The sequence below is a fragment of the Exiguobacterium sp. SH0S1 genome (assembly GCF_004337165.1).
Lineage (GTDB): Bacteria > Bacillota > Bacilli > Exiguobacteriales > Exiguobacteriaceae > Exiguobacterium > Exiguobacterium aurantiacum_A.
Genome location: NZ_SJVC01000007.1, coordinates 1 through 57,671, shown reverse-complemented (window position 1 = coordinate 57,671; position 57,671 = coordinate 1). Strand labels below are relative to the sequence as shown.

Below are 57,671 nucleotides of genomic sequence, written 5' to 3'. Positions count from 1 at the left end.
AATTGCGTTGCGATTAAGTTCAGGGCGCTCTAGTAAAATCTCATAATCCGGAATGAAGAGAACCCGGGAAGAGACGCGAGACGTTGATCGAGATAAATACTGTGCTCCCATGACAAAAAAGTCTTCGAAATCGATCGGTGCAGAAACTTCTGTTTTTTGACGCAAAGCAGTTTTATACTTCTGCACGAACTCTGCCACTGTGTGAGAATCAAAGTGACGTAAAATTTCGGTATTTCCGTTCAAGTGTGAGCGGAATAAATTCGCAAAATGAGCTGCAGAAATAGTCGCTTCTCGAGGATATACAGACGAGATGGCCTCATTCATGTAGTCTCCCGCATAACGTTCTTGATTCGGTAACATACGATGAATAAATTGATGGTATGTCAGATGACGATTCGAGTTTTGAATACCACTTTCAAATCGCCGACGTGAAATCATAACAACAGGTACGTTGTGATGATTTTCTAAAGCAGAATGGATGGGCTCGATCATACGGATAGATTGGACAGGTAAAGTGTTCATAGAAGTGTCTCCTTTCAAAAGACAAGGGTATGGTTTTTAAATTCAATTCTCGGCGGTGGTAACCGCGCTAAGAAGTAATCTTAACGATCAACGTATGTTTTTAACGAAAAGTCTTAAAACATATATTGATCTCATAAAGTTCACCGGCGGCAGTAGCCGCAGCAAGGACTGTCGGGTCGCAAGCTCTTTATTCACTTCTCGCCGGCGGTAGCCGGATCAAGGCATACAAAAAGAGGATGAGATCCCCTGTACATAGGGCAATCCCATCCTTCACTCGATACGTTATGAACAACTCTGATAGTTCTGAGTTTCTGTAGACCATACATAGACATCTTTCTGCATCGTATTACCGCAAACTTCACATGTGTCGTCATGTAGAGTTTTGTTAGCCCGTACATTTTTCAGCGTCTGCTTTAAGTTCCCTCCGAATGCAATGATTCTCCGTTTAAATAGGGCTTCTTCATACACTTGAAAGTCACCTTGTCTCAAAATGCTGGATAAATCATTCACTTTCATAGGGTACTTACATACTTCTAGAATAGCCCCCACTAGCCCTTTAGAACTCTGTTGTGTTTTCGATTTCACGCGACGTACATCAACAATAGGATCATAGTCAACATTCAAGCTTTCTTTCCATAACCGCTGCCATTCCTTTTGGGATATATAGTACTTACCTGAAAAGTAAGACGCATTTGTATTAATCAAAACATGAAAATGTGGATGATATGTCTGCTCTTCTTTGTTATATGTAAGTTCAAAAGCACGGAACCAACCTTTCACTGCAGTTCTAAATGATTTCCGCTGAGAAAAACGTTGCCAACTTCTCATCATATTATCGATCTCTCCAGCTAACTCGCTAACTTCACAATTTCGAATCGTTAACGTTAAAAATATCCAATTTGCTTGCTTTACACCTTTGTCGTGCAGATCATCTACCACTAGACGCAATTCTTGCCCAAGGACATGAGATCGATGAACTGTACATGTCGGACAAAAGCGATTCTTACAGTACTGAATTCTTACTTTAGATTGATCCTCATGTTCTCCACAGTGACTATGCAATATGACGTCGCTACACTGGAGAAGTGACTCCGCAGCACGATGCTTACCAATATTATGATATGCAACAGCAAGTTGTTTTTGCGTGGTTTGAAATTGTTTAAAAGATTTGTATCTTACTGTATTACTCAAATAGACACCCCGTAAAAATGTAAATTTTTTCTTTTATTATACTATCGAAAAAATGCTTTACCCATTTTTATAAATGTCTGTAAACTTCTTGATGATTTCTTGAGATGTGTAGAGCCAACTAATGTATTCATTTCACTTTTAAAATTTTTGATGCAGTCTCCGTCATATCATGCCCATTATCAATAATTAAATACACTGCTTTGGCTTGAAAAGGAGTGCTTTCTATAAAATGAATCAAACGCTCAACTGATAATTCAGCTTCTTTTTCGAGCACATCAAAAAATTGAAACGTACTGATGCTAAATAGCAAGGATACACCTCTGTAATCCTTTTTCGCTTTGTTCAACATATTTTGTTTTGTTTCGTACATATAGTGCTCCGCTCGTCGCTTCAATCCAGAATAATCCGTTAACCGAGAATGACTATATCCCACTTCATTTAATCCTTTTGCGATTTCCATATTTCTCTGACCTTCTTGAAACGCGCTAATTTCAAACTTTTCTTCATACCCGCTCGAATGCTTAACTACAAAGTCATATCCTTGCTTTCCTAAAATAAGTTTTACTTTTGATGCAGGATGACAATGAGGCGATAATGAAAATAGATATGCAGGCACAAACTCTTCGTTAAACTTTTTAAAGATTCCAGTGCCAAAGCGAGCTAACTTTAGAGCCTCTCTATCTTTTTTCAAGGATTCAATAACATAATTAAAGTATAGATGCATCTCATGCGGTGCTCGATACAGTGATAGCTCTTTTAAAATGTCAAATTGCTGTTGCATATTTGTGCCCCTCTTTTAGATATTTCTTTAACTTTATTATTCATCAGTATAGGAGTGAAAAGCATGAACTATGGTTGGTCCGGATCGATACAAGAATTTTTAGAAGTTTCACTAGACTCATTTCTTCAGTCGTTACAACGAACGACCCATGATGCATCAACAAGTCAGATTAAAGCGTGGACCGATTCATTTCATAAATTACAAAAGCTGTTTTCTACTTTTCCTCATGTGAATGCTTCACTCATTTTTGAGTATCAGTTAATTCGGGGAGGTGGGCGACGGCCAGACATCATACTGTTAATCGAAAATCATTTAATTGTCATCGAATGCAAAAGTTACAATGCAGTATCCCAGGCAGAGTTCATTCAAACGTCACTGTATGTGCGTGACCTTGCAAACTACCACTCTGAAGTGTTAGCGCACGAAGCAAACGTTTCAGGAATTTTATTACTTACAGGTGACACAAGTGATCGCGTGACACGCGATCCGAGTCACAATATTTTCATCGCTTCACCTATTGGATTAGCTCGAGTGATTCAAAAAGCAATCAAAGAAAATCATCACCCTGTTTTAAGTGTAAGTGACTTTCTCTCAGGTCAATACCAACCCTCACCATCTGTCTTAGAAGCCGCTCGTTCAATTATGAAGAATGAAGAGCTACCGCGTGTCCGAGCTCTCCACAGTTCAAATTTTGAAAGTGTTCATGAAACAATACAAAGCATTATTCACCATGCACAAACGTACCATGAGCATCATCTCGTTTTAGTAACCGGCGTGCCTGGTGCAGGTAAGACTTACTTAGGGATGTTAGTAGCTCATGAATTTGATAATGCTGTGTATCTGACGGGGAACGGCCCATTAGTAGAAGTATTACAAGATACACTCCAAAATGAGACGTTTGTACAAAGTCTTTATAACTACAAGATGGAGTACTTGAAACACGAACGTACCCCGCATGAACATATCATTATTTTTGATGAAGCACAGCGTGCGTGGGATGCGAATAAAGTAGACGCATCCCTAGAGAGAACAGCAGTTGGCAGACGACAGTTAAGTGAGCCGGATATTATTATGAACATCGCTACGCAGAATAAACGTTGGAGTGTGACAATCGGACTCGTTGGAGAAGGACAAGAGATATACTCTGGAGAAGAAGGTGGACTTCCTTTGTGGAATCAAGCAGTTAAAGATAAGAATGTGATCGTCCACTATAAAGATCCCGCTTCATTATTCCAGCATGCTACGCATATTTCTAAAGAGGACAATCTTCATTTGAACACGTCTTTGCGATCGCATACAGCATTAAATTATTCGAACTTCGTCTCCAATCTCATTGAAGGAAACTTCTTAGAGGCCTTAACATTTACTCAGGAACTAGATGCTTCACACTTCCACCTGCGCATAACCCGCGATTTAGATAAAGCCATATCCATGATAAATAACTTGTATACAGACGATTTCAAAACAGCAGGAGTGGTCTATGCAAGTGGACGGGACTATCAAAAACAAGTACCTGTTCTGCCATGGAGCTTACGCTATGAAAAGCCATCAAAAATCGTACAATTTTATAATAAACCGGACTCAGAATATCACTGTAAGACATTGAATTATGCAATTACAGAGTTCCAATCTCAAGGACTTGAACTAGACTTCGCTATTTTACACTGGGATGATGATTTCTACATAAAAGATGGTGAGTGGCGTGGTCAACACTTCCAAAAAAATGTGGAGAATCCGTTTCAAATCAAACGCAACGCTTATCGTGTGAATTTAACGCGCGGCCGTGATGGAATTATTGTATACATTCCATCAAAATCAATACTTGATGAAACATGGTACACACTGACGAAGACGTTACAAATCCCAGAGTTATAAAAAGAATGCGCTACTCGTACATAGCGCATTCTTTTTCATAAGGTGTATTGAGATTAGCTCCATAAAAATCAATCTACATTTGATGTAAAACATTTCGACGTCGAAAGTATACAAATATCTAGAACAGATGTTTATTTAAAAAAGACGTAAGACTGATTTCTACATTTTCACATTGCACAAACAAAATATTTACTTCCACGTCATCATCACTTTTAAAATGAATCACTTGATCCTGATCAAACCCGTCGTGCATTGGATACATAACAAAAATCTTAGTCGCGTTATATTTCTTTCCATATGCGTACATTTGATACATGTCTGCTTGAGAGATGCCATAATTTCGATTCGGCTTGTTCTCTAGCACTTTCCACTTCGTATCAATTACGATAGTTTGATTTTTGTCACGATGACGAATGACGATATCTGGCCGCAGCGCAAACTTTTTTTCAAATAAATAGTACGTTCGATCTTGTAAAGATATATTCCAATCAGAATTATGAAGGAGATGCTTTAGTGACTTTCCTACATAACTCTCAAATAAGCGTTCCATAGGATACAACAATGAGTTCATTGCTGTATCTCCAGAAAAACTAGTAAAACTCTGACTTTTTAAGAACACCTTAGCCCACTTTAGAGCACTTTCGTAATGGATCATGTTTCGACTTGAATGAACATGTGAGAAATCATGTTCAATAGATTTTGATGTTTCAACAGCATCAAAGTGATGAAGCAGTTGTTTAATCGCCTTTCGATTCGCCTCACTAATGGATTGTTTGTTTAGGTAGACGAGTGTGGTTTTCAACAACCGATTTTCTGCTCGATTCAGTCCAAATTCGTCATATGCTACGTAAAACCGCTCTTTGTGAGTTAAATTATGTCGTATTTGTTTTGAGAAATTCATTTTACCTTTGTATACAGTTAAGTTATCTTCGACTGGATAGTAACTCGATTGGAGACCCTTTCGAATTACGCTCTGAACTTCTCGTATATACAATGTGATGAACACTTCAAAAATAGGCATGTTTTCGGTACTTAAATTTGCTACATTAAATGTCTTACTAGGAAAATCACCTAGTGTTTTAAGCATCTTTAATAATACTGTTTTTGATTCTGTTTTAGTCACTCCATGAATTTTAGGGAGAATTTGAAGCTGTTGCTGACTAGTAAGTTGTAAGACACCTACATAGTTTCTAGCTCGAATTACTTTTCCTACTCCACGCTTAGCAGAAAGTGATAAAAAATCGATCGCTGCGTCTCCAGCAATTGCATTCATCTGCAGAATCATCTGTTCTAGTTGATCGAAAGATTTTTGATCGATGCTACCCGGTTCGCTATTCACCGCTAAAGTATCGTATTCTAATACTTCAATAACGTTAGATTTTTTCATTACTCATAGATCTCTTTATAACTTTCAGGATTAGAAAAAGCAGATAACTGTAAAGTGTATTTCATTTCTGGCAAGTCGATTTCAGGCGTCCCTTTAAAAATATTCTGGATACTTATTTCAGACTCTCGGATAAACTTGAGATGATCTGCTTTTGCATTATCTCCAAGAATCATTTGAATTTTACTATAGTCTTCGTAAAAGTATTCTTGCAGTAACGGGATAATCGCATTGATAAAAATATTGCTCAAAGTTTCAAGTGTAGGATTGCTTTTCAATGGTACAAAATATGCATGCCCTAACATATGTTCTCGATCATATAGCACTTCGATTCGTTGATTTATCACGCTCAACATTTCTTTCACATTTATCGAATCAACCGTAATACCTGATAATACTTGCGCGTCTGGCATCATTTCAATGAATTGAAATCTTCTTCTCAATGCCGTGTCCATCAAAGCAATTGAACGATCCGCTGTGTTCATCGTCCCTAAGATGAAAACATTATCCGGAACCCCAAATTCAGATTTCGAATAAGGAAGCTGGACTGTCATTTCTTCAGCCGCTCCAATCCGCTTTGAAGGTTCAATGAGTGTAATTAGTTCGCCTAAAATTTTCGAGATATTCCCTCGGTTAATTTCATCAATGATGAATACATAAGGTTCTTGATTTTTCGTAACAGGTTTTGCTTGCTGAGGAAGATACTTCTGTAGCAGCTCTTGTGCATCATTTACAGAAATACGCTTCAACTTGTATACCGTATTTAACGTTAAGTTTTTACGCTTATTTAATTCAAAGATGTTTTCATTAATATTTTTCGCGACCCATTCAACTTTTCGACTTCTTTTGTAATGTGTGACTAAGTTGTTTTTTTTATCTGTAATGTAGTCTTTTTCTGAATCCAACCATTCTGGATCTCCAACAATCACACCAATCGCATCAATATGCTTTTGATCTTTCAATGAAAATATGAGATCGCCGATTTTCATTTCATTATAAAAATCGTTAAGAATATTTTTCGTATTCCCCTCAGGCTCTTTCGAACCATCTAAATAATCTTCTCCAAAGTGGTCCCAACCAATTCGAATCCGATCATGTTCAAAACAATCACGTTTGACGTCATTAGTTCCACTTCCGCCAAGAGATACTTTCCAAACTTGAGCGCTACTTTTTACATGCATATGCTCGGAAACAATATCCACCTCTTGAGCTGTTTCACAAAATTCTTTAAAGATTCCTGATTGAATTTGATATTCAATTTGAGTTTGGTCATCTTCTAAGGTCGGCTTAATTCCTTCAATAAACTCTTCATATCCATATGATTGATGGAATGTTGTAAATACAATACGATTATTACGCTTTAAAGTATTGTATCGTTCTAAGACAGTTTCATAAGGTTCATTTTGCAGTGTATTTAACGGTTTTCCGTCTATGATACTTACTGCATGTAGAATCGTGTTGAATGTCTTCCCTGTCCCAGGAGGCCCATATAAGATGGTATTTTTTGAATGCATTGGTTGCAGAACTCCAGTCTTCTTTGGATTATTTTGATCGTTGTCAGATGGTTTTATATCCTGAAGAATATACTGATAGCAATCCTTCAAGTACTGAAAGGCAGTAGTTAATTCACGTAGAATATCCTCATTGGACAACTGTCGCTCCTCAATATCTGACAGTGTCAAAATGTACACGAGTTGCACTTTTTTGTATTCTTTTGTTCTTAGTTTTTCTTTGATCTCTTCAACAGTTTCTTCGTGATTAATAAAATCTACGTTAAGAGCAGTCGTGATTTTATATGAATAGTGTGCATCTTCAGTAAGTCGATAGTCTAACAATCGATGATGTCGATTAATGTCCTCTACTGTCGCATTTTTCTGATCTAATTCGACGGCTATGCAAAACTGTACTTGTTGATTTATTTTTTCGGCAAAAATGGAGATGCTAGACGGATAAGTTGTATACTTTTTGTCTTTAAGTTGGCTCCATAAATAATGACGAACGGATGTATTAGCCCCATCTAGCCATTTAGACTTATTGGGGGGAACAAGTTGATATGTTTCGGCAAACAGTAAACCAAGTTTATGTAGTTCATCCGCTGCTTCCCCACCACTTTTTTTACGCGCTAAAATCTCGGGTTTCATCTCGTCAGTAGTTTTATCAGGACGAGTATACTTTGCACCTGCATAGTTAGATAAATGCGTTAGAATTGCATTAAAATTAATCTCAGAGTTCATTCTCGTATTATTCCGCCTTTTTCATTTATTTGATTCAATCATTTCACCTTGTTTGATTCTACTTGTTGAAGCCGCCTCTCAATTTTGAACTCAAATTCAGCTAGCGTTTGATCCACAACTCTCCTTGCTGCTTTTTCAACTTTATCGAGATTCGGAACAGGAAAATCAAAGCCTATAACCTGGTCTCGCGATAAATCATTCCATCCCCCAACATAAGCTGTGACTTCAGCTCTCCTCATCATTTTATTTAACAAGTCATAAAATATGTTTGTCTCCGCTGCAACGTAATAACTCCCGTCATTAATGGTTAAGAACGGCTTCCCAGCTTTTGATTTTCCGTAGCGTACATTCTTTACTGTGACCTCGTTTTTAATCACAGTATTATGTGCTTGGCACATAAAATAATGTGCGCCCTCAAACACCTTATGATTGTTTAATCCAATCTCGGGTTGATCAAGCAGTTCTTTTCTTAACGCTTGAACAGCTCGTTTTTTCAAATGGAGCTCAGGCAGAATACTGTCTTCTTGCATAAGCTGTAAATGTAATTCTTGTTTGTATGTAGCGAATAAATAATTCAATACATTTGATTCCATATGATTAATCTCTGCGTCAAAGAAACCCGGTAAGTAATAATCATGAAGTGTAAATTCGATTTGCGTTGTACTTAGTTGTTTTGGAATTACCTCAATGAAAGGGATTCGATGATCAACAAAGTATGCCCGCTTGTCAGGTTCAATTTGATGGCTTACGAATATCTCAAAACAAATACTGTTTTGCAACTCCTCATTTGCTGCAAAAACATCAACGATATAAGGTCCAATCCTTCTTTCAATTTCTCCAGAAGCAGGAAAGTAATCGTAGAACTCTAAGATATCAGCAAGTCTTATATTCGTTTCATTTTGAATAGGTATCATTTTTCTTAAATCGTTCAATACTTTAGAATGATCACTCCGTAAAATTTGAAATTCGACATTTAATGCACTTGATCCACTAATCAAATCTGCGAGGTAATGCTTTGCATGAAAATGTAGAATTGTTTCGGGCGATGCTGAACAGTTTGAGTTAGCTTGATGTGCGAAATGATGCTCTCGCTCTTCTCCTTTTTTAAACCAAACTTGCTCTTTACAAAATGGGCAAGTGTACACCTTACTGCGATCATTAACTTCTGTAATGTGATGTAATTTTGAACCATTATAAGCATAACTTAACTTTATCATCAGATAATGTTCCTCCACATTCATAATAAGTATAATTTTACCTTTAATATGGTCGGAACCCATGTTTTTTTAATTGATAGGTGCCAAATTTTTAACGGCAAAGGCATAGCACGCACGGTATGCTATACTTAAAAAAATGATATGGAGTGAAGATTACATGGCCTCAAACGAAACAAAAGTAAAATCATTTCGTGTCTCACAAGAAGTAACTGAGCATATTCAGCGTCTGATGGAGGAACGGCAGATCACGACTAATCAGCTGTTCGAGGAATTCATTCAATTAGCCGATAAACAAGCCCCGGACCCTTTGCTTGATGAGGAGAACAGCGTACTGGAGTCGACGTTGAATCAAATCGTCGCCCTCTTCAACGAGCGCGCAGCTCGACTGGAGCGACAACAATCAGAAGCTCGACGAATCAACTCTAAATATATGGAGACGATCCATGAGCTGGAACGAAGCGTCGTCGTTGAAAGTGAAGAGCTTAAAATGGAGTACGACAAGAAAGTCGCGTCACTTCATGAGGAACGAGCAGAGCTTGAGAATCAAATGGCTCAACTCACTGAGGAAAAGGCCCATCTTCAATCCACATTGGATTCAGAACGAGACTCTTTCAAAGGAGAATTGAAGGTACATAAGAAATTGATTTTTGATCTGGAAGGTAAATTGAAAAAGCTCGAGGATGAACGTACTCAACTCAATCGCCAGAATCAAAGTCTGATGGACGTGGTCGACGATTTAAAAGCACGCACCCGCCGCTCAGATCAATTAGAAGAAGAAAATCAAAAACTTCACCTTGAGGTCCAGCTCTTGCGCCGGGAGAAAGAAGCGTTTGAGGATCGAATGAACGAACAAATTGAACTTGCCGTCCTTCGTGAACGAAACCATCGACCAGATAACACCTAAATCAGCAAAAAAGGTACTTAATTCATTCCGATACGAATGAATTAAGTACCTTTTTCTTTCTATAGAATTCGATTCTCACTACTCATTGCGTAGAAGTACACGAGCGGTTCTACTTAGGATTTCACGCGTAATCCGCGGGTTTTGAATCGATTACGCTTTTCTTCTAACTGTACTTTCATATCTACCGAAAATGCGGTTTCGGGAGTGCTGTAGGCACGCCGCGCTGCCATACTGAGCATCTTAGCAACATCCTCCACTCGATCTTCATGCATATTCAACTGGGCGGCTCGCACATACCGACGAGCGGTTTCGCGATCCTGGAGCGATTCAGGGACCGAGACATGCCGACTTAACGCCAGGGCCATCAGAGCTGTCTCTTGACGATAGCTCGTCCCGCCTGCCTGCATGCGATTCAGTTCATGTGTCAGCTCGCGGTGGAGACGCACATTGTTATCGTTAGCCATCGGTCACCCTCCTCTATGTTTCTTTGATTTATTATATACCCTTTTCTTGAAAAATTCGACCCAAGTCATGGACATTGCAGAACGGGTCCTCCCACGTCATATTTGACTGATATTCCTCGACAAGTTCAAGAAGCTTGTCCTTATCGCAAAGTTCCAATAGGTTTGTGTTTTCGAGATCTTCCAGGTCCTTTTGACGAGAAGAAAAGATCTTGGTACATGCGAGTAGCTCAATATCAGGAATGTAAACATCAATGGCGTCAAATAGACCTTCGATTTTATGACGATAGTCATTTTCCTTAAAATCTTCACGCGGTGGAAACTGAATCACACCTTCGACAATTTCAATCTCGTATTCGTGAAGCGCGGCTCTAAGTTCCGGGGTGACGACTCCTTCCGTCACGCGTATGTCGATGTCTCGAGTTGGACGATATTGCGTTTCTTTATTCATCATTTCGATGAAAAGGAGAATTCCTGAAGCGCCTACCACGACAAACTCGACCTCGATGTTCTTTGATGCACAAAAGGTATCCAGGACTAATAAGGTATCAATAATACTTTCTACATCCTTGTATTGATTGGAGTAAGACATGTATGTTCCTCCTAATTAAAATGGCCCACTTTGATCCGACGTAAAAGGAACCTTAGTGGGCTATATCTTATATCGACTTCAATTATCACGTGTTATCCGCATTCAAGTAGGCATTAAGAGCACGACGGATAATCTCATCTTCCGACACATGCTCTTTTTTTGCAGCTTTCGTTAATCCAACATATAAAGGATCTGTCAAATCGGTAAAACGAATCTGTAAACGCATCGGTTTAACAGATGTGCTTTCGACTTCGAGTACGCGTTGCTCTTGACGTTCGATCAACATCCGTTTCACTTCCCGCAGCTCTTCGCGCGTCATTTCGTAGACAGTCTTGTCTCCGCTAGACGTGTAGTACTTCTTATTCTCAAGGAGAGCGAGTTTCGGATCCTCAGGCCACGACAACAACTCAGCAAGCTTTGTTGCGCTAAAGTCTTGCTCAAGCGTCTTCTCTAAAATATTGGGCCCGAACGTGTTCCAAAATGAGATGAAGCGGCTGACTTGCGGTTGTGACATCCCAATCTTGGCCAAGAAGTCTTTCCAGGTCCCTTCTTCTTGCTTGAACTCTTTTTTTGTCTCCGGGTCACGAAACAGACTATTCGCATGGGCAAGGATTCGACATTTCTCGACAAAGCTTGTCGCTTGGATCGCATCGATATGGTTGTAGTACTGAATAATGCCGTCCATGTCTTCCGGAAGCTTTTTCGTGATGATCCGCGACAGTCCCGTTGCCGGGAGTGCCTGGTAAGGATTGGAGACGGTTGTCGTCGCGGAGAACTCTTTCACGGCCTCGACTTGTTCTGTCCGGCTATCGGCAGCTTGTTGGTTTTGGTTCACCGGAAGGTTGGCACTGAACGTCGAGATTTTTGGGGTATGCTTCTTTCGGTTACGTGTCATAAAGCGAGAACCTCCTGGGCAAGTTGTAGATAGGCATCCGTCGCTGGGCTCTTGTGATCGATTACAGGACGGGACTCCCGCTGCAACGTCTGGACTTTCACTGCGTACGGAATCGTCGTCAAGACCGGAATCCCAACTTCTTTCCCGAGTTCTTCGAGTTCTTCGACCGTCGTCACGTCCCCTTTTGAGCGTGCACTTACCATCGTCGGGACGAATGCAGCGATATGGATGTCTTCCCGGAATCGTTTCATCTCTTCAAGTTCCTCTGGCGCCGAATAGACGGCGTCCATTGAGAACTTTTGCATCTGAACAGGCATGATAATGCGATCCTGAGCGACGAGCGCGCACCGAGCATACGGGTTAAGGGCTGAAGTCGATCCTGGGCAGTCGATGAGACAGATATCGAACAACTCGTCGATTTTCGCGAGTTCTTCACTGAGACGATACTCGTACCCAATTTGGCTCGTTAAGTCACTTGGTGAGGCCGAACGTCTCGTTGGTACCAGATAGATGGTACCTGTCTCGTACTCACACGTTACGATGACCTGCTCGATTGGTGTATAGAACGGATCATTCTCTTCAAGTAGACAATCAAGTAAGACTTTCCCGTCATAATCGTTTGTCAGACCAAGGCCATTCGTCGAAGACGCCTGGTCGTCCGCGTCAATGACGAGAACACGTAATCCGTCACGAGCATAAGCATGAGCTAAGTTGATGGTCGTTGTCGACTTCCCGACTCCGCCCTTTCGATTGTACAGTGCGATTTTCTTCATGATTCGTCTCCTCGCTTCTCGTCTGTGACGTCGATGATGTTGACATTCACGGTCCGTTCGATCATTTCAGCTAATAGCTCGCTTACGCTCCGATTCTGGGAATGGGCATATTGTTGGAACTGATCGGACAGGTCGGTCGGGATTCGCGCTGATAGAATAGCCGATGGTTTCTTCGCTTTTTGAAACGGGCTAACTTTCACCTGTTGCACAGGTTCACGGGTTTTACGGACCTCACGAATTTGTTTGACCGTCAACTCGTCGACGCTTCGAGACTCGCCATCAATATAGAGTCCTTGTTCGACGACTTCTTCGACGTTGTCGAGATACATCAGTTCGAACAGTTTAGATGCCGGTAAGCTGGCAAGGGACGCTTCAAGTTGATGTAACGTCTCATAGGCTTTGACGTACCGAGAAGCCAGGGAACTAGACATCGACACGGCCTCAAGAAATCCGAGCCATTCCTTTTTATCATGCATCTCAGAACGAGCGATAACGAGCCGTTTACCGATCTCGAATACAGAAATCGTTTGAACTTTCGAGAGTTCATTAATCTCATGGACGAGGTCCTCGACTTCTTTTGATACCGGAAGCTTTTGAACAAGCGCGCTGATATTCGTCAAACCGCTTTGGTACGGATGCTGTTCACTCGACTTAATCTTATGGATGCTTCGGTTCCGTGCCTTCATGAGGTCGCACCTCCCAGGATAAGTTGTTGGGCCAACTGGCGAAATGGTTCGGCGAGCAATTTGGATTCTTTGGAGCGATACTGAACGACGCTCTTCCCACTATCGGCCGCCTTCTCGATGAAGGTGGAACGTTTGATCATCGGAAGGATGTCGAGCCTCTCGTTTTTCGCGATCGTTTTCATCGCTTCATAGTATTCCTTGTCCGCCTTCAACGAGGCGTCCATCGCGACGGGCAGGATCCCGCTGATGACGAGCTCCGGGTTGTAGAACTTCTTCACTTTCTGGACCGTGCGGACGGTGCTCGCAAGTTGGTCGAAGACGAGCTTCTTCGGCATGAACGGGATAATCGTCATGTCAGACGTCGAGAGGACGACTTTCGAGAGTTCGTTAATCGACGGGACCGAGTCCAAGATGATCCAGTCGAACTCTTCCTCAAGCGGTGCGATCATGTCTTTCAATAGAAAGAGCTTGTCTTGCTCAGAGATCAAATTGATTAGTCTGGCATTTCGTTCATTCGAAGGGAGAAGACTCACATGGTACGTTTCATCGTCGAATAGGACCTCTTTGATATCGAGATTCCGTGTGTGCACATCAAACATCGTCATATATTTAATTGTATCCGACTCTTTCAGCATGAGTTTACTGAGTGAGCCCTGAGGATCTAGATCAATAAGGAGCACTCGTTGCCCCAGTTCTCCCAAGGCATAGGCCATATTCAAAGAACAGGTCGTCTTGCCTGATCCACCTTTCGATATGTAAAACGTGAGTACATTCATCTTCTCTCCCCTTTCTCTTTCATATCATGTCACAATCTCGTTTTCCTTACAATATAAAAACGGCTATAAGATCAATAAATACGACGTTAATTTGTATACTTTTCATATACACTTCTGTATACAAAAATACTAGTCAATCTCTTATGTATACGTTTCGACGTCGAATTGTATACATCTTTGTACTATTTGATTCGTGAGAAGCTGATTTTGACATGAACAAATTGGATTCCTACATCTCTTAAAGAAGAAATACGTTATATATTTGGATCTGGCTTAAATAATAGAAGAAGATATAAAACCATATTATTCTGAGTTAAATAAATAGAAATAGATTATAGAGAGTTAAATAAAGATTAATAGAATTAGAAAAGATAAAGGAACTTCAAATCCAGTCATACCAATCGTTCTGACAGTTTAAGTCAAAAGAGAAACTTCAACAGGATTACTATTTCTTTCACCAAGGCTTTTTTTATTTCGACAACCATTTGGGATTTAAGAAACAAAAGATGTTTTACTTCAACAAATACTTGATTAAGTGATGAATGGATTTGATTTTTTTCCTAAAAGTAAAAATAAGGCAGTCGATGCCCCCTGACTACCTAAGAAGACAGTTGAAAATAATAAACAGGCAGAGACCACTTGCAAAAATCGGTTCTTTTCATATTTTTTTCAAAAATGAGCACGACAAAAAGACCATCATGCGATAGCGATTTTTGCCTGGGCCCCTTTTAGTTGTTGATGGAGATAAAAAATTGGTTCCTCAAAGAACAGTTTATGGGTACTCGAGTGGACCAAGTCCTCACGGTGGTGAAGGAATGCTTGTTTTAAATCTTCGATGACCTGTTTGAACGTTTCAGCCCCAAATGTATCGCTCATCGAGAAGAGTGAGTCACGGTTGATCTTGAGTGCGTCAAAGTCGAAGAACTCCCCTACGCGCTTACGCAATTCGAACCAAAGGAGTTGAACATCAGAGCGATCTTTCTCTTTGATCTGCTTACTGTCTTGCGCAGCGGACAGTTGGACCTCTAGGAGCAACGGGCGTGTGACGTCTTGCACGCGTTTTTTAAGTGAAACGTTCTGTTTGACCATGTTCAAGAAGCGCTTGCTATCTTCAACAAGCGAGACATGTAAGAACTTAAGCCCGGACATCATCTTTTGGATGGCAAGTTTATGGCCACAATATTTAGGAAGGAATCCTTTGATCTCATCGTAGGTCAAGATCGCCTGTTCATTTGACTGGACGTGGACATCTTTCTCGACCTGGACGATTGTCCGTAGCGCGAGGCGCAACGTATTCACGTTATCGAGTGCGATCAATTCGGATAAGAGACCGTGCCAAACAGACGTATAGCCGGTCTTCGAACCGACCGAGGTGCCGTCTACAAATAAATCACGATAGTTTTCAAGGTAATCCGTCAATTGGATTGAGATCACGCCTGGGAAGTGACGCACGACGGTCATGAGACCATTCTGTTCGAAGGTCTTCAAGTTATTATGTAGGGAGCGGACCGAAGTGCATGACAAAGTAGCAATCATGTCGTCTTCGATGAACTCGATTTTACCTTGGTCGTCGGCGTAGGCGAGAATGGAAAGCACATGACGGATCCGGGACTTGGTCCACTTGAAAGCCGTGAAACAGGCTGGGATGTTGTAATGGTGCTGCTCATAACGATAATGGTCTGTTCGTTTCGTCCAGCGCGTTAGTCCGCTCATCGCAACCAATAGCTTGTTCGCGACCAATATGTGTCGATTTGTCTCCATCATCTCTCCTACACCTCCTCTATCCTAAAATATGCTAGTTTCAGTATCTTGTTCTTTCTGAGTGGTGTCAAAGTGCAATTTCAGTACGGTGTTTTGTTACCAAAATCAAAAAATCGTTGATGTAAAGCCATTTTGGTGAAGGAAAAACATGCAATTTCAGTACGGTGTTTTGTTACCAAAATCACTTTAAGCGTTTCATACCGCCATTTCTACTGAAAACCGAGTAGAATTTTTGAGATAAAAAAGAGAAAAGTGCAAGTTCAGTACGGCGTTTTGTTACCAAAAACGAAAAAGTGTAAGTTCAGTACGGTCATTTGCGACAAAAAACAGTAAAAGTGCAAGTTTAGTACGGTCATTTGTTACCAAAAACGAAAAAAGCGTGTTCGAAATAAATTTCGAAAATGATCATAATCGCTAAAAGTGCAAGTTCAGTACGGTATTTTGTTACCAAAATACAAAAATGTAGTTTCAGTACGGTCATTTGTTACCAAAACAGCAAAAGTGCAAGTTTAGTACGGTCGTTTGTTACCAAAACCGTTCGGATTTGATAAAAATGAGCGCTCAATCCACCAAAAATGACGATACCGACGGAAAGACGGTTGCATATCGAGCAGAAAATCGAGGTGATGCACGGATAAACTGGTCGTTCTCCTTGGGGCCAGTCGTCTGCTCACTCCCTTTAGAGGAGACTTGAAACTCTTCGCTCAGATCGACCGTGTGAGCAGAGGGCGGAAAAAGTGTAAGTTCAGTACGGTAGATTTGGAAACCCTGAGGAGCGGCTATTCTGATTCATAGGAATCCTACAAGATCCTGAGCGCTCGGTGCTCGCTTCCACCCTCACCATCGCCGTGAAGTCGACTCGCCGATGATTCATGTGAAACATTGAGAAAGAACGATCGAAAAAAGAACCCAGACAGACTGGGTTCTCCGTGATAGCAGTTATAACAGAAGCGTATCCGCATGGCCAGGCAATTCCCATGATTCCAACGGGTAGAAAGTAAAGAAGTAGTAATCGCCGGAACGGTGCCAATCCTTCAAGATGAAATCATGTTCCTTGATCCGGTCCAGATTCAATTCAAGTTCCTTTAAGTTGTCGGCTTTTCGGACCTTGTTGAAGCGAATTGAATAGGTGAACTGGCGCCAGTGTCTTCTGACTGGTTGTTGCTCCCCCGTCTGGATGGAGCTCATGCGTTCTTTTTGGAGGACGAAGGCCAGATGATAAGCGAAGCTGCCCTTCAATTGTTCGATCTGCTCCCCGTAGATGCTGACGATTTGTTGTTTCAACAGGTCGTCGTAGATCTCCTCACTCACCGTGACGATGACTTGACTCTCGGCGAGCGTCGTCGCATTTTTGATGGTCACTGAGGAAAACAGGCCACGGATGAAAAAGTCCCCGTCCTCGTTGTGTCCCGCGACCCGGTAATAACCGAGCTTCATGAGGCGCTGCGTCGTCAGATCATAGCTTTTTCCGCTATCGTTCGCATACAGCTTCTTGACGAGTTGGGCGAGCGGGAAAATGATCTTACGGCTCGTCTGGAACGTCATGTCCCGATACGCCAGAATCTCGGTGAAGGCCTCAAAGTCTTTTGAGTCGAGGTCTGGGACCTTCCCGTTCAATTCTTGGATGAACTCCTTACTGACGAGGACCGAGAGGTGGTCTGGGATCCCCTTTTTATATTTCGGGATGACCGTGTCGTAATTCTGTAGTTCGAGATTCAGTTGAGACGCTTCGTTCAGTTTCTCATCCAACAGGTCGGTCTGGTTCTTGATACGGTCTGACATGCCGAAGAACGGGATATCGACAGCAAGCGTCGGAGAGTGATGCGCCGTCGGTTGGTTGAGGTCGACTTCTTTCGCGACCTCCCATAGGATCATCAGGACGTCTGTCTTGAGAGACGTCTTCTTCTGGTTCGCGGTCTTTTGGGACCAATATGGATACGTATGGATCAACAGGTTCGGGTTTTCTGCCCATTCCTTCAACTCTAGGATGCATTGTTGCATGTAGGCATCAATCGTTTTCACGTGAAACTCTTTTAAGAAGGCTTCGGGACCGACCAAATGATGGTACGCGGTGATCATCTCGAACCGGGCACGCAGTTCTTTTTTTGGACCGCGCCCCTCTTCATAGTTTCGAATGGCGGCTTGGACCCAGCGTTTTTTCAGTTTGTTGAAGGAATGATAACGGACCTTCTTATAAGAAGCCTCTAGGTTCTCGAACTGATAGTTCTCTTGATAAAGTGCCGTGACGAATTCCTGGATATCAAAGATAGACACGCTATGGAGGATCTCTTCCATGCGATGCTTTTGAATAGCTGTGACCGCTTGAGAAATGATGAGTTGCTGCGAGCGGCCGTTGGGGGACGAATGAGTCTCCATAATAATCACCTCTTCTTCAATAAATATAGCATAAATAAAGGAATGTCGCTTTTTATTTCAGATACCGTAAAAGTATGCGCCGGCGCATACTTTTAGTTAGCAAATAATATGCACTGTGATAGTTTCATTGGAGTTAATATATTGTAATGTTTCATCTATTGTTTAAGAATAAAAATTCAATTATGCTCAAGAATGCGTTTAAATCAAGAATACGTTAAAATAGTAAGCACGATGAAGTTTTTATAAATAAATACTCCTGCTTATAAAGCGGAATAAGTGAGTTGAAAATATGCTTGAAACTACTGGAATTGACATTATCGAAGACGAAATAATTGATTATAGCCCCAAATTATTTTCTATTCTTCTTAAAGACAGAACTACTAATAGCAACATTATTTGGGCTACTGAGGACTACACATACATGGGTGAACTATATAACCCCCATTTAAAAATTACTAAAGATTTAATCTCAGGAGAAAATCGTCAAGTCATTCAACCGCGAGCTTTAAAAAGTAAAGATGTACAAACTGATAGAACAAAAACGAAAGGCGAGGTTTTTACTCCGTCATGGGTGTGCAATTTACAAAATAACCTTATAGATAAAATTTGGTTTGGTCAGGAAAATGTATTTAACTATGCTAAAGGACAAAGTTGGATAACATCTCACTCTAAAATACATTTTTCAGAAAACCCCAAAAGAGGGTGGAAAAATTATGTGGATGAGAGGCGACTTGAGATTGCTTGCGGAGAAGCGCAGTACTTAGTAAGTAGATACGATAGCCTCACTGGTAAGAAGATCCCCTTAATGAAAAGAATAGGTTTGCTGGATAGAAAAATGCGAGTTGTACATGAAAACACTAGCAGTGAAGAAGAATGGATTAAATGGTCTATTCGAGCATTTGAAAGTATTTATGGATATGAATTTCAAGGTGACAGTTTGCTTTTAGCTCGTGAAAATCTTCTACTAACATATATTGAATATATGAAAGAAAAATTAAATAGGAAACCTGAATTGAAGGAATTAACTAAAATTTCTACAATAATTTCTTGGAACTTATGGCAGATGGATGGCTTGTCTTATACTGTCCCTTATCAAGATAAGATTATAAAAAAAGAGCAATTAGCTTTTTTTGAAACTAATAAAGATGAAGATATTGCTTACTGTAAAATCAAAGATTGGCGTAGTAAAAAAGTTATTCAATACAAAAAAATGTTAACTATGGAGGTTTAAATGAGTAACGAGCTAAATGAAACTGACATATTAGATCATTTGATTACAGGAAGAGTATCTCCTTCTATCTATGCATTTATTACTAATACTGTTCCTAATTATCTTAAGGTAGGGGATACGTATCGCCCTGTAAGTCAGCGTCTTAAAGAATGGTCTTTTCACTACCCAGATCTTATAAAAAAGTTCGAAGATAAAGCTAAAATAGACGACGATATCTACTTTAGAGATTATGCTGTTCATAAATTTCTTGTGGGAGAATTGAAAAAAGAACGTCTGAATTCTACTGAAGATCAAACTTATTATAGTAATGAATTTTTTAAAGACACAACCCCATCTGATATTAATTCTGCAATAAACGATATTAAGGAAAGCTATGTTAAAAATCCAGCCAAATATGTATATTACGATGTACATCATAAACTTCCTAAAACATACACTTATAAGAGAGAGCAAGAGTGGCCACTGAGACCAAATCAACAAGTAGTTGTAAATAATTTTAAAAGAGCTTATGAAACAGGGCGGAAGAATTTATTAATGTATGCAGTTATGCGATTTGGTAAGTCCTTCACAGCCCTTTGCTGCGCTTTAGAAATGGAGGCTAAAATTGTATTAGTTGTCTCGGCTAAAGCAGATGTCAAAGATGAATGGAAGAAAACTGTCGAAAAAGCAGGCAATTTTAAAGACTACATTTTTTTAGATACATCTTCACTTGAACATAATGAAGATGCAATCCGAGAAGGGACATCAAAAAATAATCGAGTAGTTATTTTCCTAACCCTACAAGATCTTCAAGGAACGACCCTTAAGCATAAACACAAAGAAATTTTCAATTCTTATATTGATCTTTTAATAATTGATGAAACTCATTTTGGGGCACGCGCAAAAGAATATGGTTCTATTTTATACAAAAGTAAAGAAGCAAAAAACATAAGCAAATTATCTGACGATTACATAGATGTCAAAAACACGCATGATACATTTAAACAGTTAAATATCAATGTTAAATTGCATTTATCAGGAACACCATACCGAATATTAATGAGTAGTGAGTTTGAAGAAGACGATATTATTTCTTTTGTCCAATTTTCAGATATCGTTAATGAAAAAGAAGAGTGGGATCGACATAATTTAATAAACGATGATGTAAATGAATGGGATAATCCATACTTTGGTGTTCCTCAAATGGTGAGGTTTGCTTTTACACCTAATAAATCATCATTGGAAAAAATGCGAACATTAAAAAAACAAGGAATCGATTTTACCCTATCTGCATTGTTTGAACCTCATTCAATTCAGTTCGATCCTAAATTAAGTAATCATAAAAAATTTAAACATCACTCTGAAATTTTACAACTCTTTAAAGCCATTGATGGATCCGAGAAAGATGAAAATATTTTTAGTTTTCTTGAGTATGACAAAATTAAAGAAGGTAAAATGTGTAGACATTTAGTAATAGTATTACCATATTGTGCATCATGTGATGCGCTTGAATCATTATTAAATGAACATTCTACGGAATTTAAGAATCTAAATGACTATGAGATAATTAACATTTCAGGTGTGAACGGCAGTAAGCTGTACAAAAATCCTTTAGAAATCAAAAAAAAAATCAAGGACTGTGAAATAAATAATACTAAGACTATTACTTTAACTGTTAACCGGATGTTAACAGGGAGTACAGTTGAACAATGGGATACAATGCTTTACTTCAAAGATACTGCTTCTCCACAAGAATATGACCAAGCAATTTTCAGGCTGCAAAATCAATATACAAGAGAATTAGTTAGTCGAGAAGGTGTCATTAAAGAAAATTTAAAACCACAGACTTTACTAATTGATTTTAATCCCCAAAGATTATTCAAGATGCAGGAACAAAAGGCATTAATTCATAACGCAAATGTCTTAAAAAATGGAAATTCCGAACTAAGAGAAAGAATAGTCGAAGAAATAAACATTTCTCCAATCATTACAATAAATCACAAGAAAATAAAGCAGGTTGAGGCAAAAGAGGTCTTAGAAGCTGTAAGCGAATATAATAGTCAAAGAAGCATTTTTGAATCTGTTAAAGAAGTACCAATTGACTTTTCAATTCTTCAAGACAAAGAAATTGAAAGAGAAATTAAAAGACAATCAGTATTCGGTTCGAAAGAAGGATTGACTCATAATCCATATGGTAGCCAAGATGATGGAGATGAATTAGGAATACCAGGTGGGAAGTCGGATAAAAGAGCAGAAAGATCTCCATTTAAAGAAAGGTCTGATGTTTCTACTGATGAATCTTATGAAGAGAATCAAATAAAAAAACAATTTCAGACGTATTACCAAAGAATTTTGTTTTTTGCATTTCTAGTTAAAAATAGTGTGAATTCATTAGCAGATATTATTGAAGTAATGAACCAAGATGATAATCAGCGAATTTCAAACAATCTTTATTTAAGTAAAAATATTTTAGTTAAAATGCACCAAAGAATGAATTTATTCATTCTTAACAACTTAGATTATAAAATTCAAAATATCTCTAGATTATCAAGTGATGAGTCAGTTGCTCCACTAAACAGAGCAATTATTTCATTGAAAAAATTTAATAGAATGTCTTCTTCAGAAATTGTAACTTCACCTGAAGTTTGTGAACAAATGATTAATTTAATTTCGGATGAAGCATTAAGAAATATTATTGAAAACGATCTTAAAATATTGGATATTGGAAGTAAATCAGGTGAATTTTCAGTTGCTCTTGTAAATCGCTTGATCACCGACTTGAAATTTTCTATAGAAGATATCTCCGATTCTATTTATTCAATTCCTACTTCTTCCGTCGCTTATGAGTTTACAAGACGGTTTTATGAAATTCTTGGGTTGAATGTTAACAACATTTCGTATCAATTTAATTCGTATGACTTATTAGAAGTTGAAACAAGATCGGGTGAACCGAATTACAATAGAATAAACGAATTGCTAACGCAAAAACGAATTTTTAGTGAAATAACAACTGACGATTTAATTAAGAAAGAAGGTGTGATAATGAAGTTCGGTGCAGTGGTAGGAAATCCACCTTATCAAAAAATGGATGGCGGAACGAAAACAAGCGCTTCTCCGATATATCAAAAATTTGTATTTGCCTCAATGGCTTTAAATCCTGATTACATCTCTATAATTACTCCTGCTAGATGGTATGTAGGTGGAAAAGGTTTAGATGTTTATCGCAATACAATGCTTAATGACACAAGAATAACTGAAATAGTAGACTATCCAAACTCAAACGATGTATTTGCAGATGTCGAGGTTGCTGGTGGAATTAGTTATTTTTTATGGGAAAAGAACGCTAAACAAAAGAATTGTAAAGTCGTGAATTTTGAAAACGGGAGTCGAAATATTGACTATAGACCATTAAATGAGTACGAAGTATTCATTAGATCTAATAAAGCGATTTCTATTGTGAGAAAAATTCTAAACCAGCATGAAGGTCTTTATCTAGATAAAGTTGTATCTGCATCAAAACCGTTCGGTCTAAGAACTTTCTATAAGCCTCGAGAAGAAGGTGTGCCATGCCAATTTATTCAAAAAATCGGGCTGAAGTATGCAGAATTTAAAGATATAAAAGATCAGTGGGGATTGCTCGATAAATGGAAGCTTTTAGTGCCGCGTTCTCCTATAGCTGGTCAAACTGATTTTACTAAATCTGTTGGTATTTATTATGAAGGAAATATTCGTATTATTCCGCCTGGCACATGCTGTACTGAATCGTATCTTGTAGCGTTTTCAGCGGATTCGTTAGAAGAAGTTAATTCTTTTAAATCTTATCTTCTAACAAAAGTATTTAGATTTCTTTTGTTACAAAGTGTTGCTTCGCAAGATATCGTCCGCGATAAGTTTAGATTTGTTCCTCACCTAGAAGATTATTCGGAAGTTTATACCGATAAACTTTTATGTGAAAAATGGGGGATAACCGAGGATGAGTGGAAATATATCGATTCGAGGATCCATAACTCAGGGAAGTGATTTTAAAGACAATTTCTCATCATAAAAATTAAGTGAGAGAGGTTGAAAAAACGCTGAGAATATTATTATGTACGCAATTTTATATCTCAAAAAAGCTGTAAACTTTGAAAATGTTTACAGCTTTTTTGAGATGGAGACCAAGTAAAGTGAAAGAAATTATTTTTTAGGTCATATTGTTTAGAATGATTTTATATTCATTTAACTAAAGTCTCTTTTGTTACTTGTCAATTGTATGACTAATGAGATGTAGAGATGAGTTCTAAAGATTTAATTCGTGGGTAAAGTCTTATTTTCGAATATTGGAATGAGTAATGAACTTATTTATCTTAATGTTTTAGATTAGATCTTTCTTAAATCTGCTAAAAACTTTTTACTTGTTTTAAATGGTTCATTAATTTTTCGAGTATTATGAATGCTTTGAGAAGCTTGAACCACTGGAATTATACTGGACACAGCGAGTGGTAAAGTGAAATCGTTTGAGTTGAACATTGACCATATTGTTACCCCACAGTGTACTAAGTCTAATTTATGAGATCGTAGTTCGCTAGTTAAATCATTTAAAGTAGTATCGTATTCCAAGGAATCTAAATAATCAGCGGCTGATAAATTACTATCGTGCGCCAAAACATATTTTTCTAATGTAGTATGAAACGCTGAAATTTTATTTTCAAAAGAATCAGAATTTCTAATTGAAATAATTTTAGAAAGTGGAATTCCGTCCAAGTCTTGCGGGATCATAAAATTAATAAGCCTATCAGCAATAAACAGTTTACTTTGATCTATGGACTGACTAGTATAAGTCGCTCTAAGAAAATTATCATAGTTGGAATCGTCTGTAATCGTCGATACATTTTTATTATCAGCAATATTATTTGCAAAAATACTCATATAAATAAAAGCTAAATCAGGATTGGTTTTAATTCCATTATCACTAATAGTGCCCATATTACGTTCTTTGCAAAAATATATCCATTCACTTGCAAATTTTTCGTTATAAATTTCGTAGGTATGCGTTTTATTGTTGCTCCACTCTAGCTCAATATCATTTGTGCCAAAGGTTGGTGAATAGTATTTACGATTAGTTAATAGCCTGGTAATGGTGTCGATAGCTTTAAATGAAGCATTTTTCCCGTCATCGTAAGAGGGATTGTAAGATTGAATTAAATCTGTATCTTCATAGACCGCTTTGAAAGGTGCTGTAAAATCAATTTTAACATTGGAAGGTATAATAGGATTAATTTCTTTGTAATATAGTAAAGCGAATTTCAACCATTTTTCGTCACGAATTTCAAAGTGAGGGTAGTATATCATTTTACAATTTCCACCTCTATTTATTTGATGTGAACCAAAATCAAGCAGGGAAATCATCTGAATTTTAATATCCATAACAGTTTAACTTAAGAGTAGGGTTAATTAATAGTCCAACTTAAAACTATAAAAAAAATATCATATAGAGCTACAAATATAATAAGTAGTGATTATTATGCTTTTTTTAGTAATAATCGACTGAATACCCATGGGGATAAATTCAAGGATTTCGTCTGGCTTCACTTTATATTGGTAAACTTCAAGAATGTAATGTGGACGTTATGACTGACTATATGTGTAATACGCGTACGCTTCCGGCATAATGTATTATAATTTTTCATTTAGTTCCCGTGGTGAAGTAGTCATAGCATGGTAATAGTAGAGATATAATATACGTATTTTGATGTTTTTTATGAACAAGAGTGTAATTTTTGAAGAGACATAAGAAAATAGAAAGTAGTCGGCATGTGTGGAACTGAAAACTTTAAAAGTATAAACGAATTTAGATAGTTTGATTTTAGGTGATTTTGATTGATTACGACCACTAAATTGGACAATTTAAGTAAACGGGAGATTGTGGTGAAGTGTATTGGAGATTTGGTCAATAGATTGCAAGTAACTATTTGTAGTGTTAATCGATTCGTGACCAACCAATTGCATGACCCCGATCAATGGGCTGCCATTGGCCAAGAGTTTCGTGATATAGGCGCGACGGAACCAGTGGGGTGGAGTTCGTTCTTCCGCTGCGACACGCTCGACTGCCTGATGCGTCATCAGTCGAAGAGCTTCATAGGTCATTGCCTGACCTGACTTTTTCGTGCTGAAGGCGATAAAAGGTGCGTCAATCTCCTCGATCATCATGAGCGTCTGCAAGCGGTTGATGAGATGGCTCGCCTTCTCGGTGAGCGGGATCCGGCGCCACTTGTCACGCTTGCCTTTCACCTCGAGGTAGAAGGTGTGCTGGTTGCGTTTCACGTTGGTGAATTGGACGGAGAGCAGCTCGGCCGCCCGCATCCCGGTCGTCAGCAACAAATACCCGATCGTCTCGTTCCGGAGCTCCATGAGCTCCTTTTTTTGTGCCCGCTTGACGGTGTGGCGAAACGACTCGGCGATCCGCTCGATCTCGTCAAAGTCGACCTCACGGCGGAGCGGTTCCGGGCGCTGCTGGTTCTTCACGTGGAAGGCTAGGTTATGGAGATGATACTGATTGGCGTGAAGATAAGTCAGAAGTCGCTTCCACATGTTGTTCTTCCGCTGCGCCGTGCGCGGCGCATACTGCTCGTTCACCTCGAACAGATAACGATGGATGTCGAGCACGGTCAGACGCTTCAGGCCATCCGTCTTCGTCATCACGAAACTGAGCACGAACTCGAGGTCCTGCTTGTAGGCGCGCCTCGTGTGCGGGCTTTTGTCGGCGTAGATTGGGAACAGCTCCGTCGCCCAGAACAGCTCGATGATTTCCACGTCATTTAACGCCTCGAGATTGATATGGTCGCTTTTTAACGCTTCGGCCAATTTTGGGTTCATCCCGGTCAATTCTCGTAACGCCAATTCGAACGCTTGCTTCTGTTTCTCGATCTCCATGCTTCTCCCTCTTTTCTTTCTGTTTTTTTGGACACAATGTCTGATTTATTAAAAAAACGTCGTTTTTCTATGTATTACATATGTAATATCTAATAAAATACGACTGTATTAAGTTTATAAATTCAAAGTGACGATGTGTTACAAAGATGTATCTATATATCAATTAAAAACACTAACTTGTGATAACCTTATATTATCACAAGTTAATTAAGTACAAACAAGATTATGGTTTGGGAAAATTGAGATGGTAGAAATAATTCTGATATGTATATGAGAGAGGATTCGTTTTAAGAGCATCAATGGTGGGGTTGAAGACTTATCATAACAATTAATGTGTAAGGAGATCATATTCGTTTATACGGGCAATGAAGAATTTAAGAAATTTAATTAGGGTGTGTAAAGAGTCTTTCCACAGTTGTTTTTTCGAAGGTATAATTAATGCTGACCTTGGTATAAGTAAACAAGGATCGTGAATCAAAGAGGATGTTGACATAGATATTTTACAAGTACAGGTTACTAATACTCATGTGTTCATAGTTGTTTAAGAATTTAAATCGGTTCTATCGGTAAAATCAAGTGATCGGTAAACAATTGTTATCTTATCCGTACTTATAAATTTGTAGGAGGGAATAAAATGAATACCTACACACCGAATCAACTAAGTTACATCTTAACCAAGCAAAAAATGGTGTAATGACAAAACAGGGGTGAGCATGCAAATCTATTTTGGAATAACCTAACTGGTGCTAAACGGCGATAATATTAATGCCATCTCATAGGCGGCTTCTCTACCTAAATTATATGCTTCATCAAAATCTTTCTTCCTGTGTTTTGCTGATTCAACCAATTTTTCTCGACGCCTCTTTTTCTTTAGATAGACTAACTTTAATGGAATTAATTAATTTGTTATCCATTTGATCACCCCTTTTCAGTGGTATTTGCATTCTTCAGCAATTCTCTTTCTTCTTCTCTAATAATTTCTTTGACATGGTTTAGAGATGTGAATGAAACTCTCCTTCTCGATTCAGACCATTTTGTGAATCGCTCTTTGGTTTCAATCGCGATAATGTGATCGCCTTCGTCTGAATCAGGTCTAAAATAAGCAAGTTTAAACTCGTCCTTGATAAAGGAATTTATTGCGTTTGTATAACTGATTGTATGAATGTATCCCATATCTTCAATCTCTTTGAAAACATCTCTTCTGTTCATCGTCATAACCGCCTTTTTAATGATTATTAGAGATTCAAGCTTTTAATTTTTGTTACCGTCTCTTCGATAGTTTAAACGACAAGTTGTCTTCTTGAGTCGTCTTCAACATCGCCAACAGTATTTAAAATTGAAGAGACTTCAATCTACTTTAAGGATATTGTACCCTTCCACTTTACGTACCGAAATCAGTTCAGGCACATTACCGAGGTAGATAAGAGCGCCAAGTTATATAACATTTTATTCAACGACCTGATAGCTTTAAATATTGTTCAATATAATGATATTTAAAGCTATTTTTGAACTAATCAAATCTGCTGTTATTGAAAAAATCACTGAGCGAAATATTTAAACCATCACAAAATTTCTGAATCGTGCTTACCTTTGGATGCTTCGTTCGTCCATTCATTAACTCTGAAATCGTCGCTTGGTTCAATCCACCCTTTTGAATGACTTGATGGATGGTCATATTGCGTTCCGCAGCGAGCTCCTTCATCCGCTCGATGATTGCCTCGTTCAATTCCACTTGCTCACCCCACGATCAAAGTACTCTCTTCATCACTTATTCTTTACGAACTCTCCTATTCCTCTACTCTACCACAATCTCTTGAAATCAAAGTACTTGTCATTATTTTCTATCTACAATGCGTTATTTTTACAGTTATGCTACAAAGCCAAAAATATTGAGTTTCTGTTGCTAGATATCCCTTGTGTAGAGCGGATTCGACAAGAATCGTCAACTGTAAAATTTCTGACATATCAGAAAACTGATGATTTTTAATTCGAACCCTGTTATATTGGAACCAACAAAAGGAAACATCTGTTTGGTCGCCGCTCTGGTTTACAGAAAGGGGAAGGCTTATGTATCGATTCGGGGAGTGGTTGAAGGAGAACCGCCGGCTCTTGGGCTGGTCACAGGTCGAACTATCCGAGAAGACATTCGGAGAGATTTCACAGCCCGCCATCAGTCAGTACGAACAGAATCGCTCGGTGCCGTCGATCGCCGATATTGATCACCTGGCCCGCGCGTTCGGACACACGCTCGCGACGGTCCCATGGGACGCCATCGACTTCGGATACGGGGCGAAGCGTTCCGTCACCAAGCTCGAGCGACGTCGGTTCGACCTGAAGGAGCTACCGCAGGCTGACTCGGTCCGCACGTTCGACGGGAAGACGTATGAACTGCACGGCTTTATTGGGATCGAGGAAGGTAGCGGTGAGGTGGTCCAGCTGACACAACTCTATTACCGGATTCGGACCGTCGTCTGTGACTCGCACGTGTTGGCCAAGCGCAAGAACCCTGATGACGAGCTCATCCACGTCAAGAAGCGAAAAAGAGTTCGACAATAACCGACATCGACGCAGCAGCACATCCTTAAGGATGGTCTAATCCAATCGCATACCGGCGTGTCCCTCACCAGTGACCGGGTGAGCGGGATCTACGCACAGATGGTTCGGCGAGAGTCGCCTAAAACTCGCCACAAGGTCACATAATCGTTCTGGGTCATCGAAAAACCCTTTACAGTTCCTCAATGTAACGAGGAGCGGAGTTTGTGGGGGAACGGCTAGAAACCCACCGCATCGAATCCGACTGTCCTTAATGATGTGCTGCTGCACATCACGAGATCAAGGGAAGGAAGTGTGCATTGTGGCATCAAAAGAGCAGAAACAGAACCGTAACTTCGCCGAGAAACTTCTGCGTATTCGTGGGAAGGATTATGAGGAATGGCTCGACGAGCAGCATCAACAGGTCATCCAGGACAACCAGGAACTCATTTTGGAGGCGCTCGAGGCGAAGCTCAGCTTCAAGTCGCCGGCGCACCAGGACTAAGGAGGGAACGACATGGGACTCAATGAGACAGGGCTCAGCTTGCTTCAGTTCTTCCAGGGACTCGCCGTCATCGCCGCGGCCATCGCCTTCGCGATCGGGGGTTTCTACTTCATCTTCGGCGGGGATCGGGGCCGCTCGAAAGCCGTCGTCGGCCTGATCATCGTCATGGGCGCGTTCACGCTCGCCGAGATGGTCGACCAGAACATCAAATTCTAATACACACGCACACAGCGTTCCAATCGGAAGGCTTTTTTTGTTGCTTGAAACGAGAGGAGGAACGAGATGCTGTTTGTACGATTCACCGACGTACCGGACATGCGGATCCAGAACTATGAGCGGCTCCCCTTCGCCGAGGCGGTCATCGCGACACATGACCTGCACCAGGCGCTCAGCGAGGAAGGGGCGAGCTGTTTTGGTGACTTCCGGCTCTTCGACCAGAAAGACGAACTGCTCTATCGGGGAACGTTCACGTTCGGAACTGAAGGCACCTATCCGAACCTGTACCATCAGGTCAAGGACCGGGTACTACGGATTCGGACGAAAAAAGAGGACGACGCGAAGAAGATGTGGCTCCTCGACGAGATCGAGTCCGAGACACCGGACGACTATAAGCGCCAGTCCGTCAAATCGAACCCGATTGTGTCATCGACCTATAAATCGCGCTTGACTCGACTGCAACGTCGCCTCATCTACGGGGCGGCTACTGTGGGGATTCTATTCACATCGTTGTTCACTGCCACCCAATGGTTTATCGACAAGGAGGCACACGCCGAACAGGTGACCGGTGTCGAACAGACATGGCTGGATGCTTACGAACAAGCGCTCCAAGGTGAAGAATCATCACTTATCCAACTGCTAGAGCGGAAAGACCGGTCCGAGGAAGAGAATGCCCTATTGGTCGACCTCTATCTAGCGGAAGGCGCGGATCAGAAAGCGCTCGAGCTCACGAATGACCCGATCCTGATCGAGACGAAGTTGGCTGCGCTTGATCTATCTGATAAGGAGAAATTGGAACGGCTCCTGGAGTTCCAAGCGTCACATCCGACCGATGAGGGCGGGTTCGATATCGCTGCACTGGAACGGGACCATGCGACCGTGGCCAAGACCGAAAACGTGGAGTGGACTGCTCCCCGCGCCTCGGCGAAAGTAACCGCTTATCTCTATCTCGGGGATATCGAGTCCGCGAATGATTGGGCGTCCAAGACGAAAGACCCTGCCGTACAAGAAAAAATCGACAACTATCAAGATAGTACGGCCACCATCGACGAGCTGAAAGATAAACTGAAGAAAACTTCTAGCAAGGACACTTCGGCCCGTGAGAAGATTCAATCCGCTATCGCTGCTGAAGAAGTTGACCTGCACACGATTCTTTATTCAGATTAAGGTAGGTGAAATAATTGAGAACTCGATCTCTGTCACCACGATACCCGATACGTCTGCTCCTTCCTGCCCTGTTCTGCCTGTTGGCATTGCCGGTCGGGATTTTTTATCTACTGAACGGGACCTACAACATCATTCGACAAATCTTGACCCCGATATTACAAGACGGGCTGTTAGCCGGGGCGACAATCCCAACGCTCACGTCTTCCTTATTTGTAGAGGTGAACCTTCCCTCTTCGACCGTCTTGGTCGGGTTGATTGTGTCCAGCTTACTGATTGGGCTGGTCGCGTTCGGGAAGGTATGGCTGAACTTCCGGGATCTGCGAAAGAATCAGAAAGGGAGCGCCCGCTTTACCTCGTTCGACGAGTTGAAACAACAGTACCGTCGCGTCCCGGACCGGAAGAAACAGTATGAAGGATTAGGTGGTGTCCCCGTCGGGCGGGTCAAGAACAAGCTGTTCATCGATGACTCGCCCGTCAATAACCTCGTCATCGGGACGACCCGATCCGGGAAGGGAGAGACGTTCGTCTTCTCAACGATCGACCTATACAGCCGGGCGCGTGACCAGGCAAGTCTGATCATCAACGACCCAAAGGGCGAGCTCTTTGCCGCCTCGAAGGGGACGCTCGAGCAACGCGGCTATCAGGTCGAGGTATTGAACCTGATGAACCCACTCCAATCGATGTCGTACAACCTGTTGCAACTGACGATCGACGCATTTTTGGAGGAAAACTACTCGCTCGCCCAACAGTATGCGCGTTCGGTTGCCTTCATGTTGTACCATGACCCGAAGGCACGGGACCCGTTCTGGGCCAACTCGTCGATCGACCTGTGTACGGCGCTCATCCTCGGGCTCTGTGAGGAGGCGAAGGATACGCCGGAGAAGATCAACATGTACAACGTCGCCCTCATGCTCTCGGACCTCGGCTCCCGGACGGTGGTGACGCGACACGGTCAGGAAATCTCCGCGCTCGACGAGTTCTTTCAGCGGTTCCCGGAGAACCACCCGGCCCGGCTCCAGTTCGCGACGCTCCACTTCTCCGGTGGTCAGACGCGGGCGAGCATCCTGGCCAACACGAATGCGAAGCTAGGAATCTTCACGTTGAACGGGACTGGGAAGCTGACATCGATGAACTCGCTCGACATGCGACGCATCGGATTCAACCGTTGGATTAGCGGACGGGCAGAGCTACTGATCCGGCTCACGGTCAGATTCCCCGACGGGACGACCCATGCGCTCACGACGGACGACGACGGCAGCTTCATCGTGTACCATACGTCGCCACTCAGAATTGGAGACACCGTTCAAATCTCGACCGATTCTAGCAATTCGACGATTAAGTTGGAAGCGCATGACGAGTTAAGTGGACGCTTCCACTACTTTATTGATGGTACGATCCAAATCCGGGAAGTGATGCATCAGCTACGTCCCGTGGCGGTCTTCCTGATCGTCCCGGACTATGACCCGACGTTCAATGTCATCGCGTCGCTCTATATCAAACAGGTGTACACTGCGCTCGCCCGGGTCGCTTCGCAGACGAAACAAGGAAAATGTGAACGCCAGGTCGTCTTCCTACTCGATGAGTTTGGCAACATGCCGCCGATCGAAGGCATGGCCAACATCATCACGGTCTGTCTTGGCCGGAACATGCGCTTCAACCTCGTGATACAGGCCTATTCTCAGCTCGAGAACCTGTACGGCGAGGACTGGAAGACGATCGATGGCAACTGTGGGAACACACATTATCTGTTGACCGCAGACGAGTCGACCGCCGAACTGATCTCGAAGAAGCTCGGTGAGGCGACCATCGTCACGAAATCACGGTCCGGGCAGACGTTCTCGCTCAAGAAATCGAAGACGGAGAACGTGGACGGTCGCCGGCTCATGACGGCGACCGAGGTCATGGGGCTAAAGGAAGGCGAGATGCTCATCATCCGTGTCATCAAGCGTCAGGACACGAAGAAGCGGCGCATTCAGTCGTATCCGATCTTCCTGAGCGGCAAAACAGCGATGAAGTACCGCTATGAATACCTGGCGGACGATTTCGACACGGACCGCTCCCTGCATGACATCGACATCCCCTGTCGTCACGCCGGTCTCGACTTCGAGCAAATTCGTGTCCGTTTCGCCAGGGCAGAAGACGAGACGGATACGAGTGAGCAATCGAATCAGGAAGAAAAACCGTTGACGGTACGGGACGTGTTGCAGGACAGCATCCTCCGCTCGATGTTCGAGGGCCATGACATCGGTGGGATGTCCCTCCCTGAGTTCGAGACGAACCTTAATTTAGGGATGTACGACGTCACCGACAGCCAGAAGAGCTTTCTGAGCACGATGATCGCGAAACGACTCGAGAAACTGAAGCAAGGCACACCTTAGAGAGGAGACCAAACCTATGGCCGAGAGTGCGAGAGAGAAGCGAATCCAGAACGAATTGCGTGTCGTCGCGAGGATCATCGAGACGCAGCGCGTCCGCCTCGAACGGGGCGATGTTCTTAACATTCAAACGACCGATGGCTTTCTGACCGTCTATCAGGACGACACCTCAGACACCCCGAAAACTGTTACACTAATAGATAAGTTCGACTTCCGCGTCAATTTAAAAGTCGCGGATCTATTGAAGGGGAAAATCGTCTGACGGAGGGGTAAACGTTATGAGGAAACTACTTGCGGGTACTTTAGGAATCAGCTTGTTTTTACTTGGAGCTTGCTCAAATTCCAATGAGGCTTTGGTTCAACGTGATATTGAACACGTTGAGAAGGTCATGACAGCCGAAGAGGATGATTATTTGCTGATTGTAAAAGAAGAAGATGGTGAATTCGAAGAGTTCGTTGAATTCGTAAAAGAGGTAGCGAACGAAGAGAGACAACAAGTCACGCTCTATAATACGTTTCAGCCAGATGGCGAGACACTTGTCGATCGTGGTAACTTTGAATACACTGACGAACTAAAAGGTGCCGTTCTATACTCGATTCAAGATGGAAACGTCACAGATGAAATCAATGTTGGAATGTTAATGGCGGACAATTACGAACAACAGTTAGCGGACTTCTTTACTAGGACTCAGTAGATTGGGGGTCTTTCAATGGCTGATTCCGATTTAATCACCAAATTACAGGAATACGAAGACGTACTCCAAATAAGTAGTATGGTCAATGACGCACTGCGCTCAATGGGATGGATTCTTGTCAGAGGACTATCAGTCTTGATTGACGGCCTTGAATCAATCACGAATCAAATCCTATTAACCAATACATTCTTCAATAATGAACAAGTGGTTGAATTCGTTCTTACGATTCAACCTTTTTTATATGTTCTTTTAGCAGGAAGCTTTTTGTTCACTGGGTACTTGTTGATTTTCCAAAAGAAATTTGAACGTGAGAGTTTTTTGATTAACCTGTTCATCACACTATTGATCTTAGGTTTACTTTCACCAACTATGAGTCGAATTCAGGAGTTCTCTGATGAAGCAATCGCAGAAATCGGAACAGATTCGCTTTATGACGGAGAAGCTTCATTATCTGAGAGTATCTTAAAACGGAATGTACATGATTTGATTGAGCACGATTCAAAGGATTTCAATGCTACTACAGGCGAAGCATTAAATGCCATTCCAACTGAGCTGATTGATAATATCCGGATTAATGAGATTTTCGACAAGAACAACTACGACTTATCGGCAACCGGAAACAAATTGGCCGAGTCTTATATTCTATGGAACGGAAGAGAGACAAGTCTCGGTAAGCTAGACCAAGGTGGCGTCGAGTGGAACAACCAATACTACTATCGCTATCAGCCGAACTGGTTGACCATCTTCGTGACGCTCGGGATTATGGGTTTCACGCTGTTCTCGATTGCCTACAAACTGGCGCGCCTCTCATTCGAGCTCGCCTTCAACTATGTCTTGGCGATCCTCGTCGCACCGGCCGACCTGCATAGTGGCCAAAAGACGAAAAAGGTCATCCAGAGCATTCTGAACACGTTCCTCGTGATCATCTTGATCTTCGTCTCCATCAAGCTGTACACGATCGGGACTGCCTATCTCGCGGAGACGTTGAACGGGTTCGCCTACCTGATCGCCCTCATCGCCTTCTCGGTCGCATTGATTGATGGGCCGAACATGGTCGAGCGGCTGTTCGGGATCGATGCCGGACTCAAGCGGGGCTGGGGTGTCGCCCTCGGCTCCTATGCCGCCGGGAAAGGCGTGACCTCGGCCGGTGCCCATGCGGTCTCGAAGGTCGCGCGTGCCACACAAGGCGCACCGAAGATGCCATCGCTTCGTGAGGCCGCGACGGCTCGGATGGACCCAAATGCCATGACGCATAACGGTTCACCGCTTAATGCAGCGGGCCAAGCTTCACAGAGCGCGGATGCCGAGAGCCAAACCGATCTAGATGGTGTTGCTCAGACGAATCAAACCGCCAGACGCACGCAGACCGACAAAGAGAAACCGACAAGTCCGAAGAAGGATGCGCAACCAAACAACGGTCAAGAATCTGAGCTTGAAGTGCACGGTTCTCCACACGTGAACGAAGCGTCGGGCCGCACGTCTCCCGAATCAATCCATGCGACGAACCCTGAATCAAATACCGAACGTGGACACGACCATCAAACAATGTCATCGGAGACGCAAAGACCGGAGTCGATTCACGACCATTCAAGTTCTGGTCATTCTCCAATCCCTACTTCGTCGACTATCGAACCAGTCACCGGGTCTACCGATACCACATCCGGACTAGGCCATCGTCACAATGAATCAGTAGACAGAAATGACGTGACGACACCGACACCTCATGAGGTACCACATTCAAGCGACTCATCCCCGTCTTCGTCATCTACGACGGGTTCGAATGATTCGGCAACAGAGAAACGCCAAGGACGCGCCCGCCGCACCATACATCAAGACACCGTGCTCGACGTCGAGACCGAGGTCATCGAACAGGTACGCGAGACTCAGACGCACCGCCATACTCAGCACCATGAGGAGTCGCGACGGATCTATCCGACCTCGCCACCGAAACCTGACAACATGAAGAAAAAGGAGTGATGACCCATGCGCAAATACCGGATCCCGAACGAGGTCACGACCGAACTGAAGATCAATAAGATGCTCTATCTGCATGACTTCCTGTTCCTCGTCGGGCTCATCGTGCTCCGGCTCGTGACGCTCCCGTTCATCCCGTCGGTGCTGCACATCCCGTTCACGGTCTTCCTCGCCGTCTTCGGGCTGTTCCTGGTGCTACGGCCGGCGACCAATCCGCAAAAACGGATGGTCCACGCCCTCTACTACGCGCTCATCAAACGGAAAGACACCTATCTCGCACTCGACGCGCACACGAAAGGACGTGATTGAGATGGCGTTCATCGAGGAGTCGCTACAAGAACCGAGACGCACAGGCACTTGGCTCGACGAACAGGACGTGGTCGAGAAACGGAAGGTCAAAGACAAGGTCGTCGTCAAACCGACGGTCGCCGAACTGATGCCGGTCGTCGACATCACCGGTACGGAGGCGTTCGAGATGCGCGACGGGACCTATCTCGACATGGTCCAACTCACTTCAAAGGACATCTACTCCTTGAACGAGGCGGAAAAAGACCATGACGTGTTCTCGCTCGCCTATCTCCTACAGGCGTACACGCACCCACTCAAGGTCGTGCCGCTGAACACGCCGCTCAATCTCGAACGGCAGAAGATCAGCATCGAGCGACAGATTCGACAAAATCAGACACCGGCCTACCTGCCCTTCTTATTGAAGAAGAAGCAGGAGCTCGAATACCTCGAGGAGCATCGCACCAATCGCGATTATCTCCTCTTTTTTTATGCCGACGACGAGCGGACGCTACGCGAGCGGAAGACACACCTCTATAAACTGCTCCGCCGCTCGAACCCGATGCGCGAGCTGACGCTCGACCAGAAAATTCATGTGCTCTATCAACTGAACAACCCGAACACGAAACCGCAACTCGACGCCTGAAGAAAGGAGTGACGCGCATGTGGCAGCGCCTGCGTGACAAAATATCCAGACAACAGGATCCGGAGACCGTCAAGATCGAGAAAGGCTATAACCCCGACGTCATCGCCAAGATCCAGCCGCAGGGCGGTATTAAGTTCGACGCCAATTTCGTCCGGCTCGGGGACGGCTATCTGTCGTGCCTCCACGTCTATAAATATCAGTCGCTCGTCTATGACTACTGGCTCGAACCGATCCTGAACATGCCGGGCGTTTTGACGACGCTCGACATCGGGACGGCCGACAAGCGTGAGATCATCCAGACCATCAACAAGTCGATGGCCGAACAGAACACACGCTTCGAGAACGCGAAGGACAACATCGACCGTATCGACGCCCGGGAGACGTATAAGGAACTGAACGAACTCTACGAACAGATCACTCAGGGCGAGACGATGAAATATCTGCATCTGCGCCTCTATGTGAAGGCGAAGACGCTTGACGCGCTCGAAGTGAAAGTGCAGGAAGTGATGGAAGAGCTCGAGGCCCGGAACTTCCGCTCGACGATCTTCTTGAACGAACAGGAATGGGAGTGGCAGAGCCTGTTCACGAGCTATGACCAGCAACAGAGACTCCCGAACCGGCGCCGTGGGAAAGAGATCCCGTCCCTCTCCATCGCCGGCGGCTATCCGTTCCACTTCACGTCGCTCCAGGACGCGACCGGCACGTATTACGGGACGACCGACACGAACGGCAGCGTCATCTTCGACCTGTTCCACAAGGACAAACAGCGCAAGTTCTACAACGCGCTCATGATCGGCAAGATGGGATCCGGCAAGTCGACACTATTGAAGAAGACCGTGCTCGACCAGGCGATCAAGGGCAACAAGATCCGCATCCTCGACGTGACGGGCGAGTTCTCCGACCTCGTGCGTCAGCTCGGTGGGAAAGAGATCGCGCTCGACGGGTCGGCCGGGCTCATCAACCCGCTCCATGTCTATAAGACGGTGACGAACAACGACGGCAGCGCCAACGAGGCACTCTCGTTCATGCAGCATTTGTCGAAAATGGCCGTGTTCTATCACTACATCAATCCGGCGGCGACACAAGAAGAGACGAACGAGTTCGAGATCCTGCTCCGTGACCTGTACGTCCGGCACGGACTCTGGGACGAACAGGGTGAGCTACCGATCACGACGCACCCGGCGAACCGGTACCCGACGTTCTCCGACTTTTTGACGCTCGTGCGGCGTGAGCTCTACACAGACGACACACGCACCTCGATCAAGGACGCGATCAGTCCGAACCGGGTCCGGCGCCTCGAGAACATCGAACTCGCCGTCACGAACCTCGTCCATAACTACGGCAGCATCTTCGACGGGCACTCCTCGATTGACCGGTTCGACGAAGAGCTCATCGTCTCGTTCCCGCTCCGGAACCTGACGAGCCTACGGGACGAGGTGTTCCAGGCGCAGGTGTTCTCCTTGATGAACATGCTGTGGGACGGGATGATCGCCAACGGCTCAAGCCAACTGAAGGCCTATAACCAGGGCGTGCTCCGGACCGAGGAGGCGTGCAAGTACCTCATCGTCATCGACGAGGCGCACCACTTGATCAACACGCGCGACATCGCCCAGCCGGCCATCCTGTATCTGCAGCGTTGCATGCGCGAGGCGCGCAAGTATTTCGGCGGCATCTTCTTCGTGTCGCATCTGATCACCGACTTCGTGCCGGCCGGCTCGAAGTCCGAGAACGCGGAGAACGTCAAGTCTCTCTTCCAGTTGACGCAATACAAGATCATCGGCGAACAAGATGCGGAGAGCATCCCGATCATCCAGACGGTGTTCGACGGCCAGCTCTCGAACTCCGAGATGCGGATCATCCCCTCGCTCGAGACGGGATGCGTCGTCCTCAGTATCTCGGGCGTGCAGAATCTCATATTTGACGTCGATGTCGCACCCGAAGAGCTCGCCCTGTTCGGTGGGGGTGCCTGATGTGGGCGGCCGCGAAACGGACGGCCCGCTTCGCCATCACGGCGAAGTGGCAGCTCGCGACGCTCAAGTGGCGGCTCATCCTGCTCGGCATCGCGGCACTCGTGTTGTTCCTGGTCATCCTCATCGTCGGGATCCTCGACACACTCACGGGTGTCCAGAACGAACAACCGACCGACGTCCCGTTCGATACGGCCGGTGGTCTCCAGGTAAGTGACCAAGTGCTCCAATATCGGGGTTTGGTCGAATCGGAACTGACGAAGCACGGGCTGGCCGAACAGACGAACCTTGTGCTCGCACTCATGATGCAAGAGAGCGGCGGACGCGGGAACGACCCGATGCAGGCGAGCGAATCAAAGTGCGGACGGATCGGTTGCATCACCTCCCCCGAGGAAAGCATCGTCTACGGCGTCGAGCATTTCGCGTCCGTCTTCGAACGGGCGAACCGGGACTTGCAGCTCACATTACAGAGTTACAACTTCGGGGGCGGTTTCATCGAGTATGTGCAACAGAACGGAGGACGGTACTCGAAAGAGCTCGCCATCTCGTTCTCCCAGATGATGTACCAACGCGTGAAACACACCGGTATCTATCGCTGTCATCGACCGAGCGCAGTCCAGCACGAAGCCTGTTATGGGGACATCGAGTATGTCGACGCGGTGTTGAAATACCTTGCGCCGGTCGCCGTCGCCGATGGGGTCATCACGAAAGAACTGTTGTCGGGACTACGTTCCCCGCTCGCCATCCCGCTCAACGTGACATCGCGTTTCGGATGGCGCGTCGTCTTCGGACAACGGGACAACCACACCGGCATCGACTTCAGTTGCACACCGTCCGACACGATCCACGCGGTCAAAAGTGGCACCGTCATCTATAGCGGGAACCGCGGACCGTACGGAAATCTCGTCCAGGTTCGACACGACAACTACATCACGGCGTACGCGCACCTGAGTCGTCTCGGCGTCCAGACCGGGCAACAGATCGAGACCGGACAGGCGCTCGGATACTGCGGCACGACCGGCCGATCGAGCGGGAACCATCTGCATTTTGAGATCAAAACGAGTGAATGGTCAGGCCATATCGACCCCGCCCCGGTCTTCGGATTTTGAGTCATGGATGTATGGAAAGGAGGAGGGAAAATGAACTTCACCGGACGTCACCTCGCGTATCTGTTTGGGGTACTGCTTCTCATTTCACTCGCGGCGAACATCTTTTTTTATCAACGCGCGGCACCAGCGGCAAATACCTCGAACACGAGGGAGACACAAAACGAGAGCATCACTCCCTCTAAGTCAGTAACTTCTGAAGATGCGCCGTCGGACACTGAACCAGTCGTCGCATCGACGGAGAAGGAAAGAATGGAAGAGCTGACGACACGCGCGACGCGTTTCGTCGAGTACGCCTTCACCATCACGAGGGAGAGTTACACGACCCAGAAGCGACAGGCGAAAGACGTCATGTCTGAAGATATCGAGGCCATACTCTTCGCCGCTGACGGCAGTGACGTCGGCACGTTCGAGACGACCGTCCGCAACATCGAGGTGTTCCCTTCCGCTTCCGAAGAACATTGTCTCGTGCGGTTCGAACAAGACCTGGTGATCACCGAGACGGGTTATGAAGAGACGACGCAAGAACTGTTGGCTTTGACGTTCGAGTCCATCGACGGGCGTTTGGTCGTCACAGAGATGGAAGATCTGACACCGGAAGGAGGGATTTAAATGCGACCGAAAACGCGACGACGCCTCACCCAGAACGTCTCCCGATTCTACCTCGGACTCGGCGTATTCTTTGTCATCGGGTTCCTCTTCTTTGGCACCTCGTCGATCTTCTTCGCCGACGAGGCACCGGTCAATGAGACGCCAATCAACGAGGCGATCCGGCTCTCAAACGGGGAAATCGTGACGCTCCATGCCTGGAATTATGACATGGATAAACGGACGATGCGTATCCGCCTCTCACTCGATGAGACACCAGGTAACACGAACAATCATCTCTATCACTATGTCTATAAGGCGCGTCCGGATTCTGAGAAGGAAGTCACGTTGCTCTACAAACGGAACGATCAATACGTGCTCGAATTAGAGAACGTGCCGAACGATTTCGACCAAATCGCCGTCCGAATCTATGGGGTCGACGACTCACAATCAATCGATAAACTCACACCCGAGGAATGGGAGAACGGTCTATTGACGTCACTCTATGCCGACCGTCGGACCATCGAACAGGCGAGTCACAATTCATCTGACGAGACAACTTTCACAAGATTGTTCGTCGAGGATGAGCTTATGGAGACAGAGCAACAATTAGAAAAAGCGCAACAATCTGTTGAGGCGCAGCGGCAACAGATCAAGCGACTCGACCGTTACAAAGAGGAACTTGAAAGCGAACTCCCCTACCTCTCGCTCGACGAACAGGTCGAACAGGAGAACGAAATCTTCGACCTCGGCCGGAAGCGTGACGAGCTCACACTCGAACTCGAGAAGCTCGAACAGTCGATCACAGCGCTCGAAGAAAAGCACGACAAGTTGCGCGTCCGGCTCCGGGAACTGTCGATTTAAGTGGCACATTTCGTGCCAAATCGCTGGTTTTACTGGCACATTTCGTGCCGTTTTCGGACTTTTGGTGATATCACGGAAACCCCAGGCTCTGCCTGGGCTATCACGACAAGTGATAGCAGTTTCCCCTTATGCTCTTTGAACGGGTTTTTCGGACGTTGGCAATATGCAGCCTCTAGAAAGGTGGTCAGGCAGATGAATCTATTACTCCGCGACATCGACCCCGTCATCGTGAAGCAGATCGATGAATGGGCGAAGCTTAACAATCGCTCCCGGCAACAATATTTGAAAGAATTGCTCGCCTCCTGGTGTGCGAACGGCATCCAGTCGACGCAGATCGAGCGGCTCGAACGGCAACTCGAAGCGAACACACTCCACCTGAAACGGAGCGCGGACGAGCTCGCCGAAGTGACCCGATTGTTGAACGATGTGATGCAAGATGCATGAGACCCCGGGTGTCATCATCAAGTCGAAGTTCAAGGTGCCGGGTTTGATAAAGAAGTCACGTCGCTACACGACGTATCTCGACTACATCAATCGTCCGGACGCGAAAGACAGCCGGGAACAGTTCGAGACGTACCATGATTACATGGAAGACGAGACGAAATCGAGCGGTCTGTTCACACGCGAGGACGATCGGTTGGACGACGAAAAGCGCCGTGTTGTCCGCGATATCTTCAAGCACGCGCAAGAGAACGGAAGCATTCTCTGGCAGGACGTCATCTCGTTCGACAACGCCTGGCTGCGAGAGACCGGTGTCCTTCATGACGACCTCGTCGACGAGCAGCGATTGATCCAGGCGACACGAAACGCGGTCGAGGCGATGCTTCAAAAAGAAAAGATGGTCCACGCCTACTGGACCGGTGCCGTGCATTACAACACCGACAATATCCACATCCATGTCGCCATCGTCGAGACGAGCCACATGCGCGAGCGCGGCAAACGCAAACCGAAATCGATCGAGCTGATGAAGTCGAGGGTCATCCACTCTCTCGCCGACCGGACGAAAGAACAGGAAAAACTGAACACCTTCATCCGCGACGAGTTGGTCGTCCATAAACGGAACCGGAAGATTCCAACACTCCCGAACCGTGTCCTGCATCCCGAGCTCGTCCGCCAGTTCAAGGACATCTATGAACGGTTGCCGGAAGACAAACGTCAATGGCGCTACAACATGAACGGGATGCAGCCGCTCCGGGAACCGCTCGACCGTTTGACCGACCTCTATATCGACATCTACTTCAAACAGGAATTCCAAGCCTTCAACGAGCGTCTCGAACAGGAGGTCTCGTTCCACCGTCGCAGCTATGGCGACAAGGAGAAGGCCGAACGTTACCGGACGACAAAGCGACAGGACCTCTACACCCGGATGGGGAATGCCATCCTCTCCGAGATGCGAGACTTGTCAAAAGAACAGGTGACATTTGAGAAAAATGAAGCCTCCAATCATCCGGTCCGACGCGTATTCAAACAACAAAAGATATTCAACGAATCACTCTACCGGATCGAGCGGCATATGACCGACGAATTCGAACACTTGAAGAATCAACGTGCTTTTGAACAACTGGAGCGGGACATCGAATATGGAAAGTGAGGGAGGACGATGGAAGAGTTGAGACAGATCCGTCTTCGATTAAAGCCGGAGACGGTCGCGTATTTAGAAGAGTTCGCCGACGACAAACGCTTCGGCCACCTCGGTCAAGTCATCGACCATATCGTAGCCGAACATAAACAACTGGCCGACGAGAAGTGGGACATGCAGTTCCTCACCCGCTCGATCAGCACACAGGTCTCACATCATATCGAGAAGTTGATGAACGAGCAGGTGTCGACAGAACTCGAGCGCATCCGGCTCGCCGCGAACCGCTCCGACCGTCACGGACAGATCCTGACAGAGCTCCTGCAGGCGCTGATGCAGACCGAGGGCATCGAAGACATCATGACGACGGACCAGTTCAAGCCGACGTTCCTCGCGACGGCGGAACGCATCGTCCAGGAACGAATCGAGCATCAACAACAGAGACGCGATAGTAAGAGACTTGAGAGGAAGTGACGGAGATGGAAGGTTATTCATTGGGCACCATGATTGCCTTGAGTGATGAGACGGTCACGCTCGCAGTCGATTTAGAAGAATGTGTGATTCCCATTGAGACGAAGGAGTTTCAATTGCTTCAGATTCTATTGGAGCATCCATTGCTTTTAATTCCGATAAAGAAGGACAAGTCAGGTCTTCTCCTTGGTTTGATGTTTCAGGATGTCAGTGGTCGTGATGAGGAAGAGACATTTGAGGGAGCGACCGAGGAACCTGTTTTAAAGGAAGAGGTGTAACCGATGGCAAACTTTAATCGAAAGACTGAACAAGAGCGGAAAGAAGAGTTAGAGATGTTGACGACACGGATGAACCATCAAATCGAATCCTACTTCCAAAGTGTAGAGAGTATACGGGAACACCTTCAGTTCTTGGGTAAATTCCATAACTATTCGATGCGAAACGCAGTGTTGATCGAGTCGCAGTTCCCCGGGGCCATCGCCGTCGGATCTTATCGATTTTGGGAGAAGCAAGGTGCCAATGTCCGACGAGGTGAGAAAGGCATTCAGGTGTTCGTTCCCTCCCCAATCGAATATGCACACCACAACGACAAATGGATCCCGTTGAACCAAGCACCACAGTCCGTGAAAGATGGGGTGAGAACAGGACATATCGCCAGCCATAAAGTGATGTACTTTAAAATCGGTCATGTGTTCGAATATACGCAGACCGATGCCCGTGAAAAAGGAATTGACGTCTCAGATATCTTTAAGCGTTATCACCGGGACGGTAAGCTAGAGAACGAAAAAGATATCATGAAAGTTTTATATGACATCGCAGACGAGCGAAATATCACCATTCTCGACGAACCCTTTGAGGAGATTGGGACAGCAAAGGGATGCTATTACCCCGAGCTCCATACGATCGCATTGAATCCGCGAAATACACCGTTCGAAAACGTTTCTGTCTTGGTCCATGAACTCGCTCACGCGGAACTGCATAATCAAGAACGAAACACGGAACGAGAAAAACCGCTCACGACGTCAGAAAAGGAATTTCAGGCCGAGATGGTCGCCTACGTCGTCTCGCATCAACTCGGGTTCCCGACGGACGAGTTTTCCTTGTCTTACTTGGCTAGCTGGACGAAAGACAAAGAACTCCCCGACAAGGAGCAACTGCTTCAGGAAGTCCATCAGACGTCTGCGACTTTTCTTGAACGTATTGAGTCACACATTGAGAAGGTCCGCGCGTTGGAGCAGGAGAAAGAACGGAGTCCCCTCGAGTATATCGAACAGATGGACCACCGCATGGGCTGGAAAGAAGTTGACCTCACACTCTATGAGAGGGTGCATGCCATTCAAAATGTGTTCCCGGAGGAGTTAGAATCGTACCTGAACGCAAAGGCGGCCCTCGAGACTAACCTGAAGGTGGAACGTGTCGATGAGCCGCTCATGTATATTCATGGTAAAGGCTTTGGATTTCAATCATTCGGCGTCGCCAACAATCACGACTTCGGTGAAGACACCATTGTCGCCTATACGGTGGCCTTACCGAATCAGCCGTTAATCAGTGGACACTTCGACCCCGATAGAACCGTGCATCCATTACACGACCTTGAAAAAAACAAACGGTTAGAAAAACCGATTCTAAAGTCTCTTGAAGACCGTTGGCATGACATACTACTTGAGAAAGAGAAGAAGTCCTTCTCTAGAACAGCGATGCTTAACATCGAAAGACTAATATAAGTATTAAGAGATATGGGCTTTTAAATAGAGCTCATATCTTTTTTACATAATCAATCAATATCAGTTTACTGTTTATTTGATGTTGGGCCTCTCGTTTGTATCCAAGCTTTTCATAGAAATGATGATTTCTAGTATTCAAATGAGGTGTATCTAATGTCCATTCCTTAGCGAGTGGGAATTCTGCTTCAATTAAATTTATTATCTCAGTCCCAAAGCCTTTGTTTTGATACCGTTCAGATAAAAAGATTCGATTTAAACGATATTTCCCTTCACTCATGTCACGTATATCAGCTCCGCCAGCAATTTGTTCATCAATCCAAATGGTGTAATGAATAAACAGTTCAATCTTCTTGATTAGTCGTTCTATCGGCTCGTTGACAGGATTGGTATCATAATCCTCATACTTAATTAGATCCTCTTGAAAGGCTTCCTTTTGTATATCCAATAATACAGACGCTTCATTTTTATTTGACCTTTTAATGAACAGCATAAACAGTCTCCAATCGGATGAATTGTATACCACTTAATTTTTTTCGACTTCAATTGCTAGAGCCCCAAAGTTCCTCTCTTGCTCTGTTGAGTAGATGTCATATGTTTCTTCTACCATACGCTCCATCGACCAATTAAAGCACCCCATCTTCTCAAAAGATTCATTCGAATATAGTTCATGGAATGAATCATACGATGATAAGCGTAAAACTTTGACTCTCAGTTTGTTACTCGCGTTTGAAGTATCAATGAATTCGATGAAATGACCTACTTTAACTAATTGCCTTTTAGAATCATTCAGTCTGACTTCGATCGATTTAATTCTATTTTAAATCTGGATAAAATACTCGGGATGGAGTCCCATCTGATAAATCATGTCGTGCTCCTTTCAAAATGAACTCATCTAATAACAATATTCAGTCTTCCCAAAGTTCATCCATCAATTCATCGATTTCTTTTGATAACTCTTGCTTTTCCTCTATATCTACTTCTATTCGTTTATCTTTGTAGAACCAAAGTACATCACTTGGTCGAACCGCGTCAGTGAGTCATGCTCACCGTTTCATTTCATCGTATAACTATATAATCTTTTAGGTTATAATTTTGTCCCTATGTTTTCCCATCCATAGACAATCTCTCGATAATCAATTCCGTGAATTTCAACTGAAGTAACTTCTATTTCCTTACCTCCCAATGCTTCATAAAAAAGTCTGCTGGGGTTCTGATCTAAAACAAAAACCTTCAGAGAGGAACATCCTTCATTCACCAATTCTGATGCAACTGCATCAAATAACAACTTACCTAGTCCTTGATATTGATAGTGTTGAAGTAGATAAATAGAATACAACTCTCCTGTAAATGTCGGACAAACTGCTTTTTCGGACGGCCCTCCATGTGCAAACCCAACAATCTCTTCATCTAAATTCTCGACCACATAGACCGTTTGATTTTGGAGAATGTTGTACCATTTCAATTCTTTGGTTTTATAGTTCAAGTCCTTCAAGTAATCTTCTGATAAAATGCCTTTATATGTCGATTGCCAACTATCTATTTGTACTTTTGCAATATGATAGGCGTCAGATGGTTTTGCGATTCTGATTTTCATAAGACTTCTCCCTCGTCATATTTTTCGTACTTTGCCTAACAAATTTGCGCTGATTTTTAAGAAGGTTAATCCTCCCAAAGCTCATCCATCAACTCATCGATTTCTTTTGATAACCGTTCTTTTTCCCCTGTATCCATCTCAACTCGTCCATCTTTGTAAAACCAAAGCACATCGCCCGACTGCGTCGATTCAGGGAGCCGTGACTTTGGAATATCCTCCATCACTTCTCCGAATTCGACGACAGCCAAGTCCCCTTCGAATCGATCGATGATTCCTCTCCGTCGCTTCATTTAGATTTTTTCACAGCGTAGCTCGAGCCGTTCCCCGTGATGATGATCGTGCCGTTCTTGTCTGTGCGAAGCGTTTTCACGTTTTGACGCTTCAAGTTCGTTACCACTTCGGATGTCGGGTGTCCGTAGCTGTTCTTCCCGACGCTGATGATGGCATGCTTCGGTTTGACCGTGTTCAAGAAGGTCGTGCTAGTAGAGGTCTTGGCACCGTGATGGCCCACCTTTAAGACATCCGCGCGGAGTGTCTGTTTCTTCGCTATCATGTCCTTCTCGGACACGTGTTCCGCGTCCCCCGTGAACAAGAACGTGTTCTTCTTATACGTGACGTGAAGGACCGCACTCCAGTTGTTCAAGTCGCTGTTCGAGTAGGCTTTGACCGGTCCGACAAACTTCGCATTCACACCTTTAAGAGGGAGTGAGACACCCATCTGGGCGGTTTTGATGGTCTTCCCTTCTCGTTTGACGGCTTGAAGGAAGTCTTTATAGGCCTGCGTCGTGTGCTTCACTTTCGGCGCGTAGATGCTCTCGACACGATAGGCGTCCAGAATCTCGTCCAATCCGCCGATATGGTCGGCGTCCGGATGCGTCGAGATCAACACCTCGATGTCGTCCACTTTTTGTTTCTTGAGATAGGCGACGAGGGCGTGACCCTTCCCTTTGTTCCCGCCGTCGATGATGACATCCTCGCCGCTCGGCATCTTGATGTAGATGGCATCTCCCTGACCGACGTCGATGTAATGAACCTTGATACTCGCTGCGGCCGATGCTTCCCCGTAAGGTGACAACAACAATGCTCCACTGAATACGAATGCAGTTCCCAATTTCAAAATGTGTTTCATCATCTATCTCTCCGTTCAATATTTTGTTGTAAAATTATCCAATACACCCTTATTATAATCCTATATATGTAATATTTGTTTTTTATTTTCACTCCCGATATTTTTTTTATGTGGGTTACAGATATCGGGTAAACGAAAGGATGAAAATTATAATGTTACGGCAACCGCTCGCCATTAATAAACGAGACAAACCAATCATCATTTACAGGGACGGGCAAGAACTTGCCGAGTTACCGACCATTCAGCGCGCCGCTGAATGGTTGAAAAATTATTTGAATCTTGATCATCTAAAATTTACGACCATCGAATATGGGGCTTACCTTGGCGAGACCTGGCTCCACGAGGGGCATGAGTATCGTTTCACGACCGATGAGGCATTCAGACGTGAGAAGGTGAAGACATGGAAAGAGAAGGGGATCATCCCGTCAGAGAAAGTGTTACCGACCGGATACTGGACGTTTTTTTGTAATCCGAGCAAATGGGCGATTGACGAATTCTTGCTTTCAGGTCAAACGATTGATAGCTTTTCCATTACGAGCTGGCAGAAGGACTGGTTCGAGGAGGGGCATATCGGCGTGATTCGTGTCGGACACGACCAACGGACGAAGTCACAACTACAAGGCCGCCCTAGAATGGAGCGCGGCATATATGCCATCGTCCAAATCACAGGTTCACCTTTCAAAGATACACTTCACGACGAGTTCTATTATACGGATGACCAGACAGAGCGATACCATGTGCCGATTCGATACGTCCATTCCCTCTATGCTGATCCCATTCTTTTAGAGGAGTGGGACGTCGAGGAAAACGAATATGATGCGTATCTGTTTGAAGGGTTCCAGGCATCGTCCATGCCATTGAATCCCGCTACCTTTGACGCGGTCAAACAGATGATCCACCAATCACCGATCGAACAAATTCCGAGCCAACTAGAAGTTTTTAATAACGCTGAGGAACTGGAGTTCTTTTCCTACCGAGAAGGGGCTGTGAAACAGGTCACGGTGAACGCCTATGAACGAAATATTGAGGCACGCCAAGAATGTCTGAACGAAAAGGGTTATCGATGCGTCGTATGTGAGTTCAGTTTTGTCGACGCCTATGGATCAATCGGGAAAGAGTATATCCATGTCCACCATTTGAAAGAGCTACATACGATCAAAGAAGAATACGAGGTCCACCCAATCGACGACCTGGTGCCCGTCTGTCCGAACTGTCACGCCATGCTCCATCGTCGGAGACCGGCCTATTCGGTTCAAGAGTTGAAAGAAATGATCGCGAAACAGGCATAGAAGGCTCTCCACTCATAAACCTACACCTGAAGGATATATCAATGGAAAGTATAAGACGTAGGTCCAAACAGGGCTACCCCCACCATCATTCACAGCGGGGACAGCCCTGTTTCGCGTATTCTCACTTTACGCCAGATGATTCGACACGCTCAAACTTCCCAATCCGGATCGTCAAAAAAGCCGATATCCGATCCGTTCGAAAACATCGCTTCCCTTGAGCCCGTCGCCTGGGGCACGGTCCGTTGGGGCACTTTGATGACGTTCCGATGGTTCGGTGGGACAAACGGGATCGGTGTGAGCTTGCTCGAGAGATAGAGCGGATGCATCGGATAGCGACCGCATTTCGTCACTTTCAAGCAATGCATCTCTATGTCTTTCAAGAGCTCGAGCGTCGCTTGGATGCGTCGTTTCGCAGACGGGGTTCGAAGCGTCTGGCCCCAGGCCGCAACCACCAGGGCTGATCCTTGAATCGCATCACGGATGTGGCGGTCGTTCTCCGGACCGATTGGGTCTTCCTGATGTTTGAGGTTATCCGGGTCCGTCGAAATAAAAGCGAACAGATTGACGACCTTGATGCCGTCATAGCCCCAACTTTTCGCGAAAGAAATGCAACGCTGCAACGTCCGGTCGTCCTGTCCCTGGTTCCCTTGACTCGGATTCAACATGACGAACGTGACGAAACGGCCACCCTCCCCCCACTCGCATGTAAACTGGTAGCGGTATTTCCCGGTCTCGTCCAACACGGCCTTCACACGGTACTGGCTGTCCCACGGTTTAAACATATGCTTCGCCTCCATCGTTTGATACGTTGATTATACAATGTCTAAGGAGAAGAGCCTGTCCAATAAATGACATGGGTGGTATTTGATTTTTCAAGAACGGGGTCGCATGTAAACCCTACAAAGAGGGACTTCCATTTGTCCATAAACTCGTCACTATCCGCCACACATGACACGAGATACACTTAAATCAAAAAGGAGTTATCTCATGAGACTTCAAGAGTGGACTAGACTGTTTCACAAGACGGACATACTACGATTTGATCACCTTTGGACATACTTCAACACGACGCCCCAAGAACTCGAAGAATACATCGATCGACTCAATCCTTGGTTGAATATCGCTTTGAAATCCTCTGATGGTATCGATGACGCGGAAATTATAGACGAACTTGAGCATTACCTGCTTCAGCGATTCGACAAACGAAAAAAGAAGGTCAAGGTCACGCTCGAGGTCGAGTTGGAACTATCGGAAGATGCCTTCAATTTTTCTCAGACCGAAAAAATGAGAATGATTGAACGGGTCACAAACCATATGGAAGCCCAAAACTTGAAGGATTGGCGCATTGTGAGGATGCAGAGGATATAATCGTTTTATATAGGTGTAGATCCGTCTACATATATACGTGTATACATATCATGTACGAAGGAGCAAAAAATGAAATTCACTTATTTAGCTCTACCTTTGGCCGTACTACTGATGGCCGGTTGTACCAATGAAGAAACGTCTTCCACAGAGAACATGGAAGAGCCCGCTCCACAAGAGGAAACGGTCACCGAGACGGCTGAAACGAACAAAGAAGAGGCGACTGCAGAACCTGTTTCCGAAAAAACCGTCGAGACAGAAGAGACGACCACGGATTCGAACAGCGATCTGTTCTCAGGCTACAAGCTGATCGAGGTCGATGGTGAGGACTTATCCGGATATCGTGAGGCGAACGTCGTCGATATCGGTTATGGGAAACGCGAGTATTGGGCGTTCACGAACGAGTATGGGCAGCTTGTGAGAGTGGTGGCTGAGAAAATCCTCTTACAAAACGACGACACGGAAGACGTGACGTCGAATGGTCGCTATTACCATGACGAGGCGAAGGTCCCGGGCGTCGAACACAGCGAGCTCGATGAGGGTCACGTCATCGCCGACTCACTAGGTGGCGTCTCGAACGCCTACAACATCACACCGCAGGACAGCACGCTCAACCGATACGGGGATCAGGCCTATATGGAAGACGTCATCCGAAAGGCCGGGGGTGCGACTGACTTCGAGGCAATCATCACGTATCCAGACACGAGCACGCAAATCCCGTCCCATTATCAATACACGTATACGATAAAAGGGAATGTTGTCGTCGATTCGTTCGATAACGTCAACCCGGACGAGGTGAACGAGGCACTCGGTCTGACAGAAAGCGAACCGGAAGCCCAAACTACAACCGAATCCGAAGGTGATGTCTCGAGCGTGGACACGAACGGCAACGGTCAAGTGACAATCCAAGAGGCGAAAGACGCCGGCTTCAGCATGCCAATCATGAGCGACCATTGGCTCTATCCCTATATGCGCGACAACGACAACGACGGGATGGTCGGGGAATGATTCCCACCTCGATTTAATACAAGGACAATTGTAAATAAACACTTTCAGGACATGCATTCTAATATTCCTTGCGGTCAAATATTGTGGTGCCTCAAATTCGATCTTACCAATACCTTGAATCGATACGGTATCCACCTGATCCAAATATGATGAGAGGTCATCATAAATAGGAGGGCAGCACTTTGCATAAAGCGCTGCCCTCCTATTTTTTCACATGCTTTGTTGAATCAGTTGTCGACCAAGGAATGTCTCGACGAGTAGGACCGTCTCGAATGTCGCACGATAGTCAACTTGCTCGAGGTCGGTATGCTCGTCAAGATAACCGATAGACAAATTCACAGACGGGACACCGAATTCGGCGAAAACTTTCGCGTCACTCGATCCACCGTTTCGCGTCGCCTTCCAATCCTGCATCCCGGCCACTCGCCCCGCTCTTTCAAACAGTTCTCCATAAGACGCTTCACAAAAATCGAACGTACCTCGGCATCCGGTGACAATGTCGCGCGTGCCCCGGCGGTCCAACACGATGGCTGCATCCACGTCACGGATAAATTGTTGGTCGATACCACGCGCACCACATAACCCTGTCTCTTCTTCGACCGTGAACGCCACCTTGATGGTACCGCTGAAACGCGTCATTGGAAGACGTTCGAGGAGTTCAAAGACAGCAGCGATACCGGCCCGGTCATCTGCCCCAAGAATCCCCTCCGAACTCGTGAGGATGGTCCCTTCCTGCTGGATGACGCGTCCTCTCGTGATGCGCTCGACCGTGTCCATATGCGCCGACAGAAGGATTGTCGGCCCTTCTCCGTAACGAACACTCGCTAGTAAGTTTCCTGTCTCATCGATTTGTTGTTCGTCCGTGAATTTTCTCAAACTCGATGCGAGTCGTCGACGAACTTTCTGTTCCCGTCCACTCTCACCAGGCACCTCGAGCCAGTCGAGAAGGCGATGTTTGAACCGTTCTGTCTCAAGCATTTGGATATACCGTTCGTCGCTCGACATCTTGAATAGCATTTCCGCGATATCGAGCAACGCTTTCCGCTCCGTCTGACTGTAGTCAAAGAGGACGGTATGTCTACGTGAACTTTTACGGAAACGGACACGAACCGCTGAATCTGAAGGGACGGAAAGATTCAATACATGCATTTGTCTGTCAGTCAAAAATCCGTCCATCTCAACGTACGCATGACGTTCTCCGTGTCCGTCGCAACACATGCTCGTCATCATCCCTAATTCGTTCATCCAGCGGACGATGCCACGGATATAGGCGTCAAACGCATAGTAAGGGAGTTCTTCGGTCTTTGGGTTGAACAGCTGTTCCTGACCGACAGAATTCCAAGGTCCTTCCTCATTCTGAAGACTCTCAATATACGCTACGATTTGCTCGTCCTCACCCTGTTCGTCCTCGATGAGTTTCTGAATAGAATAACTTAATTTATTCAATACGTGATTTGTTTCATTCATCCATTCCTTCAATCCGTGTCTTGCCATCATCTCTGCTTGGTTCATCATCATCCAGCTCCTTCTGTTTTGATGAGCCAAATATATCAATACCTGTGTGACAGCTTGTCACACAGGTAGAGGGAACACTATGATGAGAGAAACGGCTGACGAGGAGAGGGTTGTAGATGGAGACGAGCGGTTATATGGAAGAGTTGACGTTAAAACGACGCATGCGTGATGAAAAATCAAAAGAAGAGAGAATGAAGATTCGGAAAGAACTTGTCGCACTTTATGTACGTCAGGCCGAGCACTTCAAACTGTCCGACCGACCCGACTTCAAGGTGGCGCGACAGATCCTCGAGAAAGCGATCGGACTACAAGCCGATCATCCGCTCGCGAACTATCGCCTCGGCTATATCCACTACAGGGACGGCCGTTACGCGAGCGCGGTCTATCATTTCAATATCGCCTTAGACGGGACGACGACCGATTCGTTGAGTGAGGTCCAGATGACTCTGGCCCATATGTTCTCGGTGAATTGCGGCATCCATATCGCACGCGAGGCGCTCTTTGAGATCGAAGGCATGGAAGATATGTTCGAGCCGATTGACGACGAGGGCGCAGAAAAGATCAAGCGCTATCGGGCCGAGCTGCTCGTTCAAGAAGGCGAGATGTTTGACCGGTTATACTATCGAAGAATCCGGAACGGGGAGGAGACGATCATCAACGAGACCGAATTTCATGACTACTCACCTACTCCTCGTGAATTGGTGCTAAAAAGCTCAGAAGAAGGGAGATGTGCCCTGATTCATTTGGCGATGCCGGTTGAATTGAACATGACTTTTTTTAACTTGTTGTTCTTATTATCGACACACTCTCAGTCGACACATCATTCCCTACAAACTCAGCTCACGGAGCTTAACGGAGAAGGAATATCTAATGACAACTTACGCCAATCTATATCCCGTCTCAAAAAGAAAATGCCCTCCTTCGATACTCTTTTCAACACAATCTCTACGACCGACAAGGAGGGAATTCGCATCAACGCCTTCAAATTGAGCAAGGAATGGACGGTCACCATTCTGTGTCGTGCTGACGATTTTCTTAAGAGTGAAGTCTAATCTTTAGAAATACAGGTACAATCTTTCATTTAATACAATAATGGTTGCAAAAGGTGTATTCTCAATGCTACGCAGAGTACACCTTTTCGTTAGAAGCATCTAAATTTTAAATTCATTTATTTTCACCATATTCATTTTTGTACATTCCTGATCGCTTTTTCAACCTTACATGCTCAATCAACGCCTGCATGATTTGTTCTTCTTTAATTCCAAAATTCTGATCGAACGGCACTCGCTCTCCTTCGAATAGAAACGCATCAACCAAGTAAAGGACTCGTGGTTTTTTACGCGGGGCGCTTTCCTTGAGACATCGTTCCCAGACGAACTGCTCGAACTCTTTTGAATGACCCCTATGCTCGATCGTACGTCGTACCATCGCCCGTGTGATTTCAAGATGATCTTCCCATAGCCAACGTCCGGCCACTTGGTGCCACATCTCGATTCGCCCCTGCTCCTTGATTGCTTCTACATCAACTTCGACGCGGTACGGCGCCTCATCCTCATTTTTAACGACATCCCGTGAATCCCCTGTCACCGACTCCGGATACATCTCCCATCCTTCAGGCATCCGTTCTTTGATGAACTTCTCGAGCGACTCCTCACTGATCCGATAGCCTTTTTTACGCGACTCGAGTGGTTCCGCCTGTATCACGCCTTTTCGTACCCAGTTGCGGACCGTCTCTTTGTGACTTGTGAGCTTGTTCTTGGATAGAATCTCAAATGCCTCGTCAATCGTATACATGGTAAGCCTCCTTTTAACACAATGATGACTTTATTAAATAATACTATAAAGCTTGCATTAAAAAAAAGACACCTCCATGATGTCTTTTTATCTATCTCGTTATACTTGCTTCAATCGTCTCTCCAAAACATGCGCTTCTTTTAAGTTTTGATTTTCTTGATCAGTCAGCTCCGATTTATGTGTCAAATACTCGATATATGTTTCCATCCCCTCTAACAAAGACTCGAGTTCATTCACGTTGGTTAGAACGCTCTGTTCTCTCGATAAAAAATCAAGAGCCTGAGTTTTTAATTTTTGTTCAAAAATGGCAGAAGCGTCTATATAGCCTTGTTTCTGTCCCTCGTGTTGTCCTAAGTCATAAGCATGTTTGAAAAACACTGATTTCTTTAACATTTCATTTTGATCTCGTTCAATTTCTTTTTTGGCTTCACTTAAGCCATCTTTGAAACCATGTTTAGAAACATTTTTGACAACTGGTATAAGCACCGGTCCGCCAGGCACCACCAAATTCAGTAGTTTCTTTTTAAATCCCATGAAATTCAGCCCCTATTTATTTGATTTAAAGTCTAACTGAAGAGACTCTTCTAATTTCAATTGCTGAACTTTTGAAACTGCTGTTTGGCTCGTTAAATATTCAACATAATCTTCCATCTCTATCATCAGTCTTTCTAATTCAATCAAGTCTGATGTAAGATCTCTCTCTCTTTCTAAAAATGATTGAAATTGAGATTTTAGTTTTTTTTCAAAGACAACTGAAGCATCACAATATCCTTCTCGCATACCCTCAGCTTTTCCTAAACTATAAACATCTTTGAAAATAGGAGCGTTTTTCATCAAATCTCCAACATTTTTTGATGATTCCAGTGTGGTTGGAGAGACGTAAGGACCTGTAGTTGTAAGGGACATCAATTCTATAAGTTTTTTCGACATTCTATGAACCCCTTTCAATAGTTGATTTACCTATTTTGTTCTCCTAACACTTTATGCTTAAAACCATTCAAAACAAACTCTTCTTTGATTTGACGAATAAAAGTCTCGTCAGAGATGATTCTATGAATAGTCACAATTAGACCCCCGACATCCAGTTTTTTAAGTGAAGTCTTATCACCCAAGTATGTCTGCAATCCTACATAAATGAGGTTGCTTGAAGTCGCAATCACGTTTGAGTACATCAGAATCTTCCTCGTTTTCACTTCATAGAGCTTTAAATCCTGGTGTTTCACTTCATCATAAAATAGCGAGTGAATGACAGCTATCAATGCATTGATGAATGATGATACAGCCATGCTTCGTCCCACGCTGTAACTATCGATCGAATTTTTAAGTAACGTTGCTGATATATTCGGATTGATTGAGTTGAGGATTGGAATTGGCAGTCCCATTTTTGTAAATGCATCAGAACCAAGGTGGAGTGCATGCTTCAGTACAGCCGTCACAAGATTCATAACATCCGCTTGAACGCGCATGAATGAACGTTGAAATACACTACCGATGTGTGTCAGGCTGGAGATTTTATATTCATTTCCAATCAAATTCGTGTTATATGACTCGAGCATAATATTATTTTTTGTAATGGTATCGGACAAGATATTCGCCGTCCCAAAAATCCATCCAAGTAACGGATCGTGTCCTAATGTCGTATAACGATGATTCGCACCACTGATGCCAGTGTTATCAAAAAACATATCTTTTTTAAATGCGTCATATGAAACTGGTCCGGCCAAAGAGATTGGAGTAAACCGTTTCATTGTCTTGCTTGCCGCCTGGTCATTTTTAAAACGTAGTTTCTCGTTGCTTAACCAGTACTGTCGAACACATTGAAGGGCAGTCGCAAAGAATAAGAAAGTCATATCGACTTTATCCAAACCTGTCTGTTTTTCGAAGGCAACTTCTAAATCATCAAATACTTGTTGCGGATTAGCAGCAATGTCAGCTACGCGCTCCGTTTCTTGTCTGGTTGAAGCCATTTCCTGAAGATTTTTTTCAGCTGACTGCATGATCGTTAGTCTTCGTTGTCTCATTTCATCAATGTTCATCATTACACCACTCTTCCAAATTAAAGGCTTCCTGTTAATTTTAGTTGAAATATTTTACTTAATCTATCGCTTTTTACAACCCTGTTAAAATAATTGACCGGGATTTAAAAAACATCTTGATTAAAGGCTCACCATACCAAAAAACATCACTTCCGGAAGTGATGATACATTCGTGTATATCGACATGCAACGGGCTTGCTTTTGAAATTATATTTACGGACAGGAACATAGAGATACTGCAACTAGTCCTATATAGAGGACTCCAAAGGGAACGTCGTCACCGCTTCGTCCGATAACATCAACACCGATGAAGTGAACGAAGCGCTCGGCCTGACAGAAAGCGAACCGGAAGGCCCTGGTCGCAACGAAGCCTGCAGCGATGTATCAAGTGTAGACACGAACAGAAACGGTCAAGTGACAATCCAGCAGGCGAAATACGCTGGTTTCACGATGCCAATCATGAGTGACCATTGGCTTTACCCCTATGTGCGTGACAGTGATAATGATGGAATGGTCGAGGAATAAATGCTTACCATAATTTCTTACTTTCATAGATAAGAGTCCTATTCATCTTGATATGCTCCCCAATAGGTAGACAGATGAAATAACAAATCTGTTTATCTATTGGGGAGTGTTTTTTTATGGCGAGAAGTCGGCATTCGATTGAACAAAAACTGAGTGCACTACGTATGCTGGAAGA

General features: G+C 44.3%; 56 protein-coding genes (1 of these 56 running past the window's edge). 27 read left to right on the top strand and 29 right to left on the bottom strand.

Annotation, left to right across the window (positions count from 1 at the left end; genetic code table 11):
- The 3 genes from EVJ20_RS13585 to EVJ20_RS13575 form a co-directional block, all read right to left on the bottom strand.
- Positions 1-522: the 5' portion of a hypothetical protein gene (locus EVJ20_RS13585; RefSeq protein ID WP_131508614.1), read on the bottom strand. The gene continues 129 nt to the left of window position 1, outside the view; 522 of the gene's 651 nt are visible here — the first part of the coding sequence; the start codon lies at positions 520-522; its stop codon lies beyond the left edge, outside the window.
- Between the two features lie 282 nt (positions 523-804).
- Positions 805-1,713: a protein rep gene (locus tag EVJ20_RS13580; RefSeq protein WP_131508612.1), complete on the bottom strand. Its 909-nt coding sequence runs from the start codon at positions 1,711-1,713 to the stop codon at positions 805-807.
- Between the two features lie 127 nt (positions 1,714-1,840).
- Positions 1,841-2,494, bottom strand: coding sequence for a hypothetical protein (locus tag EVJ20_RS13575; RefSeq protein WP_131508610.1), 654 nt, complete (start codon positions 2,492-2,494; stop codon positions 1,841-1,843).
- A gap of 63 nt (positions 2,495-2,557) precedes the next feature.
- Between EVJ20_RS13575 and EVJ20_RS13570 the strand changes: the two genes are divergently transcribed.
- A complete protein-coding gene (locus EVJ20_RS13570; protein ID WP_131508608.1) occupies positions 2,558-4,369 on the top strand; it encodes a DNA/RNA helicase domain-containing protein in 1,812 nt (603 codons plus the stop codon).
- A 118-nt stretch (positions 4,370-4,487) separates the two neighbouring features.
- On the opposite strand, the gene EVJ20_RS13565 is transcribed toward EVJ20_RS13570, so the two are convergent.
- The 3 genes from EVJ20_RS13565 to EVJ20_RS13555 are packed head-to-tail and all read right to left on the bottom strand — an operon-like array spanning position 4,488 to position 9,204.
- Positions 4,488-5,756, bottom strand: coding sequence for an McrC family protein (locus tag EVJ20_RS13565; RefSeq protein ID WP_131508605.1), 1,269 nt, complete (start codon positions 5,754-5,756; stop codon positions 4,488-4,490).
- Positions 5,756-7,987 (bottom strand): AAA family ATPase, encoded by a 2,232-nt coding sequence (locus tag EVJ20_RS13560; protein WP_236636448.1) that lies wholly within the window; start codon positions 7,985-7,987, stop codon positions 5,756-5,758. Before EVJ20_RS13560 ends, EVJ20_RS13565 begins: the two co-directional genes overlap by 1 nt.
- Before the next feature lie 38 nt (positions 7,988-8,025).
- Positions 8,026-9,204, bottom strand: a complete 1,179-nt coding sequence (locus EVJ20_RS13555) for a competence protein CoiA family protein (RefSeq protein ID WP_161568118.1) — start codon at positions 9,202-9,204, stop codon at positions 8,026-8,028.
- Positions 9,205-9,361: 157 nt separating this feature from the next.
- Here EVJ20_RS13555 and EVJ20_RS13550 point away from each other — a divergent pair, with 157 nt between their 5' ends.
- Positions 9,362-10,108, top strand: coding sequence for a hypothetical protein (locus EVJ20_RS13550; RefSeq protein ID WP_131508601.1), 747 nt, complete (start codon positions 9,362-9,364; stop codon positions 10,106-10,108).
- Positions 10,109-10,221: 113 nt separating this feature from the next.
- Here the strand turns inward: EVJ20_RS13550 and EVJ20_RS13545 are convergent, their stop codons facing one another.
- From EVJ20_RS13545 to EVJ20_RS13510, 8 genes are all read right to left on the bottom strand, one after another.
- Positions 10,222-10,572, bottom strand: coding sequence for a hypothetical protein (locus EVJ20_RS13545; protein WP_131508599.1), 351 nt, complete (start codon positions 10,570-10,572; stop codon positions 10,222-10,224).
- 31 nt (positions 10,573-10,603) lie between these two features.
- On the bottom strand, positions 10,604-11,161 hold the full coding sequence (locus tag EVJ20_RS13540) for a DUF6036 family nucleotidyltransferase (protein ID WP_131508597.1): 558 nt from the start codon (positions 11,159-11,161) through the stop codon (positions 10,604-10,606).
- Between the two features lie 85 nt (positions 11,162-11,246).
- Positions 11,247-12,056 carry a hypothetical protein gene (locus EVJ20_RS13535; RefSeq protein WP_131508595.1) on the bottom strand — a complete coding sequence of 270 codons (810 nt, stop codon included), beginning with the start codon at positions 12,054-12,056 and terminating at the stop codon, positions 11,247-11,249.
- Complete coding sequence (locus EVJ20_RS13530) at positions 12,053-12,829, bottom strand: ParA family protein (RefSeq protein ID WP_131508593.1); 777 nt, start codon at positions 12,827-12,829, stop codon at positions 12,053-12,055. The genes EVJ20_RS13535 and EVJ20_RS13530 overlap by 4 nt, the downstream gene beginning before the upstream one ends.
- Positions 12,826-13,515, bottom strand: coding sequence for a hypothetical protein (locus EVJ20_RS13525; RefSeq protein WP_131508591.1), 690 nt, complete (start codon positions 13,513-13,515; stop codon positions 12,826-12,828). Before EVJ20_RS13525 ends, EVJ20_RS13530 begins: the two co-directional genes overlap by 4 nt.
- Positions 13,512-14,291, bottom strand: a complete 780-nt coding sequence (locus tag EVJ20_RS13520; RefSeq protein WP_131508589.1) for a ParA family protein — start codon at positions 14,289-14,291, stop codon at positions 13,512-13,514. Before EVJ20_RS13520 ends, EVJ20_RS13525 begins: the two co-directional genes overlap by 4 nt.
- Positions 14,292-14,987: 696 nt before the next feature.
- Positions 14,988-16,055 (bottom strand): hypothetical protein, encoded by a 1,068-nt coding sequence (locus tag EVJ20_RS13515; protein ID WP_131508587.1) that lies wholly within the window; start codon positions 16,053-16,055, stop codon positions 14,988-14,990.
- Between the two features lie 936 nt (positions 16,056-16,991).
- Entirely contained in the window at positions 16,992-18,428 is a 1,437-nt protein-coding gene (locus EVJ20_RS13510) for a hypothetical protein (RefSeq protein WP_131508585.1), read from the bottom strand.
- Positions 18,429-18,717: 289 nt separating this feature from the next.
- Between EVJ20_RS13510 and EVJ20_RS13505 the strand changes: the two genes are divergently transcribed.
- On the top strand, positions 18,718-19,659 hold the full coding sequence (locus tag EVJ20_RS13505) for a restriction endonuclease subunit M (RefSeq protein WP_131508583.1): 942 nt from the start codon (positions 18,718-18,720) through the stop codon (positions 19,657-19,659).
- Positions 19,660-23,658, top strand: a complete 3,999-nt coding sequence (locus EVJ20_RS13500; RefSeq protein ID WP_131508580.1) for an Eco57I restriction-modification methylase domain-containing protein — start codon at positions 19,660-19,662, stop codon at positions 23,656-23,658.
- Positions 23,659-23,997: 339 nt separating this feature from the next.
- On the opposite strand, the gene EVJ20_RS13495 is transcribed toward EVJ20_RS13500, so the two are convergent.
- The 4 genes from EVJ20_RS13495 to EVJ20_RS13480 form a co-directional block, all read right to left on the bottom strand.
- Positions 23,998-25,044, bottom strand: coding sequence for a hypothetical protein (locus EVJ20_RS13495; RefSeq protein ID WP_131508578.1), 1,047 nt, complete (start codon positions 25,042-25,044; stop codon positions 23,998-24,000).
- Between the two features lie 480 nt (positions 25,045-25,524).
- Positions 25,525-26,550, bottom strand: coding sequence for a tyrosine-type recombinase/integrase (locus tag EVJ20_RS13490; protein ID WP_131508576.1), 1,026 nt, complete (start codon positions 26,548-26,550; stop codon positions 25,525-25,527).
- Positions 26,551-27,468: 918 nt separating this feature from the next.
- Complete coding sequence (locus EVJ20_RS13485; protein WP_131508574.1) at positions 27,469-27,759, bottom strand: hypothetical protein; 291 nt, start codon at positions 27,757-27,759, stop codon at positions 27,469-27,471.
- A 301-nt stretch (positions 27,760-28,060) separates the two neighbouring features.
- A complete protein-coding gene (locus tag EVJ20_RS13480; protein ID WP_131508572.1) occupies positions 28,061-28,282 on the bottom strand; it encodes a helix-turn-helix domain-containing protein in 222 nt (73 codons plus the stop codon).
- 335 nt (positions 28,283-28,617) lie between these two features.
- On the opposite strand from EVJ20_RS13480, the gene EVJ20_RS13475 reads away from it, so the two are divergent.
- The 19 genes from EVJ20_RS13475 (at position 28,618) to EVJ20_RS13385 (ending at position 45,241) form a co-directional block, all read left to right on the top strand.
- Entirely contained in the window at positions 28,618-29,106 is a 489-nt protein-coding gene (locus EVJ20_RS13475) for a helix-turn-helix domain-containing protein (RefSeq protein ID WP_131508570.1), read from the top strand.
- Between the two features lie 298 nt (positions 29,107-29,404).
- Complete coding sequence (locus EVJ20_RS13470) at positions 29,405-29,587, top strand: hypothetical protein (RefSeq protein ID WP_131508568.1); 183 nt, start codon at positions 29,405-29,407, stop codon at positions 29,585-29,587.
- Between the two features lie 12 nt (positions 29,588-29,599).
- On the top strand, positions 29,600-29,803 hold the full coding sequence (locus EVJ20_RS13465; RefSeq protein WP_131508566.1) for a hypothetical protein: 204 nt from the start codon (positions 29,600-29,602) through the stop codon (positions 29,801-29,803).
- Positions 29,804-29,869: 66 nt separating this feature from the next.
- Entirely contained in the window at positions 29,870-30,970 is a 1,101-nt protein-coding gene (locus EVJ20_RS13460; protein ID WP_131508564.1) for a hypothetical protein, read from the top strand.
- 14 nt (positions 30,971-30,984) lie between these two features.
- Entirely contained in the window at positions 30,985-33,348 is a 2,364-nt protein-coding gene (locus EVJ20_RS13455; RefSeq protein WP_131508562.1) for a VirD4-like conjugal transfer protein, CD1115 family, read from the top strand.
- Positions 33,349-33,364: 16 nt separating this feature from the next.
- On the top strand, positions 33,365-33,607 hold the full coding sequence (locus EVJ20_RS13450) for a hypothetical protein (RefSeq protein ID WP_012390470.1): 243 nt from the start codon (positions 33,365-33,367) through the stop codon (positions 33,605-33,607).
- A gap of 16 nt (positions 33,608-33,623) precedes the next feature.
- Positions 33,624-34,040 carry a hypothetical protein gene (locus tag EVJ20_RS13445; protein WP_131508560.1) on the top strand — a complete coding sequence of 139 codons (417 nt, stop codon included), beginning with the start codon at positions 33,624-33,626 and terminating at the stop codon, positions 34,038-34,040.
- A 15-nt stretch (positions 34,041-34,055) separates the two neighbouring features.
- A complete protein-coding gene (locus EVJ20_RS13440; protein WP_442899278.1) occupies positions 34,056-36,017 on the top strand; it encodes a pLS20_p028 family conjugation system transmembrane protein in 1,962 nt (653 codons plus the stop codon).
- Between the two features lie 6 nt (positions 36,018-36,023).
- Positions 36,024-36,323, top strand: a complete 300-nt coding sequence (locus EVJ20_RS13435) for a DUF5592 family protein (RefSeq protein WP_131444081.1) — start codon at positions 36,024-36,026, stop codon at positions 36,321-36,323.
- Position 36,324: 1 nt separating this feature from the next.
- A complete protein-coding gene (locus EVJ20_RS13430) occupies positions 36,325-36,945 on the top strand; it encodes a hypothetical protein (RefSeq protein WP_131508556.1) in 621 nt (206 codons plus the stop codon).
- Positions 36,946-36,962: 17 nt separating this feature from the next.
- Positions 36,963-38,915 (top strand): VirB4 family type IV secretion system protein, encoded by a 1,953-nt coding sequence (locus tag EVJ20_RS13425; protein ID WP_201740027.1) that lies wholly within the window; start codon positions 36,963-36,965, stop codon positions 38,913-38,915.
- Positions 38,915-40,021, top strand: a complete 1,107-nt coding sequence (locus tag EVJ20_RS13420) for a lysozyme family protein (RefSeq protein WP_131508554.1) — start codon at positions 38,915-38,917, stop codon at positions 40,019-40,021. The genes EVJ20_RS13425 and EVJ20_RS13420 overlap by 1 nt, the downstream gene beginning before the upstream one ends.
- A 30-nt stretch (positions 40,022-40,051) precedes the next feature.
- The gene (locus tag EVJ20_RS13415; RefSeq protein WP_131508552.1) at positions 40,052-40,630 is read left to right on the top strand and encodes a hypothetical protein; all 579 of its coding nucleotides are present in this window, start codon (positions 40,052-40,054) and stop codon (positions 40,628-40,630) included.
- Entirely contained in the window at positions 40,631-41,470 is an 840-nt protein-coding gene (locus EVJ20_RS13410; protein WP_131508550.1) for a hypothetical protein, read from the top strand.
- Between the two features lie 192 nt (positions 41,471-41,662).
- Positions 41,663-41,914, top strand: a complete 252-nt coding sequence (locus EVJ20_RS13405) for a hypothetical protein (protein WP_131508548.1) — start codon at positions 41,663-41,665, stop codon at positions 41,912-41,914.
- Positions 41,907-43,061, top strand: coding sequence for a MobP2 family relaxase (gene mobP2, locus EVJ20_RS13400; RefSeq protein WP_131508546.1), 1,155 nt, complete (start codon positions 41,907-41,909; stop codon positions 43,059-43,061). The genes EVJ20_RS13405 and mobP2 overlap by 8 nt, the downstream gene beginning before the upstream one ends.
- 9 nt (positions 43,062-43,070) lie before the next feature.
- Complete coding sequence (locus tag EVJ20_RS13395) at positions 43,071-43,520, top strand: hypothetical protein (RefSeq protein ID WP_131508544.1); 450 nt, start codon at positions 43,071-43,073, stop codon at positions 43,518-43,520.
- A 5-nt stretch (positions 43,521-43,525) separates the two neighbouring features.
- Positions 43,526-43,795, top strand: coding sequence for a hypothetical protein (locus tag EVJ20_RS13390; protein ID WP_131508541.1), 270 nt, complete (start codon positions 43,526-43,528; stop codon positions 43,793-43,795).
- Positions 43,796-43,798: 3 nt separating this feature from the next.
- A complete protein-coding gene (locus EVJ20_RS13385; protein ID WP_131508539.1) occupies positions 43,799-45,241 on the top strand; it encodes an ImmA/IrrE family metallo-endopeptidase in 1,443 nt (480 codons plus the stop codon).
- Positions 45,242-45,272: 31 nt separating this feature from the next.
- Here EVJ20_RS13385 and EVJ20_RS13380 read toward each other — a convergent pair whose 3' ends face one another.
- The 5 genes from EVJ20_RS13380 to EVJ20_RS13360 all read right to left on the bottom strand — a co-directional run bounded on the left by EVJ20_RS13380 (position 45,273) and on the right by EVJ20_RS13360 (position 47,967).
- Positions 45,273-45,731 (bottom strand): GNAT family N-acetyltransferase, encoded by a 459-nt coding sequence (locus tag EVJ20_RS13380; RefSeq protein ID WP_131508537.1) that lies wholly within the window; start codon positions 45,729-45,731, stop codon positions 45,273-45,275.
- A gap of 33 nt (positions 45,732-45,764) precedes the next feature.
- Positions 45,765-46,043 (bottom strand): ASCH domain-containing protein, encoded by a 279-nt coding sequence (locus EVJ20_RS15405; protein WP_442899279.1) that lies wholly within the window; start codon positions 46,041-46,043, stop codon positions 45,765-45,767.
- A 282-nt stretch (positions 46,044-46,325) separates the two neighbouring features.
- Positions 46,326-46,835, bottom strand: a complete 510-nt coding sequence (locus EVJ20_RS13370; RefSeq protein WP_131508535.1) for a GNAT family N-acetyltransferase — start codon at positions 46,833-46,835, stop codon at positions 46,326-46,328.
- A gap of 65 nt (positions 46,836-46,900) precedes the next feature.
- Positions 46,901-47,125 carry a DUF3006 domain-containing protein gene (locus EVJ20_RS13365; RefSeq protein WP_131508533.1) on the bottom strand — a complete coding sequence of 75 codons (225 nt, stop codon included), beginning with the start codon at positions 47,123-47,125 and terminating at the stop codon, positions 46,901-46,903.
- Positions 47,122-47,967, bottom strand: a complete 846-nt coding sequence (locus EVJ20_RS13360; protein WP_236636445.1) for a ComEC/Rec2 family competence protein — start codon at positions 47,965-47,967, stop codon at positions 47,122-47,124. The genes EVJ20_RS13365 and EVJ20_RS13360 overlap by 4 nt, the downstream gene beginning before the upstream one ends.
- A 149-nt stretch (positions 47,968-48,116) precedes the next feature.
- On the opposite strand from EVJ20_RS13360, the gene EVJ20_RS13355 reads away from it, so the two are divergent.
- Positions 48,117-49,253 carry an HNH endonuclease gene (locus EVJ20_RS13355; RefSeq protein WP_131508529.1) on the top strand — a complete coding sequence of 379 codons (1,137 nt, stop codon included), beginning with the start codon at positions 48,117-48,119 and terminating at the stop codon, positions 49,251-49,253.
- Positions 49,254-49,402: 149 nt separating this feature from the next.
- Here EVJ20_RS13355 and EVJ20_RS13350 read toward each other — a convergent pair whose 3' ends face one another.
- Positions 49,403-50,035: a DUF1643 domain-containing protein gene (locus tag EVJ20_RS13350; protein ID WP_161568117.1), complete on the bottom strand. Its 633-nt coding sequence runs from the start codon at positions 50,033-50,035 to the stop codon at positions 49,403-49,405.
- A gap of 205 nt (positions 50,036-50,240) precedes the next feature.
- Between EVJ20_RS13350 and EVJ20_RS13345 the strand changes: the two genes are divergently transcribed.
- Together EVJ20_RS13345 and EVJ20_RS13340 are read left to right on the top strand one after the other, a co-directional pair.
- Entirely contained in the window at positions 50,241-50,621 is a 381-nt protein-coding gene (locus EVJ20_RS13345; protein ID WP_131508525.1) for a hypothetical protein, read from the top strand.
- Positions 50,622-50,690: 69 nt separating this feature from the next.
- On the top strand, positions 50,691-51,626 hold the full coding sequence (locus EVJ20_RS13340; RefSeq protein WP_131508523.1) for a DNA/RNA non-specific endonuclease: 936 nt from the start codon (positions 50,691-50,693) through the stop codon (positions 51,624-51,626).
- Between the two features lie 210 nt (positions 51,627-51,836).
- Here the strand turns inward: EVJ20_RS13340 and EVJ20_RS13335 are convergent, their stop codons facing one another.
- Complete coding sequence (locus tag EVJ20_RS13335) at positions 51,837-53,144, bottom strand: M20/M25/M40 family metallo-hydrolase (RefSeq protein WP_236636441.1); 1,308 nt, start codon at positions 53,142-53,144, stop codon at positions 51,837-51,839.
- A gap of 113 nt (positions 53,145-53,257) precedes the next feature.
- Between EVJ20_RS13335 and EVJ20_RS13330 the strand changes: the two genes are divergently transcribed.
- Positions 53,258-54,193 carry a tetratricopeptide repeat protein gene (locus tag EVJ20_RS13330; protein WP_131508521.1) on the top strand — a complete coding sequence of 312 codons (936 nt, stop codon included), beginning with the start codon at positions 53,258-53,260 and terminating at the stop codon, positions 54,191-54,193.
- A gap of 112 nt (positions 54,194-54,305) precedes the next feature.
- Here the strand turns inward: EVJ20_RS13330 and EVJ20_RS13325 are convergent, their stop codons facing one another.
- From EVJ20_RS13325 to EVJ20_RS13310, 4 genes are all read right to left on the bottom strand, one after another.
- A complete protein-coding gene (locus EVJ20_RS13325) occupies positions 54,306-54,935 on the bottom strand; it encodes a helix-turn-helix domain-containing protein (protein WP_131508519.1) in 630 nt (209 codons plus the stop codon).
- A gap of 99 nt (positions 54,936-55,034) precedes the next feature.
- Complete coding sequence (locus EVJ20_RS13320) at positions 55,035-55,469, bottom strand: hypothetical protein (protein ID WP_131508517.1); 435 nt, start codon at positions 55,467-55,469, stop codon at positions 55,035-55,037.
- Between the two features lie 12 nt (positions 55,470-55,481).
- Positions 55,482-55,865: a hypothetical protein gene (locus EVJ20_RS13315; RefSeq protein ID WP_131508515.1), complete on the bottom strand. Its 384-nt coding sequence runs from the start codon at positions 55,863-55,865 to the stop codon at positions 55,482-55,484.
- Between the two features lie 26 nt (positions 55,866-55,891).
- Positions 55,892-56,974: a hypothetical protein gene (locus tag EVJ20_RS13310; RefSeq protein ID WP_131508513.1), complete on the bottom strand. Its 1,083-nt coding sequence runs from the start codon at positions 56,972-56,974 to the stop codon at positions 55,892-55,894.
- Between the last annotated feature and the right edge of the window lie 697 nt (positions 56,975-57,671).

Excerpts from the sequence above, each read along its gene's own strand:
- EVJ20_RS13575 (WP_131508610.1), bottom strand. The coding sequence starts at position 2,494 with ATGCAACAGCAATTTGACATTTTAAAAGAGCTATCACTGTATCGAGCA.
- EVJ20_RS13570 (WP_131508608.1), top strand. The coding sequence starts at position 2,558 with ATGAACTATGGTTGGTCCGGATCGATACAAGAATTTTTAGAAGTTTCA.
- EVJ20_RS13565 (WP_131508605.1), bottom strand. The coding sequence starts at position 5,756 with ATGAAAAAATCTAACGTTATTGAAGTATTAGAATACGATACTTTAGCG.
- EVJ20_RS13560 (WP_236636448.1), bottom strand. The coding sequence starts at position 7,987 with ATGAACTCTGAGATTAATTTTAATGCAATTCTAACGCATTTATCTAAC.
- EVJ20_RS13555 (WP_161568118.1), bottom strand. The coding sequence starts at position 9,204 with ATGATAAAGTTAAGTTATGCTTATAATGGTTCAAAATTACATCACATT.
- EVJ20_RS13550 (WP_131508601.1), top strand. The coding sequence starts at position 9,362 with ATGGCCTCAAACGAAACAAAAGTAAAATCATTTCGTGTCTCACAAGAA.
- EVJ20_RS13545 (WP_131508599.1), bottom strand. The coding sequence starts at position 10,572 with ATGGCTAACGATAACAATGTGCGTCTCCACCGCGAGCTGACACATGAA.
- EVJ20_RS13540 (WP_131508597.1), bottom strand. The coding sequence starts at position 11,161 with ATGTCTTACTCCAATCAATACAAGGATGTAGAAAGTATTATTGATACC.
- EVJ20_RS13535 (WP_131508595.1), bottom strand. The coding sequence starts at position 12,056 with ATGACACGTAACCGAAAGAAGCATACCCCAAAAATCTCGACGTTCAGT.
- EVJ20_RS13530 (WP_131508593.1), bottom strand. The coding sequence starts at position 12,829 with ATGAAGAAAATCGCACTGTACAATCGAAAGGGCGGAGTCGGGAAGTCG.
- EVJ20_RS13525 (WP_131508591.1), bottom strand. The coding sequence starts at position 13,515 with ATGAAGGCACGGAACCGAAGCATCCATAAGATTAAGTCGAGTGAACAG.
- EVJ20_RS13520 (WP_131508589.1), bottom strand. The coding sequence starts at position 14,291 with ATGAATGTACTCACGTTTTACATATCGAAAGGTGGATCAGGCAAGACG.
- EVJ20_RS13515 (WP_131508587.1), bottom strand. The coding sequence starts at position 16,055 with ATGATGGAGACAAATCGACACATATTGGTCGCGAACAAGCTATTGGTT.
- EVJ20_RS13510 (WP_131508585.1), bottom strand. The coding sequence starts at position 18,428 with ATGGAGACTCATTCGTCCCCCAACGGCCGCTCGCAGCAACTCATCATT.
- EVJ20_RS13505 (WP_131508583.1), top strand. The coding sequence starts at position 18,718 with ATGCTTGAAACTACTGGAATTGACATTATCGAAGACGAAATAATTGAT.
- EVJ20_RS13500 (WP_131508580.1), top strand. The coding sequence starts at position 19,660 with ATGAGTAACGAGCTAAATGAAACTGACATATTAGATCATTTGATTACA.
- EVJ20_RS13495 (WP_131508578.1), bottom strand. The coding sequence starts at position 25,044 with ATGGATATTAAAATTCAGATGATTTCCCTGCTTGATTTTGGTTCACAT.
- EVJ20_RS13490 (WP_131508576.1), bottom strand. The coding sequence starts at position 26,550 with ATGGAGATCGAGAAACAGAAGCAAGCGTTCGAATTGGCGTTACGAGAA.
- EVJ20_RS13485 (WP_131508574.1), bottom strand. The coding sequence starts at position 27,759 with ATGAACAGAAGAGATGTTTTCAAAGAGATTGAAGATATGGGATACATT.
- EVJ20_RS13475 (WP_131508570.1), top strand. The coding sequence starts at position 28,618 with ATGTATCGATTCGGGGAGTGGTTGAAGGAGAACCGCCGGCTCTTGGGC.
- EVJ20_RS13465 (WP_131508566.1), top strand. The coding sequence starts at position 29,600 with ATGGGACTCAATGAGACAGGGCTCAGCTTGCTTCAGTTCTTCCAGGGA.
- EVJ20_RS13460 (WP_131508564.1), top strand. The coding sequence starts at position 29,870 with ATGCTGTTTGTACGATTCACCGACGTACCGGACATGCGGATCCAGAAC.
- EVJ20_RS13450 (WP_012390470.1), top strand. The coding sequence starts at position 33,365 with ATGGCCGAGAGTGCGAGAGAGAAGCGAATCCAGAACGAATTGCGTGTC.
- EVJ20_RS13445 (WP_131508560.1), top strand. The coding sequence starts at position 33,624 with ATGAGGAAACTACTTGCGGGTACTTTAGGAATCAGCTTGTTTTTACTT.
- EVJ20_RS13440 (WP_442899278.1), top strand. The coding sequence starts at position 34,056 with ATGGCTGATTCCGATTTAATCACCAAATTACAGGAATACGAAGACGTA.
- EVJ20_RS13435 (WP_131444081.1), top strand. The coding sequence starts at position 36,024 with ATGCGCAAATACCGGATCCCGAACGAGGTCACGACCGAACTGAAGATC.
- EVJ20_RS13430 (WP_131508556.1), top strand. The coding sequence starts at position 36,325 with ATGGCGTTCATCGAGGAGTCGCTACAAGAACCGAGACGCACAGGCACT.
- EVJ20_RS13425 (WP_201740027.1), top strand. The coding sequence starts at position 36,963 with ATGTGGCAGCGCCTGCGTGACAAAATATCCAGACAACAGGATCCGGAG.
- EVJ20_RS13420 (WP_131508554.1), top strand. The coding sequence starts at position 38,915 with ATGTGGGCGGCCGCGAAACGGACGGCCCGCTTCGCCATCACGGCGAAG.
- EVJ20_RS13415 (WP_131508552.1), top strand. The coding sequence starts at position 40,052 with ATGAACTTCACCGGACGTCACCTCGCGTATCTGTTTGGGGTACTGCTT.
- EVJ20_RS13410 (WP_131508550.1), top strand. The coding sequence starts at position 40,631 with ATGCGACCGAAAACGCGACGACGCCTCACCCAGAACGTCTCCCGATTC.
- EVJ20_RS13405 (WP_131508548.1), top strand. The coding sequence starts at position 41,663 with ATGAATCTATTACTCCGCGACATCGACCCCGTCATCGTGAAGCAGATC.
- mobP2 (WP_131508546.1), top strand. The coding sequence starts at position 41,907 with ATGCATGAGACCCCGGGTGTCATCATCAAGTCGAAGTTCAAGGTGCCG.
- EVJ20_RS13395 (WP_131508544.1), top strand. The coding sequence starts at position 43,071 with ATGGAAGAGTTGAGACAGATCCGTCTTCGATTAAAGCCGGAGACGGTC.
- EVJ20_RS13390 (WP_131508541.1), top strand. The coding sequence starts at position 43,526 with ATGGAAGGTTATTCATTGGGCACCATGATTGCCTTGAGTGATGAGACG.
- EVJ20_RS13385 (WP_131508539.1), top strand. The coding sequence starts at position 43,799 with ATGGCAAACTTTAATCGAAAGACTGAACAAGAGCGGAAAGAAGAGTTA.
- EVJ20_RS13380 (WP_131508537.1), bottom strand. The coding sequence starts at position 45,731 with ATGCTGTTCATTAAAAGGTCAAATAAAAATGAAGCGTCTGTATTATTG.
- EVJ20_RS13370 (WP_131508535.1), bottom strand. The coding sequence starts at position 46,835 with ATGAAAATCAGAATCGCAAAACCATCTGACGCCTATCATATTGCAAAA.
- EVJ20_RS13365 (WP_131508533.1), bottom strand. The coding sequence starts at position 47,125 with ATGAAGCGACGGAGAGGAATCATCGATCGATTCGAAGGGGACTTGGCT.
- EVJ20_RS13360 (WP_236636445.1), bottom strand. The coding sequence starts at position 47,967 with ATGATGAAACACATTTTGAAATTGGGAACTGCATTCGTATTCAGTGGA.
- EVJ20_RS13355 (WP_131508529.1), top strand. The coding sequence starts at position 48,117 with ATGTTACGGCAACCGCTCGCCATTAATAAACGAGACAAACCAATCATC.
- EVJ20_RS13350 (WP_161568117.1), bottom strand. The coding sequence starts at position 50,035 with ATGTTTAAACCGTGGGACAGCCAGTACCGTGTGAAGGCCGTGTTGGAC.
- EVJ20_RS13345 (WP_131508525.1), top strand. The coding sequence starts at position 50,241 with ATGAGACTTCAAGAGTGGACTAGACTGTTTCACAAGACGGACATACTA.
- EVJ20_RS13340 (WP_131508523.1), top strand. The coding sequence starts at position 50,691 with ATGAAATTCACTTATTTAGCTCTACCTTTGGCCGTACTACTGATGGCC.
- EVJ20_RS13335 (WP_236636441.1), bottom strand. The coding sequence starts at position 53,144 with ATGATGATGAACCAAGCAGAGATGATGGCAAGACACGGATTGAAGGAA.
- EVJ20_RS13330 (WP_131508521.1), top strand. The coding sequence starts at position 53,258 with ATGGAGACGAGCGGTTATATGGAAGAGTTGACGTTAAAACGACGCATG.
- EVJ20_RS13325 (WP_131508519.1), bottom strand. The coding sequence starts at position 54,935 with ATGTATACGATTGACGAGGCATTTGAGATTCTATCCAAGAACAAGCTC.
- EVJ20_RS13320 (WP_131508517.1), bottom strand. The coding sequence starts at position 55,469 with ATGGGATTTAAAAAGAAACTACTGAATTTGGTGGTGCCTGGCGGACCG.
- EVJ20_RS13315 (WP_131508515.1), bottom strand. The coding sequence starts at position 55,865 with ATGTCGAAAAAACTTATAGAATTGATGTCCCTTACAACTACAGGTCCT.
- EVJ20_RS13310 (WP_131508513.1), bottom strand. The coding sequence starts at position 56,974 with ATGATGAACATTGATGAAATGAGACAACGAAGACTAACGATCATGCAG.